22 protein-coding genes are annotated in these 41,593 nt (G+C 40.2%); 13 read left to right on the forward strand and 9 right to left on the reverse strand.

Features of this window, described 5'->3' with window-relative positions; all coding sequences use genetic code 11:
- Positions 1–18: 18 nt before the first annotated feature.
- Positions 19–300 carry an OmpA family protein gene (locus BM073_RS17690; protein WP_245756461.1) on the forward strand — a complete coding sequence of 94 codons (282 nt, stop codon included), beginning with the start codon at positions 19–21 and terminating at the stop codon, positions 298–300.
- Positions 301–359: 59 nt separating this feature from the next.
- Here BM073_RS17690 and rluF read toward each other — a convergent pair whose 3' ends face one another.
- From rluF to BM073_RS17705, 3 genes are all read right to left on the reverse strand, one after another.
- A complete protein-coding gene (gene rluF / locus BM073_RS17695) occupies positions 360–1,091 on the reverse strand; it encodes a 23S rRNA pseudouridine(2604) synthase RluF (protein WP_175557951.1) in 732 nt (243 codons plus the stop codon).
- Between the two features lie 95 nt (positions 1,092–1,186).
- On the reverse strand, positions 1,187–4,438 hold the full coding sequence (locus tag BM073_RS17700) for a WD40/YVTN/BNR-like repeat-containing protein (RefSeq protein ID WP_217643125.1): 3,252 nt from the start codon (positions 4,436–4,438) through the stop codon (positions 1,187–1,189).
- Positions 4,439–4,539: 101 nt separating this feature from the next.
- A complete protein-coding gene (locus BM073_RS17705; RefSeq protein ID WP_091655671.1) occupies positions 4,540–5,850 on the reverse strand; it encodes a M23 family metallopeptidase in 1,311 nt (436 codons plus the stop codon).
- Positions 5,851–6,213: 363 nt separating this feature from the next.
- Here BM073_RS17705 and aspS point away from each other — a divergent pair, with 363 nt between their 5' ends.
- Entirely contained in the window at positions 6,214–7,968 is a 1,755-nt protein-coding gene (aspS, locus tag BM073_RS17710) for an aspartate--tRNA ligase (protein ID WP_091655672.1), read from the forward strand.
- Positions 7,969–7,992: 24 nt separating this feature from the next.
- Here the strand turns inward: aspS and BM073_RS17715 are convergent, their stop codons facing one another.
- Positions 7,993–8,682 carry a lysoplasmalogenase gene (locus BM073_RS17715; RefSeq protein ID WP_091655673.1) on the reverse strand — a complete coding sequence of 230 codons (690 nt, stop codon included), beginning with the start codon at positions 8,680–8,682 and terminating at the stop codon, positions 7,993–7,995.
- A gap of 347 nt (positions 8,683–9,029) precedes the next feature.
- Here BM073_RS17715 and BM073_RS17720 point away from each other — a divergent pair, with 347 nt between their 5' ends.
- From BM073_RS17720 to BM073_RS17745, 6 genes are all read left to right on the forward strand, one after another.
- Complete coding sequence (locus BM073_RS17720) at positions 9,030–12,299, forward strand: TonB-dependent receptor (RefSeq protein ID WP_091655674.1); 3,270 nt, start codon at positions 9,030–9,032, stop codon at positions 12,297–12,299.
- Between the two features lie 299 nt (positions 12,300–12,598).
- Positions 12,599–13,381: an alpha/beta fold hydrolase gene (locus tag BM073_RS17725; RefSeq protein WP_091655675.1), complete on the forward strand. Its 783-nt coding sequence runs from the start codon at positions 12,599–12,601 to the stop codon at positions 13,379–13,381.
- A 4-nt stretch (positions 13,382–13,385) separates the two neighbouring features.
- The gene (locus tag BM073_RS17730; protein WP_091655676.1) at positions 13,386–14,468 is read left to right on the forward strand and encodes an efflux RND transporter periplasmic adaptor subunit; all 1,083 of its coding nucleotides are present in this window, start codon (positions 13,386–13,388) and stop codon (positions 14,466–14,468) included.
- Position 14,469: 1 nt separating this feature from the next.
- The gene (locus BM073_RS17735; protein WP_091655677.1) at positions 14,470–17,532 is read left to right on the forward strand and encodes an efflux RND transporter permease subunit; all 3,063 of its coding nucleotides are present in this window, start codon (positions 14,470–14,472) and stop codon (positions 17,530–17,532) included.
- Positions 17,532–18,869: a TolC family protein gene (locus tag BM073_RS17740; protein WP_091655678.1), complete on the forward strand. Its 1,338-nt coding sequence runs from the start codon at positions 17,532–17,534 to the stop codon at positions 18,867–18,869. The genes BM073_RS17735 and BM073_RS17740 overlap by 1 nt, the downstream gene beginning before the upstream one ends.
- Before the next feature lie 128 nt (positions 18,870–18,997).
- Positions 18,998–20,392 (forward strand): MltF family protein, encoded by a 1,395-nt coding sequence (locus tag BM073_RS17745; protein ID WP_091655679.1) that lies wholly within the window; start codon positions 18,998–19,000, stop codon positions 20,390–20,392.
- On the opposite strand, the gene BM073_RS17750 is transcribed toward BM073_RS17745, so the two are convergent.
- The 3 genes from BM073_RS17750 to BM073_RS17760 all read right to left on the reverse strand — a co-directional run bounded on the left by BM073_RS17750 (position 20,389) and on the right by BM073_RS17760 (position 24,634).
- Entirely contained in the window at positions 20,389–20,862 is a 474-nt protein-coding gene (locus BM073_RS17750) for a RidA family protein (RefSeq protein WP_091655680.1), read from the reverse strand. The two genes, BM073_RS17745 and BM073_RS17750, sit on opposite strands and share 4 nt — an antisense overlap.
- Before the next feature lie 94 nt (positions 20,863–20,956).
- Positions 20,957–22,270: a gluconate:H+ symporter gene (locus tag BM073_RS17755; protein WP_091655681.1), complete on the reverse strand. Its 1,314-nt coding sequence runs from the start codon at positions 22,268–22,270 to the stop codon at positions 20,957–20,959.
- A gap of 72 nt (positions 22,271–22,342) precedes the next feature.
- Positions 22,343–24,634, reverse strand: coding sequence for a T9SS type A sorting domain-containing protein (locus BM073_RS17760; protein ID WP_091655682.1), 2,292 nt, complete (start codon positions 24,632–24,634; stop codon positions 22,343–22,345).
- A gap of 91 nt (positions 24,635–24,725) precedes the next feature.
- Here BM073_RS17760 and BM073_RS17765 point away from each other — a divergent pair, with 91 nt between their 5' ends.
- From BM073_RS17765 to BM073_RS17775, 3 genes are all read left to right on the forward strand, one after another.
- Positions 24,726–25,871 carry a lipoprotein N-acyltransferase Lnb domain-containing protein gene (locus tag BM073_RS17765; protein WP_245756460.1) on the forward strand — a complete coding sequence of 382 codons (1,146 nt, stop codon included), beginning with the start codon at positions 24,726–24,728 and terminating at the stop codon, positions 25,869–25,871.
- A gap of 63 nt (positions 25,872–25,934) precedes the next feature.
- Positions 25,935–27,980: an excinuclease ABC subunit UvrB gene (uvrB, locus tag BM073_RS17770; RefSeq protein WP_091655684.1), complete on the forward strand. Its 2,046-nt coding sequence runs from the start codon at positions 25,935–25,937 to the stop codon at positions 27,978–27,980.
- Between the two features lie 5 nt (positions 27,981–27,985).
- Complete coding sequence (locus BM073_RS17775) at positions 27,986–28,621, forward strand: AlbA family DNA-binding domain-containing protein (protein WP_091655685.1); 636 nt, start codon at positions 27,986–27,988, stop codon at positions 28,619–28,621.
- Here the strand turns inward: BM073_RS17775 and BM073_RS17780 are convergent.
- Entirely contained in the window at positions 28,605–29,528 is a 924-nt protein-coding gene (locus tag BM073_RS17780; protein ID WP_091655686.1) for a 1-aminocyclopropane-1-carboxylate deaminase/D-cysteine desulfhydrase, read from the reverse strand. The genes BM073_RS17775 and BM073_RS17780 overlap by 17 nt on opposite strands.
- Before the next feature lie 54 nt (positions 29,529–29,582).
- Between BM073_RS17780 and BM073_RS17785 the strand changes: the two genes are divergently transcribed.
- On the forward strand, positions 29,583–30,617 hold the full coding sequence (locus BM073_RS17785) for an RluA family pseudouridine synthase (RefSeq protein WP_091655687.1): 1,035 nt from the start codon (positions 29,583–29,585) through the stop codon (positions 30,615–30,617).
- A 1,045-nt stretch (positions 30,618–31,662) separates the two neighbouring features.
- Positions 31,663–36,000, forward strand: a complete 4,338-nt coding sequence (locus tag BM073_RS17790) for an AsmA family protein (RefSeq protein WP_091655688.1) — start codon at positions 31,663–31,665, stop codon at positions 35,998–36,000.
- A 200-nt stretch (positions 36,001–36,200) separates the two neighbouring features.
- Here BM073_RS17790 and BM073_RS18300 read toward each other — a convergent pair.
- Positions 36,201–41,593, reverse strand: a 5,393-nt coding sequence (locus BM073_RS18300; protein ID WP_317042683.1) for a beta strand repeat-containing protein, incomplete at its 5' end; no start/stop codon positions are given.

Below are 41,593 nucleotides of genomic sequence, written 5' to 3' on the forward strand. Positions count from 1 at the left end.
GAGCGGATGCCGAACCTGATGCTGTACATCGAGGGTCATACCGACCAGCGGGGCAGCGATGCCTACAACGAGAAGCTGTCGGCACGCAGATCAAAGGCGGTGATGGACTACCTGATCAAGCGTGGAGTAACCGGAGACCGGATGGAGCACCAGTGGTTTGGGGAGACGCGTCCGGTGCATGACTGCAACCAGGTGAGCTGTACTTCGGCGATGCACCAGCTGAACAGAAGGACAGAACTGAGAGTAGGCAAGTCGGCGTTTACCTACACGGGTAGACAGAAGAAAGTAAACACGATGTGATACAGGATAAGTTTATAGAGTATTAGTCAAAAAAAGAGGATCCAGTTTGGATCCTTTTTTTATTCTGCCGTTTTGCTGCTGTCTGCTATGAGTCGGTTCAATTCTTTCAATTCTTTCTCTGTGAGATCTCTCCATTTTCCAGTTGGTAAATCTAAGTGAACATTCATAATTCTTACCCGAATCAACTGTTTGACTTGATAGCCCAGATATTCGCACATTCTCCTAATCTGCCTATTTAAGCCTTGCGTCAATACAATTCTGAATTTAAATCGGCTGATTTGCTCCACTTTACATTTCTTAGTGACAGTTCCGAGAATTGGAATTCCATCAGACATTCGTTGGATAAAACGCTTATCGATCGGCTTGTCAACAGTTACTACATATTCTTTTTCATGATTATTACTCGCCCGGAGGATCTTGTTGACAATGTCTCCCTCACTAGTAAGAAAAATTAGCCCTTCGCTATCTTTATCTAATCTCCCAACCGGAAAAATACGCACCGGATGACCTATATAATCTATGATATTGTTTTTTTCTCCTTTAGTATCCGTGGTAGAAACAATGCCCACAGGCTTATTGAAAGCGATGTATGTATGCTCTTGAATAGGCTTACCCACAGGCTTTCCGTCTACAGCGACTTTGTCGGAAGGACCTACTTTGGTTCCTAGTTCAGGTATTTTTCCATTGAGCGTAATTCTCCCTTGCTCCAATAGTTTATCGGCTTCCCTTCTGGAGCAAAACCCGACTTCACTGAGGTATTTGTTAATCCGGATATATTGGTCTTTTTCCAAAATTTTCTGGTTGAAGCTGCAAGTTAAGTTTTCCTGAAAGATTGCTCAGCAAGTAGAAATGAAAAAGCTCCAGCTTTTAGACTGGAGCTTTAAAATTAATTATTCAAGCCTTTTATTGGAGGTGCTCCGTTTGCTTTTAATCGTTGAGCAAGTGAAGGGATTGTTTCACTGCTTATTTTATTTAATTCCTCTGCAATTGGTTGGTATTCCTTCTTGCCTGCCTCAAGAGAAGACTTTTGCATTCCTGTAGGACCATAGGTTCCATAAGCCCCACTATATGCTGCAGAAATCCGATCTGAAATAGTATGTGGCATGGCATCGAAAATCTCTCTTTGTGCCAAATTTCCATTGATTTTTGAATCAAGGCTCAGCAAAGCCCTTTCAGCTCTATATAGCTCTTCCATCAATTGTGGATCTGGCTTCGATGATCTTGATAGGGAAACCTGCATGGCTTTTACCAGATCTGTTGCTTCGTTTAACTGCAAATTGCCTGCAGTCACTTCATTGACAAAAGACTGAAGTTCGGATCTGAAAGATTTGATTTCTGCCAAGGACTTACTTGGTAAAGCTCCTTTTCTAAGGGGCTTCACCTCAAAACTTACAGGTTCTCCCATTTGAGAAAGTTGACCTTCTTTTTGCATCATCAAAACAGCCTTGTAGGTACCCGGCAATGCCATCATCCTTCCCCAACTTCTCTGGTTTATTGATTCAGGGTTGATCAGGTTCTGACTGGCCATACTCAAATCCCAGGCAGTTCTATGGAAGCCTGCAGAAGTATTTGCATTTACTCGCTGAACAATATTTCCTTCCTCATCTGATATAACAAGGTGGATTTCTGGACTTTTTTCTCTCATTTCTGCCTCCAGCGCCTCAAATCCCGGAAAAGGAATGGACTGATTTTTCATTTCAGCCTCTTTTTTCTGACGCTCAGCTTTGGCCGTTTTTACTCCTTCTTTAATAAAGTAGGTGAAAGTTACCCCAAATTCAGGGTTGGGAGCTGTCCAGTAATTATCACCCATATATTCTTGAGTGTCTTTTGGCTCATACCAATAGCCGTCTCTTGGTTCAAAAAGCTTCGCAGTCTGATTTAATGTTGATTCTGTTATTTCTCTCAAAGGACTGATATCATCCAAGATGAAGAAACCTCTTCCGAAGGACGCTCCTACTAAATCGTTTTCTCTTCTTTGGATAGTAATATCTCTAAATGAGATAGTTGGTACTCCTCCTTCCAATTCGATCCAGTTTTTACCTCCATCAGGAGTGAAATAGATTCCAAACTCAGTAGCTAAAAACAAAAGCTCTTTTTTAACATGATCCTGGACAATTCTCCAAGTCAATAAAGGAGATGGAAGGTTTCCGTTGATCAATTTCCATGTTTTTCCTGCGTCTGTACTTTTTGCCACATAAGGTTTAAAGTCCCCTTCCTTATGATTATCCAACACCACATAGGCTGTGTTCTCGTCAAATAGGTCCGCACGGATATCATTTACGAAGGCATTAGCAGGAACTCCTGGAATACTTCCAACCTCTACTGCAGTCCAGGTTTCACCACCATTTACTGTGGATTGGATCAACCCATCATCTGTTCCAGCATATAAGATATTTGCATTTATAGGAGATTCTCCCAAGGAAGTGATTGAACTGAAATTAGACATGGCATAGACGTCCCAAGCATTATCCCAACTTTGGTTTTTACCCATAATAGGTTGTTCCAACCTTTCTTTTTTCTTGGTCAAATCACCTGAAATAGGAGTCCAGGAATCCCCACGATTTGTGGATTTCCAAACTCTATGAGAAGCAAAATATAAGGTACTAGGTACATGCTGGCTAGGCAGAATAGGAGAATCCCAATTAAATCTTTCCTCGCCTTCACCCGCTGCTGGTTGTGGTTGGATAAACACGGATTCTCCTGTTAATCTATCCAATCTGTTCAAATATCCCTGTTGAGACTCCGCATATCCTATTTCTGGATTTCCGGGTTCTACAGCAGATTGATGCCCATCACCTCCTAAAACTCTTGACCAATGTGCATTGGAGATTCCGTCTTCATCATCAGTACGGGAAGGGCCTCCATGAGAACCATTATCTTGAGTTCCTCCAAATACATTATAGAATGGTTCAGCGTCATCTACTGCTACTTTGTAATATTGAGTAATAGGAAGGTTGTCAAAATACCTCCAGGTTTTAGTTCCGTCTAAAGTTTGATAAATACCTCCATCAGTTCCCAATAGTAAAAAGTCCGGCTCTCCTTCAATAAAATTTAATGAATGGCTGTCGGAGTGAGTTGCTGATGTATTTAAAAGAGAAAATGTTTTTCCGTGATCATATGAAACCTGCATTCTCACATCGATCAGGTAAATTGTTCCAAAATCATGAGGAGATGCGTATAGCTCCTGATAATAGTGAGGTCCTGTAGCTCCTGAAACTGCATCGGACATTTTTTCCCAAGAAGCGCCTTGATCTTTGGTCAAGTAAACTCCTCCAGATCTGCGTATTTGTTCAATTGCAGCATACACGTAATCTGGGTTTTGAGGACTGATGGCCAAGCCAATCTTTCCAGTTACTCCACTCGGAAGTCCATTTTGCAATTCAGTCCAAGTCTTACCTCCATCAATGGATTTATGGATTCCTCCCTTTTCTCCACCACCCATGTAAGCTGCAACAGTTCGGTGTCTTTGCCAAGTAGCTGCATAGATTACTTCAGGGTTTCTTGGATCAATTACGATATCGGCAACCCCAGTCCATTCATCATCACCCAAAGTTTTAGACCAGGTTTTGCCTCCATCCTCTGAGCGGTAAAAGCCTCTTTCTCCACCTTTATTCCAAAGTGGGCCTTGAGAAGCCACATAAATGACATTTGAATTTGAAGGATGAACAATGATTTTACCAATGTGCTGGGAATCTTTGAGACCCATATTTGTCCAGGTCCTCCCTCCATCCTCACTGAGATAGACTCCATCACCAAAGGAAATATGACGACCTCCATTATTTTCACCAGTTCCGATCCAAATTCTATTGGGATTGTTGGGATCAATTGTCACACAACCAATTGCAAAAACTGGCTGCTCATCAAAAATCGGTGTCCAGGTAGTACCTGAATTGACAGTTTTCCATACTCCACCCGAGGCCGTAGCCACGTACCAGATATTTCTGTTGGAAGGGTGGATTGCTATATCAGCAATTCTACCGGAGGTAAATGCCGGGCCGATATTCCTGAATTTGAAAGCTGAAAAATCCTGTTTTAGCAAAGGGGAGCTTTCAGTAAGAGTTGATCTTTTTTGGGCTTGGACTGAAAAACTAAATGTCAGTAAGATCATCCAAAAGCCGATAACTTTTAGTCTCATCATAAATAGATTTGGTGGTTGAATAGGAAAGATAAAAAAAAGAAGCTGAAAGTCAGGAGGACTATCAGCTTCTTATGATTATTCGATATTACTTCGATTAATTATTAATCGCTTGAACCAACAGGGATCAAATCCTGAGTCTGGGCTACAAGTTTGGGATTTTCACCTGTCACCGGAATATTGGCTAGTAATCTCAGGGCTTCTGATTTTTTGCTTTCAAAAGCTAATTTATTCTGAGAAAGAATCGGCTCAGAAGGTGGGATCTTTTCTCTTAGCCAGTCTTCTTGTTTTCCATTTTTCCAAAATCTAAAACACAAGTGTGGTCCGGTTGCAAGTCCGGTACTGCCAACATAACCGATTACTTGACCCTGTTTAATTCTTGCGCCAGCACGAATACCTTTTCCAATTTTGGACATGTGTAAGTATTGAGTGGTGTAGGTTCCATTATGTTTGATTTTCACATAATTTCCATTCGCTGATGTGTAGCGAGCTTCTACGACTGTTCCATCACCTACAGAGCGTATTTCTGTTCCGGTTGGCGCTGCGTAGTCTGTTCCTAGGTGCGCTTTGTATCTTTTCTGAACTGGATGAAATCTTCTCAGATTATATCTGGAACTAATGCGGGTATATTTAAGTGGATCTCTAAGGAATGCTTTTTTCAAGCTATTTCCATCTTGATCAAAAAAGTTTACTTCCCCGTTTTGCTCGAAAGGGATAGCATGATAAGGCTCTCCTTTGTGTTCAAAATAAGCGAGTTTGATATCAGTAATTCCAACTACTTGTCCATCGATTAATTTCTCTTCGAATTGAACTTTGTACTTATCGCCTTTTTGCAAGCTTTGGAAATCAACAGACCAACCATACAAATCTGCAAACATATCAATCAAATCCGGCCCAATTCCCTGATTGGTCATGTCTACGTAAAGGGAAGTATTAATCGTTCCTCCAGCTTCTCGGGTTCTATATTCTGCTGGCTTTTCTGCCTTGTAAATGTCAACGCTATCTAAGTCAAATACTACATATTCGGAAGGACTTGGCTCATAAATAAAAAATCTTGCTTTGGAACTGTCTGTAGGGGTTAAAACAGTGAATTTGCGGTTGGTAGCTATTCCCCTTACATCAAATACCTCTTTAGACTTTTTGGCGATTTCGTCTATAATTTGATAGGGTACATTAAATGGACTGAGGATGGTGGCTAAAGTTTGGTTTTTTGCGACTGTACCTTCTATGATATTCAGACCTGTAACATTGATTCCATAGAGGTATTGCTCGTTTAGATTTTCAATCGCAGTACTGTCACTTAGATTTTGCTCTTCAGAACTGAAAGTATTCAATTTCATTTCTGAAAATTGGAACCAAGCCGCAACCCCAATCGAACCAATTAAGGCGGCTATACCAATCCATTTTTTATTCATAATAAACTCTTATGTTTTGAGGGTGAACCGAAACAATCCTCAAGCAAGCCAAAAAGTCCCTTTTTTGCAAGCTTTTGGTGATCAACGGAGGTCATTTAACAACAATTATTGTTCCTGAATCCTGCTGGAAATGTATTTAACTCAAAATTTCGTGATTTTTTCCATAATCTAACTAACTATCAAGCTGCTAATTTTTGAACCATAGGATTTAAAAAGTTTTCTAAACAAGGAAAGAAGACTTTGAATTAGGTATATCTCTGCATCAACCTCTTCTCTTTTTTTATTTCCTACATTCCTTTTCAAGAATCATGGCTTACTCCTTTGCATTTATTTATCTTTGAGCCTTCAAAAAATAAAAACCTTATGCTTAGAACGCATTCTTGTGGTGAATTACGCCTGGAACACGTCCAAACGAAAGTCAAGTTAGCCGGCTGGGTACAGCGGGTAAGAAATAAAGGAGGTCTGATTTGGGTTGATTTGAGAGATCGCTATGGTGTGACTCAATTGATTTTCGAAGAAGGCTCCACAGATAAAGCCCTTTTGGAAAAAGCAGCCCAATTGGGAAGAGAATTTGTCATTCAGGCTGAAGGAACAGTTATTGAAAGAACTTCCAAGAACGATAAAATACCTACTGGATCTATAGAAATCAAAGTTGATTCTCTCAACGTTCTCAATCCCGCTAAGGTACCTCCTTTTATAATAGAGGATGAAACCGATGGGGGAGATGATCTGAGAATGAAATATAGATACTTGGATTTGCGAAGAGGAGTAGTGAGAGAAAAGCTGCAATTGCGTCATCGTATGATGCAGGAAACCAGAAAGTACATGGATGCGGCCAACTTCATTGAAGTTGAAACTCCTGTTTTGATTAAGTCTACTCCTGAAGGGGCGAGGGATTTTGTGGTTCCGAGCAGAGTAAATCCAGGAGAATTCTATGCTTTACCCCAGTCTCCTCAGACTTTCAAGCAGCTTTTGATGGTTTCTGGATTTGATAGATATTTTCAAATCGTAAAATGCTTTAGAGACGAAGATTTGAGAGCCGACAGACAACCTGAGTTTACTCAGATTGACTGCGAAATGTCATTTGTAGAGCAAGAGGATATTTTAAGCACTTTCGAAGGTCTTACCCGTCATTTGTTCAGAGAAGTAAAAGGAATAGAGCTGGAGGAAGTACAGAGAATGACTTTTGCTGATGCAATGAAGTTTTACGGCAATGATAAGCCTGATTTGAGGTTTGATATGAAATTTGTCGAGCTCAATGAATTGGCTCAAGGAAAAGGTTTTGGAATTTTTGATGCTGCAGAGTTGGTAGTTGGAATTTGTGCCAAAGGTGCTGCGGAGTATACAAGGAAGCAGTTGGATGCTTTGACTGATTGGGTGAAAAGACCTCAAATCGGAGCAAAAGGACTTGTTTATGTTAAATACAATGCGGACGGTTCTTTAAAATCCACAGTAGATAAATTCTATTCCTCTGAAGATTTACAATCTTGGGCTGATGCTTTTGGAGCAGAGCCTGGTGATTTGATGTTGGTTTTGAGCGGAGATGCAAAAACTGTGAGAAAACAGCTTTCTGAGCTTCGCCTTAAAATGGGAGAAGAACTGGGCTTGAGAGATAGAACTGTTTTCAAACCACTATGGGTGGTAGATTTCCCACTGTTTGAATGGGATGAAGAAACACAGAGATATCATGCCATGCATCACCCTTTCACTTCACCGAAGAAAGAGGATATCGCACTTTTGGAAAGTGACCCGGGGGCGGTAAGAGCCAATGCTTATGATTTGGTAATCAATGGAGTTGAAATTGGCGGTGGATCAATCAGAATTCATGATAGACCGACGCAGCAATTGATGTTCAAGCATTTAGGATTTTCAGAAGAGGAAGCTCAAAAGCAATTTGGGTTCCTGATGGAAGCCTTCGAATATGGGGCACCTCCTCACGGTGGAATCGCCTTTGGCTTTGACAGACTCTGTGCCATTTTCGGCGGATCTGACTCAATTCGAGATTACATCGCGTTTCCTAAAAATAACTCCGGAAGAGATGTGATGATAGATTCACCAAGCACCATCGCTCAGGATCAACTGGAGGAGCTTTCGATTCGAGTTCAACTCAAAAAATAAGAAAAGAGGCCTAGCGCCTCTTTTTTATTGAGGTTTGATCAAATGAGACCGAATGCCCATTACAATCAAAAGTTGAGCAGTAGCATAAGTTCCCATGATAATTACTCCGGCTTCTGGGAATTCCGTGTAGAACATATCAATCGCCAAAACTCCATCTGAAATTAGGAATAAGCAGGCCCCTATAAATACCTGCCAAAAGGATTCATTATTACACTTTCCATATCTATCCCGAGCCAAAGTGACCATGGAAACAATGGTAATAATGTAGGCTATAACCGGAATTTTAAGATTTCCCAGATTGGAATTGATCAAAAAATAGATCAGTGCCGCTACTATGTAAATCGGGAGGTTGATGAAAAAGACCTTCACAAAATTCACTTTTCCAATTTTTCCCGGGTTTCTCTGTGCTATTTTAAATGCGATAATGTAGCAGATATGTGCCATTAAAAAAGCACCAAGCCCATAAATGAATAAATGAGGCCAAAGTAATAGTATATCCCCTATCAAAGAAAAGATCAATGCGGCCATAGTGGCTTTAGACAAAAGAGTCCAGGCTATGGGTTTTGATATTTGAAAAAAGTATCCGATCAAACTGATAAGGATCAGAGGCTTAGAGAAAAAAAGATAAGAGCTCAATCCCTCCAATAAAAAAGATAGGTGTGCGATAGAGGCAAGTAAAAACAAATAAAGCCAAAGGATATTCTTGTTTTTCAAAGCGTAGATTATTTGGGTTTTGGACTGTAATATAAGTTGATTTTACATGAATGACTCTTACTACCAAATCTGATTTTGAAATATTAAATTTTTCAAATTTTTAATCAAATATTCATATTAAGAATATTCATGATAAAACTGCTCGATTAGCAGAATAAATCTACTTGAAAAGAGATGATATTGATCAAAAAAGAAAATTAAATTAGGATTGAGTGTTAAGTTATTGTTAAAAATTGTGAAATTAGCGCCCGTAAATTTAACGTAGAGTACCCCAAAAACCTTTCGATGGAAATTACCTTTGCATCGGATTTTAATTCAAAACCAACTTTACAAACAAACAAAAAATTATGAGGCAAAATTTACTCAGAAACTTGTTGGCAATGTTCCTGGTAGTGCTGAGCACTAATTGGGCAATGTCGCAGGGTGTGACTACTGCTAACATTCAGGGTTTGGTGACCGACTCATCTGGAGACGCCCTTCCTGGAGCAAACGTAGTAGCAACCCATGAGCCATCTGGAACCCGTTATGGGGCAGTGAGTAATTTAGAAGGTCGTTTTGTTCTTCCTAACATGCGTGTAGGTGGACCTTACACTGTTAGAATTACTTTTGTAGGATTTGAAGAAAGAGCATTTGAAGGTATTGTTTTAGGTCTAGGTCAAACCTACACACTAAATGCAGTTTTGTCAGATGGTCTTGAATTAGAAGCAATTGAAGTAATTGCAAGCAAAGACGCGATCATGAATGCAGACAAGACTGGTGCTGCATTAAACCTTACAAATGAGCGAATCAATGCTTTACCAACTGTAAATCGTAATATCAACGATTTCACAAGATTGACTCCTCAGTCTAACGGTACTTCTTTCGCAGGTACTTCAAGCAGATTCAACAACTATACGATTGATGGTAACATCTACAACAACAACTTTGGTCTAGGATCAGGTCAGTTTGCAGGTTCAAACCCAATCTCTTTGGATGCAATCGAAGAAGTTCAGGTTAACTTGGCTCCATTTGACGTACGTCAAGCAGGTTTTACCGGAGCTGCTGTTAACGCGATTACTAAGTCAGGTACTAACGAATTCACTGGTTCTGCATACTATTTCTTGAGAAATGATCAGATGCTAGGCGATAAAGTAGGCGATACAAGACTAAATAAAGGTGACTCCAAAAATGAAATCGCTGGTTTCAGAGTTGGTGGTCCAATTATCAAAAACAAATTGTTCTTCTTCGTTTCTTATGAAAAAGAAACTGAAGCAGTACCAAGCTTCACTAAGGTAGCTGCAAGACCAGGATTAACGCCTGATGGTTTGATTGTATCAAGAGTTCCTGCTTCTGAGCTTGATTTCGTAAGAGAGCAAATGAGAAGCCTTTACGGATATGAGACCGGACCTTACGAGAACTATCCTTTTGCTTCCGAGCAAGAAAGATTCAATGCTAGATTAGACTGGAACATCAACCAGAATCACAAGCTATCTATTAGATACAACGATTACTCTGCATTCACTGACGTTCCAACCAATGGTAACTCAATCAGATATATTTCTACACGTTATAGAAATACTTCCAGAACTGGTATTGAGGCGATGAACTTCAGAAATGCAAACTATACCAATGATAGAAGTGTAAAATCTTGGGTAGCTGAATTGAACTCCAGAATTGGATCAAACATGTCTAACCAAATCAACGTTGGTTTTACTTCCATCACCGATCCTAAAAGAGGTGTACCAGGAGGCCAGGCTTTCCCATTCATCGAGGTTCTTGAGCCAGATGCATCAGGCAACTTGCTTTACTACTTCTCTCTTGGAAACGAATTGTTTACAGTAGGTAACCTATTGGAGAATAACATCTTTAACTTCACAGATAATTTCTCTATCTACAAAGGAAAGCATACTTACACCTTCGGTGTGAACTTTGAATACATGACTTTCCAGAATGCATTTAACCCTGTATTCAACGGATTCTACAGATTCAACTCTTACAATGACTTCGTGAGCACTGTTATCAACAGAACTCCAGGTACATACCCAGAAGCATTTGCTAAAGGATACGCATTAGATGGATCTACAACTCCTCCAGTTGACGAGACTAGATTTGGACAAATTGGTTTCTACGTTCAGGACGAATATCAAATCACTCCAAAGATGAAAGTTACAGGTGGTTTGAGAGTGGATTTTCCTTTCTATCCAATCGATATTCCAAACAACCAATTGTTGGATAACTTGAATAAAACTTTTGAAACTCCTGACGGAAGAATCACTCCGGATGTTAGTTTGTTCCCTAAAGTAAACCCACTATGGTCTCCAAGAGTTGGATTCAACTGGGATGCTAAAGGAAACAGAACTACCCAGGTAAGAGGTGGTACAGGTATCTTCTCCGGTAGAATTCCATTCGTATGGTTGTCTAACCAAGTTAACGGATCGGGTGTAGTAAGAGGTGGTCTTGGATATGAAGGTGATGATGTTGAGGATGAATTCGGTCCTAACTACGTTTTCAACCCAGACGTAACTTTCGGTAATCCTGAAAATCCAGGACAGTCTCTTTCTAACGAATTGAACTTGACTGACAGAGATTTCAAACTTCCACAAGTTTGGAGAACAAACCTTGCGGTTGACCAAGTGCTTCCATTCGGAATCATCGGTACATTGGAATTCATCTACTCAAGAGATGTGTCCACTCCTATCGCATACAATCCTGTATTGAGAACTCCTGACGGAACTTTATCAGGTCCTGATACTAGACCTTTCTGGAATGGAACTAACTATTCTAATGATCCTGATTTCAGAAATGTATTCTATTTGACAAACGCAAGAAAGAAGGCTGATTATTATTCCTTCACTGCTCAATTGCAGAAGCAATTTGATAATGGTTTCTACACCATGATCGCATACACTAGATCAAGATCTAGAGATTTGGATGCTGCAGGAGGATCTCAGGCAATTTCATTGTGGCCGGCAACTGTACAGGTTGATAGAAACAATCCTGATTTGAGTTTTGCTGGATTTGATATTCCTAATAGATTGATTGGATCTATTGCTTACCAGACAGATAACACTACTATCTCTATTTTCTACGAAGGTGCTGATGCAGGTAGATTCTCTTATACTTACTCTGGTAACTTTGGAGATGCTTCAAACAGGTTGATGTATATTCCAAACAGTGCAAGTGAATTAGTATTTCAGCAATTCACCTTGAATGGTAGAGTTGTAACTCCAGCTGAGCAGGCTGCCCTATTGGATGCTTACATCGATCAGGATAAATATCTAAGTGCTAACAGAGGTAAAATTGCTGAAAGAAATGGAGCATTGAGACCTTGGGTTAACAGATTTGATTTAAGAATTACTGAAGATTTGGTTCTTTCTAAAGACTCTAAAAATAAGCTTCAGCTTTCTATCGATATTTTGAACGTAGGTAACCTATTCAACTCTGAGTGGGGTATTCAGAAATTTGCTTTCCAAGACAACTTATTGAACTACCGAGGTGTGAATGCACAAGGTCAGCCTCAATATAGATTGAATACAGTACCTGGTACAAGCGAATTCCCAACTGAAACCTTCAGAACTTCTACTTCTCTAGGAGATACTTGGAGAATGCAGGTTGGTGTAAGATATATCTTTAACTAATCGTTTAACCAACATTTAAAAAGCACCTCAATTTGAGGTGCTTTTTTTATTTATGCCAGATATGCCTGCCTCTCATTCAATTATGTCTATTGGGTGTTATGAGTTTTATTTTCAAATATTATTTGGACTTTAAGTTTTTCGCAAAGGTTTTATTAAATGGCCCATTTTGAAAAGTATCCCCTATTTTTTCCATTGATTGAAGGCATTTGCCTTCAGTGTTTTTTATAGTCAAATCCAAAAAAAGACTGCGTAAGTTTACAAGTTCAGAACCAATACCCTGACCCTATAGTTTAGCTAGCATGTTGTATTATAAAATGTTTCATCACGCTGCAAGTAAAGAATGGGTGGTATTTATCCATGGAGCCGGAGGCTCTTCTGCGGTATGGTTTAAGCAGCTGAAAGACTTTCAAAAGCATTTCAATTTGCTTTTGATTGATTTGAGAGGTCATGGTAAATCGACGGATTTGCCGAAGGCGATTTATAATCAGGAATATACTTTCGAAGCGGTTACCAAAGATATTATAGAGGTGCTGGATCATGTTAAATTACCCCCAGCTCACTTTATGGGAGTTTCTCTGGGTACAATTCTGGCAAGGCAACTTGCAGAGTTGGAGCCTGAAAGGGTAAAGTCTTTGGTTATGGCAGGTGCAGTCACCAGACTAAATGTCAAGTCAAGGCTTTTGGTCTTTTTAGGAAATACCTTCAAAAAAGTAATTCCTTACATGTGGCTATATCGCCTTTTCGCATATATCATACTTCCAAGGAAGCAGCATTCTGAATCCAGAAACCTCTTTATTCAGGAAGCTCAAAAGCTTTGTCAAAAGGAGTTTATCAGGTGGTTTAAATTGACTAAAGATATTAATCCCCTGTTGAAGTATTTCAAAGAAGTAGATCTGGGAATCCCAACTCTTTATGTGATGGGAGATCAAGATTTGATGTTCCTCGAACCAGTGAAAAAAATAGTCAGACAACATAAAAATTCAATTTTGGAAACTTTGAATGAATGTGGGCATGTGGTGAATGTAGAGCGTCCGGATGAATTCAACCGTCTTTCATTAGAGTTTATCAAAAACAAATCATAAACAGATGAAAAAGCAGACCAAGGTCATTCTTATTTTAGCCATCATAATACTGGTGGTTGTCGCTTTTCTATATCCAAGATTGGACACTAGAAACACCAATGAGAATGCTGTGACTTCCACTGGTTCAGGACGAGGCCCTGCTCAGGAGCTTCCTGTCAATGTAGTCAAATTGAAAAAAGAAAGTCTCAGAAATCAATTGCAAGTCACTGGGACGATTTTGCCAAATGAATCCGTAGATATTAGACCTGAAGTTTCCGGCCTAGTCAGTAAAATTTCATTCAAAGAAGGTCAATATGTGACCAAGGGAACTCCTTTGGTCTATCTGGATGATGATGAATTACAGGCACAATATCAAAGACTACAGTATACTCAGAAGCTTTTTGAAACTCAGGAAAACCGACAAAAGCAATTATTGGCAAGAGAAGCGATCAGTCAGGAAGAATACGACATTGCCCTCAATCAATATAATACCACGCTTTCTGATTTGAAATTGGTAGAAGCTCAACTGGCTAAACGAATTATTCGGGCTCCATTCAGCGGAAGAATAGGATTGAGAATGATTTCTGAAGGAAGTGTAATCAGCCCATCTGACATGATTGCGAGTATTGTGAATATTGACCCAATCAAAATTGAGTTCTCTATTCCTGAGAGATATTCCAACCAAGTGAAAATGGGAGCTCCAATTTATTTTTCCAATGAATCTTCTAAAGAAGAAGTGCAAGGCGAGGTTTATGCCTATGAACCACAAATCGATGCAGCTACCCGAACCCTAAAGTTAAGAGCATTGAGTTCTAATAAAGAAGGGAAGTTCCTTCCGGGAATGTACGTGAGAATTCGATTTGTATTAGAAGTAACCGAAAATGCATTGATGGTACCAGCAGAATCTATTATTCCTGAATTGCAGGGATATAAAGTATATGTGGTAGGCCCTGATAATAAAGCTCAGGAGAAAACAGTAGAAATCGGAACCAGAACAGAGACTCAAGTTCAGATCCTGAGCGGACTGGAAGAAGGGGACTTGGTTTTGGCTACAGGAGTCTTACAGGCACGCCCAGGCATGCCATTGAAATACACTCAAATCAATTAAGATGGCGAGTTTATCGAATTTAAGTATCAATAGGCCAGTTTTGGCCATCGTAATGTCCTTGATCATTTTATTGTTCGGGGCCATTGGGATATCCCTTTTGGGTATTCGTGAGTTCCCCAGCGTAGACCCTCCAATTATTAATGTCAGAACCAATTATGTTGGAGCAAATGCTGATGTAATCGAGGCTCAAATCACCGAGCCCTTAGAAGAAGCTATTAACGGGATTCAGGGGATCAAATCTCTGACCTCTACGTCCAATGATGGGGCGAGTAGTATTACCGTGGAATTTGACGTCGGAGCAGATTTGGAAGCGGCAGCAAATGACGTGAGAGATAAGGTATCCGGAGCACAAAGAAACTTACCTCCTGATGCTGAACCACCGGTTGTCTCCAAGGCGGATGCTGACTCTCAGCCCATCGTTTTCCTCAACGTAAAAAGTGATGAAAGAAGTCTTCTTGACCTTTCAGACATCGCTCAAAATATTTTCAAAGAAAGACTTCAAACCATCCCGGGAGTCAGTAGAGTACAGATTTGGGGAGAAAAGGAATATGCGATTCGTTTGAGAATGGATCCATTGAAAATGGCTTCCTATGGAGTCACCCCTTTGGATGTCCTTTCAAAAGTTCAATCTGAAAACGTAGAACTTCCATCAGGAAGAATAGAAGGCGAGACTATTGAGCTTTCGGTAAGAACGAAGAGCCGTCTGTCTTCCCCGCAGGAATTTAACCAACTTATCATCAAGGAAAGTGAGAATAATATTGTTCGCTTTCAAGATGTGGGAAAAGCGGAATTAGCCGCTTTGAATGAGAGAACTGTCCTAAAAAGAGACGGTGTCCCAATGGTAGGGGTAGTTTTGGTTCCTCTACCGGGTTCAAACAATATTGAGATTGTTGATGAATTTTACAGACGCTTAGAGTTTATCAAAAAGGATTTACCGGCTGATGTAGGCTTGGAAATTGGATTTGACTCTACGACCTATATTAGAAACTCAATTGCTGAGGTTCAGGAAACAATTATTACAGCCTTTATTCTGGTTGTAGCTATCATTTTCCTCTTTTTGAGGGACTGGAGAACTACATTTATCCCTGTTTTAACCATACCGATTTCCCTGATAGGAGTATTTTTTGTCATGTACTTGATGGATTTTTCTATCAACGTATTGACACTATTAGGTATCGTTCTATCCATTGGATTGGTGGTTGATGACGCGATTGTGGTATTGGAGAATATCTATGCACGGATAGAAAAAGGGGAGAAACCACTGCAAGCCGCTCAAAAAGGTGCTGAGGAAATCTTTTTCGCAGTAATCGCAACCACAGTGGCATTGGCGGCAGTTTTCCTGCCTGTAATATTCCTGACAGGGACAACAGGCCGACTTTTCCGAGAATTTGGAATCGTAGTGGCAGGCTCTGTGATTATTTCCTCTTTTGTCGCATTGACCATGACCCCAATGCTCAGCTCTAAATTGTTGAAAAGAAGAGAGAAGCATAATTGGTTTTACAATTTTACCGAGCCTGGATTTGTTTGGCTAAACAATCAATATGACCGAGCATTAAGCTGGTTTATGAACTTCAGATGGGTTGCTTTCCTGCTTATCATATTCATGGGTGGAGGGATCTATTGGTTATTCAATGAAATTCCTTCCGAATTGGCTCCTACCGAGGATAGAGGGGAGCTTAGAATCAACATGGCAGGTCCAGAGGGTGCTACCTTCGATTACATGGACCGTGTGATTGATCAAATGGTAGGAGATTTCTTGGAGTCTTTCCCTGAGGAAGAGGTTTCTGGATTGATCTCAGTTACATCACCGGGCTTTGGTACAGCTAGTACTAACTCAGGATTCGTTCGATTTATTTTAACTGACGCTGAGAATAGATCCCGAAGTCAGAACGATATTTTCAATGAGGTGAATGCAAAGCTCAGAACCTATACTTCTGTAAGAGCATTTGCCGCACAGCCTCAATCAATAGGTGATCGTCGTGGAGGCTTGCCAGTTCAGTATGTGCTCCAAGCACCAACTTTGGAAAAGCTGAAAGAGAAGATTCCAACATTTATGGAGGAGGTGAATAAAAGTGATAAGTTCATTTTCGCAGATATCAACTTGAAATTCACAAAACCTGAGCTTGAAATAGAAATTGATAGGGAAAAGGCAAGAAATATCGGGGTGTCTGTACAGGAGATAGCACGAACCCTTCAGCTTTCCTACTCTGGGCAGCGATTTGCTTATTTCATTATGAACGGCAAACAGTACCAAGTGGTAGGTGAAATGCAAATTGAGGACAGAAATGAGCCAATTAATCTTAGGATGCTTTATGTAAGGGCAGAGAATGGTCAATTGGTACAATTGGATAACCTGGTAACTGTTGTCGAAAAAAGTACTCCACCGCAACTATATAGATTCAATAGATTTGTTTCTGCAACAGTATCAGCTAACCTAGCCGAGGGTTTTACCATTGGTGATGGTTTGGATGAAATGGATAGAATCGCTGCTGAGGTATTGGATGACTCCTTTGCCACTGACGTATCAGGACCTTCCAAGGAGTTTAGAGAAAGCTCCAATAGCTTGATCTTTGCTTTTCTTTTTGCCTTGGTTTTGATCTATTTGGTCCTTTCAGCCCAATTTGAGAGCTTCTTAGATCCGCTGACTATCATGTTTACCGTGCCTTTGGCAATCTTTGGAGCATTACTTACCCTTTGGGCTTTTGATTTTACACTCAATATTTTCAGTCAGATTGGGATCATCATGCTCATTGGCTTGGTTACCAAAAACGGAATTTTGATTGTAGAATTTGCCAACCAGCGAAAAGCCAGTGGAATGGATGTGAAGGAAGCAATTTATGGAGCAGCCGTGGCCCGTTTCAGACCTATTTTGATGACTTCTCTTTCCACGATTTTGGGGATTCTTCCAATTGCACTGGCCTTAGGAGCAGGTGCTGAAAGTAGAGTTCCTATGGGAGCTGCCGTTATTGGAGGGCTTGCTTTTGCAACCATACTTACCTTGTTCATAATCCCTGCGATATATACATACTTGACTTCTAAAGAAGGAAGATTAGCCAGAATTTGATGAAGAAAATATGCCTTTTGCTCCTCGTGAGCTTATTTGTAAAAAGTTCTTTTGCTCAAAACTCCGAGTCTTTGGATCTGGAAAAAGCTATTCAGCTTGGTTTGGAGAACAATTTGGATGTAAAGATAGCAGTTGAAAACATCAATCTTCGTCAGGGTGAAGAACGGATTGGTTTGGGTTCTTTCTTGCCGATAGTAGATGCTATTTACACTAGAAACTATTCCACAGAAGATGTAACGCAAAAATTTGTCAACGACCCTGAACCTAGACAGATAGATGATGCCAAATCCAGATCTGAAAACTTCACCATGGCAGCAATTTATGGTTTTAGACCTGAAGCTTTTGTGGTTCTGAAAAGATTAGGGCTATTGACAGAAGTTTCCCAGCTTGAAGCAAAAATTGCTGTTGAAAATACAGTAGCAGGCATTTCCACCGCTTATTACCGCCTGGTGTTAGAACTCCAGCGTTATGAGGTATTAAAGAAAACTTTGGAACTCAGCCAAGCAAGATTGGACATTGCTCAGGCACAATATGAATTAGGGGGAGCAGGAAAAAGAGATTACCTGACAGCAGAAGTTGACTATAATTCTGATTTAAGCTTATTGAAAACTCAGGCTCAAATCATTCAGGCTGCGAGAATTAATTTGAATGAGCTGATGGCTTTGGATCCTTCCAGAGAATTTTCTGTGAGTGATACCATCATGATAGGTGAAATGCTGAGAATTGGAGACTTGGAGGAAAGTGCCTTTATGGAAAACAAGCAGTGGCTGGTTACCCAAAGGCAGGAAAACGTAGCTTTTTTGCAAATGAAAGAGCTTCAGGTATCCAGGTTACCCGCCTTGAATCTAAATATGAATTATGTAAATAATACTTCTAATTCAGACGCAGGATTTTTGATCCAAAATCAAAGAGAGGGGATTAATTACGGAGGGAATATTTCTTTCAATTTGTTTTCAGGTTTTACCCTGAATAGAAGAATCCAAAATGCTCGAGTCCAGCAAAAGATTCAAGGGTATGCGGTAGATCAGTTTGAGATTCAATTGAAATCAGATTTATATAGAGCCTACAACACGTATTTGAATAATCGGGAATTACTTGAAATTGAACAGCGAAATTATGCTGTCGCCAAAGAAAGTAGTGAGATTGCCTTAGAGCGATTTAGACTAGGGATCGCTTCTTATCTCGAATTTAGGGATGCGCAGGTAAATTTACTTACTGCAGAAACCCGATTGATCACTTCGATTTACAATATCAAGGAACAGGAGATTGAATTGATGCGCTTGTCGGGGAGAATATTTTTCGACAGTAGCTTCGAGGAATTGAGATTACCTCAATAAAATTGAATAGAGGGCCTTTTACAGAGGCCCTTTTTCTTTTATGGATTTTTAATAGAAAGGGTTTGTTGTTTTGGCATACACTTTGACTATCAGTGCTTTCGAAACATCCAGGGAGTTTTTCCCAGTGTATGAAGAAAGGAATAATCTTACTATTCGCAACTGTTGTTATTTTATTATTTGGGGTACAGTGTACCTTTTTAGAGCAACAGTTCAATAGGACATTCAAAAAAGAAACCTACATTTTAGACCTTGAAGGGATTAAAAATAGAGGTTTCATCCGGGCGGCGGTTGATAATAATTCGACGGGATATTATATCTATAGAGGACGAAGAATGGGCTATGAGTACGAGCTCTTAAGAGACTTGGCCAAAAGATTGGGCGTACAGTTAAATTTGGTTTTGGTTTCTGATATCGATAAAGCCTTCGAATATCTCAATGATGGCCGGGTTGATTTGATTGCTATGAATCTGGAAAAAAGTCCAGTGAGGGAGGGGAAAGCTACTTTTACTCAAGCTCTCGGAAAAATAAGTACCGTTCTGGTCAGTTCCGAAACTACTCCTGCTACCAAATCCTGGCAGGACTTAGAGTCAGACACAATATTTGTGAGGCAGGGGGCAGTTTATAAATCCCAACTTTGTAAAATCAAGGATTCCTTACAAGTGAGCTTTACTGTGATAGAGTCACCCTTGCATGAGGAAACATTGATTGATCAAGTTGTCAAAGGAGAGATTCGATACACCATTGCAGATCAAAATATTGCTCAAGCAAATGCCACTTATTACGAAGGTTTGAATATTTCGTGGAAGGTGACCGAATCCGAAGAAGTTTCTTGGGTAGTGAGGGATAATTCGCCCAAGTTACTGGGAGAAGTCAATACATGGCTAGAGGATAAACAAAAGAAGTTTATTCCTATGCTGTATGCCAAATATTTCCTGAATAGTAAGAACAGCTATTTCAGGTCTACAAGCCCATTCTCCTCATTAGTTGGGAATAGAATTTCAGAATATGATGAGTTGATCCTTAAAGGTGCAGAAGAGTTGGGATGGGACTGGAGATTATTGGCTTCATTGGTTTATAAAGAATCCAGATTTGATACCTCAGCCACCTCCTATGCAGGTGCACAGGGGCTTTTGCAATTAATGCCGGTAACTCTGGAAAGATTTGGAGTGGAAAACCCTAATGATCCATTTCAGTCCCTAATGGGTGGAGTGAGATACCTGCGATATTTGGATAAATTCTGGATGGAAAGAGTGCCCGAGACTAATGAACGAATCAAATTTATTTTGGCATCATACAATATTGGTCACGGTCACGTAGAAGATGCTTGGAGACTTACTTTGAAATATGGCGGAAATACCCAAAGCTGGAAAGAAGTTGCAGGTTTTCTCGAATTGAAAAGTGATCCGGAATACTACAGGGACCCTATAGTCAGAAGTGGATTTGCCAAAGGGCATTTAGCTGTCAACTACGTCAAAGACATTATGAATATCTTTGAATCCTACAAAGCCTTGGTTCAGCCTTAAGCGCCTTCATGTAATTCAAACATTGCCTCAATTTCTACCGGGATATTATCTGGTAAGGTTCCCATTCCGACTGCTGACCTTACGCCTATCCCGTAATCGGTACCCCAAACATTGGCAAATAATTCGCTGCATCCGTTGATGATATAAGGGTGCTTTTCAAATGTGGAAACACAGTTCACCATTCCCAATACCTTTATTACTCTCTTGACTCTATTCAAAGAACCAAGATTTGCCTTAATGGTGGCAAGCATGGCAAGCCCTACTTGCTGAGCAGCTTTTTTCCCTGCTTCCATATCCAAGTCTTGACCAATTCTTCCGATTATCAGAGAACCATCGGCCTGTACCGTCCCATGTCCCGATAAATAGAGATGTTTCCCGTCAATCAGGCAAGGCTTGTATACCCCTAATGGCTTTGGGGCAGGAGGTAAGGTTAATCCTAGTTTTGCGAAATTACTTTCAGGAGTTTCCATGGCTTTTAATTTTAAATGATGTTAGTGGCTAAGTTTATTTTCTTTTTTAATCTACAGCCAATTCACTTTTTGAATAAAATACTTCCTTGTTTTTCTATATAAATATATCCAAAATAAGGACACCGATTAATCCTATGACAGCAACCAAGGTCTCCATTAAAGACCAAGTTCGTATGGTGTCTTTGATACTAACATTGAAAAACTCTTTATACATCCAGAATCCCGCATCATTGAAATGAGAAAACATCAAGCTTCCTGCTCCAATTGATAGCACCAGTAAATTGGGGTCCACGTTCATAGTTGTGACTAGAGGAGCTATGATGCCTGCTGTAGTTAGACCTGCCACAGTAGCCGATCCGACACATACTCGAATAATGGCAGTAATAAGCCAAGCCAATATCAATGGGTGCATTTGCCAAGTTTTGAGACCATCTGCAATGACCTGACTCACTCCGGTATCTGTGAAAACTTGCTTCAAAGCTCCTGCTCCAGCGACAATCAAGAGTATCATTGCGATGTCTTTGGTTGCATCGGTATACAAGGACATCAGCTGCTTCATGGAAAATCTTCTTCTCAATCCTAAGGTATAGGTGCCAATCAACACGGAAATAATCATGACTATCCCAGGATTAGAAATAAAGCCGATCAGTTCATTTAGCTCACCTGAAGTCTCCCAGTTCAGGCTGATGGCTGTAGTTCCTACCAATAAAAAGACGGGCAATAAAGCTGTTATGAAACTATTGGCATTTCCGGGTAAATCCTTTTCCTCTTTGATTTCTGCCTGAAATGTCTTCAAGGGTTTAGCCTCAACCTTTTTGAGTTGCGTTGCGAAAATAGGCCCAGCAATAGCAACGGTAGGGATGGTGATTAAAAACCCATAGAATAAGGTTAGCCCCATATTGGCCTCAAACTGAGCAACCAATGCAGCGGGAGAGGGATGTGGAGGAAGAAATCCATGGGTGACCGATAGCGCAGCGAGTAAAGGAATCCCCACATAGACTGCTGAGATTTTGTATTGATAAGCGACGGTAAAAGCCAAAGGAACAAGGAGTACGAAACCCACATTGTAAAAGAGTGGAATCCCGACGATCAAACCTGTCAATGCCATGGCCCAGGTGATGTACTTTTCACCAAATATATTCATCAGCGTATTGGCAATTCTTTGAGCTCCACCGCTTTCAGCGACGAGTTTGCCAAGCATGGCCCCCATGACGATCACTATGACTAAATCTCCCAGAAGATTTCCCATGCCTTTCTGCACGGAACCGGCAATTTGATCTGCAGGAAGGCCTAAAAGAAATCCGGCGGTGATGGAAGCTATCAAGAAAGCCAAAAAGGGATTTAATTTGGCCCAGACGATTAACAGTACCAAAATAGCGATACTGAGCAGCACAAGGAAAATGGTCATAGGTTAGGTTGGGTTGAGATTTCAAGATAAAAAAAATGTGCTATTCCTTCGTGCGTTTGATCAAACAGTATCTCATTTTCGAATCCAACGAATCACCCAAGATTTATTGTTTTGTGAAACTCTCAATATATAATTCCCGGGATTAACCTGGATTAGTAGCTTTTCCAGATCAGCTAAGCCGATTTTTCCTTCATAAATTTTATCTCCGGTAAATGTAAGTAACTCAACCTCAAGGGCAGTATTTCTCTCTTTTTCAGGAATTTCAATATGAATAGGACCCGAAAAATATGGGTTAGGATAAATTTTAACAGAAGAATGAGTCTTAGGTAGTGGAATGACTCTTACGGTATTGCTCCAGGATTCCTGCCCTTCCTGATTGGAAGATTTGATTCTATAGTAGGATTCGTGATTATAAAAATTGATATCTGAAAATTGGAAAAGGCTGGTTCCTGCGAGGCTTTTTGAAGCAGATCCAATTAACCTCCAATTTGAAATATTCCCATCTGATCTATAAATCTCAAATGTGTATTCCTGTTCACCCAAAACTTCCCAATTCAAGGAAACTTCCGACCCTCTTCTGATCGCTTCAAAATTGATCCATTCTACAGGTAGAATACTCAAGGTTCGGAAACTACCAACCGTATAGTTGCCAATGGCTAAATCTTCCAACTGAATCAGTCTTCTGGCCCAGAGGAGAGTAGGGTCTAAGCCATCCAGATGGCTTCCTTGGGCGGCGTATCCAGTGGCTACTATCCTCAGGTCATCTACATCGTCCACGATCAATTGATCTGCTGATATTCTCAATTCCATTGGGTTCGAACTTGGAGTAAGGCCTGAAAACTGGAAATAAGAAAATAGCCTGTAGAGAATTGGAGTTCCATCAGAGTCATCAAAATTGGAATTGTATTCAGCTCCTTTGTATTCTGTGAATCGAATCTCCAGAATTCCTCCTGCTGTATTTCCTAGGAGTTGGACTTTTCTAACTCCTCCATTTTTTGTGTCTTCAAAAGGGAATGTTCCATTGACCTCATTGAGGCTAGTTGGAATGTTGAGATACCTAAACAAGGCTGCATTTCTCCAGCTTCCTCCAGAATAATTTATCCCACCTTGAGAAGAACTGTTAATTGAAAGGATATTCCCACTTAAGTCCAAAGATCCAGAGTTCATAAAAAATGTCCTGTTAATTGTCAGATCATCACTTACTCGAATTCGTCCTCCTGTTTTTTGGATAGTTAGGCTAGAAACCGTCAAGGGAAATGGACCAATGTTTTGCTCGCTAGGTCCTACGGCAAAAATGTGGGAATTATTAGATAGAAAATTTCCAGTCCCGGTTTTGACCATATTTCCAGAAATGAAAAGCTCAGTAGACAAATTGAGATTATGAACTCCTTGCAGCTCCAAATCATGAATTCTGTTTGGTATTCCTGCGTCGGCAAAGCTTGAATTCAGAAAATTTTTAGGAGAATCTCCGCCCCGAAAAATGATTTTCCCATTCATTTGAAAATTTGCAGCTTCAATTCTAGGGTTAGTTCCTTCCAAAACCATTATTCCATCAGCTTGAAGATCAAAAAGACCCGCGCTGCTGGAGTTGGACCTGAAAATGATATTGGTATTGCAGTCAGAGATAAAAGTTGCTCCAGGCTCAATTGTAAAAACACCAAATGGCCCAGTTCCATACACAGTAGTTTCAGTATTAAATGAAAGAGTTGGACAAAAATTGGGAAAAACATTCCGATCCAACTTTTGCCGGAGAGTTCCAGATTTGACGGTAAAACTGAGGGCCTTGAAGGGTTCCTCGATAATCAGTTCCACTCCCGGACCGGGATCAAAAATTACAGAATACCTACTATTCGTACTGAATCCGCTCCATGCATTTAAGGGAATGATAATCCTTGACTCTCCCTTAAAGGTAATGGTGCTATTGAAAGAATTTCCAATCCAGTTTTGACTGTTCCAAGTCCCTGTTGGAGTGCCTGGAGCAGCTCCACTAAATGCCTGTAAGCTTCCGTAAATATCCAGATTGAAGCTGTTGAGCCGTAGTTTTTGTCCTGCGCCCGTTTCAGAATTGATGAATATATTTTTTACAGCTGCATTAAGATTGAGCGTGAGTGTATGAGTTTGATCAATATAAATATCATTGGAGCTATCTGGAAGAGAGGTAGCAGGAATCCAAGTAGATCCGTCAAAGACATTCCAGATCAATATATTAGAAAAATTTCCGCTGGAAATGGTTTTGTATGCATTAATTTCCTGTGCGCTGGCAACTAATTGGAGCAGGCAAAGTCCTGCTATTGCCGACAATATCCTGTATATTCGACCGTTCAAAAACGCCAAAAGGGCCAACTTTTTGTCCCAGTTTCCCATAGCACAATTAAAAAGTATTTAAAAAGCCTTTTAAGTTAGTTAAATGATAGCTAAAAATAAAGTTCTAGGTCTAATTATTTTCCTGTTATTCATGAGCATAGGAAGTGTTCAGGCTCAGTTATATAGGATTAGTCTTCTTACTTGCGATCCAGGAGATGAGTTATATATGGCTTATGGTCATAGCGCAATCCGAGTTTTTGATAATGTCAATGGAACGGATTATGTTTTCAATTATGGAACCTTCAATTTCAATACCCCAAATTTCTATGGAAAATTTGCGGGAGGAAAATTAGACTATATGTTAAGCGTCAGTACCTACGCTGATTTTATTACTACCTATGCGGGTGAAAAAAGAGCGATCCGTGAACAAGTATTAGATCTAAATTCGGAGCAGGAGCAATACATGGTAGAGTTTTTACAGGTCAATTACTTACCGGAAAGACGTTATTATAGATATGATTTCTTCTTTGATAACTGTGCCACCAGAATCCGTGATGCGATGGATTTGGTTTTGGGAGATCAATTGATCTGGAATGATGAGCAGGTACAAGAAAGAGAAAAAACTTTCAGGGATTTGATAGACGAGTATGTTTTGAGAATGCCTTGGGCTGATTTAGGAATTGATCTCGCTCTTGGGGCCGTGATAGATCGGGTTGCTTCTCCTCAGGAAGAGCAGTTTTTACCTGATTATATGGAAGAAGCATTTGCGAGAGCAGAGATTCAGGGAGATGGTCCTACCAGGCCTTTAGTCAAGGAGACAAATGTTATTTTGGATTTTCCTAAACCCGAACAGGGAGTTATAGGAGCTTTCAATTCCTATTGGTTGTTTTGGTTGGTAGCCATTTTATTTTCAGCAATTACCTTTATCGGTTTTAAAAGAAAAAAGCTGTTTATCGGTTTTGATATAGCTCTATTTTCCATTCTAGGAATTCTAGGTATAGTCATTTTCCTACTCTGGTTTGCCACAGATCATTCGGCTACTAAGTGGAACTGGAACATACTTTGGGCTTTTCCGGGTCATTTGTTTCTGGCAATAGCGCTATTCTCCAAAAATTTGAAGCCCTGGGTCAGGAAATACCTTTTGGCAGCTTTGATTCTAGCAGATGCAGCAGTGGTTTTCTGGATTTTAGGATGGCAATCTTTTCATCCTAGCCTAATCCCGATTTTATTGGTGATCATTCTCAGAACCAATTATCTGTATTATAATATTTCAAAATATAAACCTCTAAAAGCCTAGAATATTCAGAAGTAGAAAACTTTTGACTAGGGTTTGGGTGTTGGGTAAGTTCGACATAAGTATATGGAATTTAGACTTACTTCAGATTATCAGCCAACCGGAGATCAGCCCCAGGCGATTGAGCAATTAGCCCGTGGAGTAAACGAAGGGGAAAAAGCTCAAGTGCTCTTGGGTGTAACCGGTTCAGGTAAAACTTTTACTGTTGCCAATTTAATCCAGCAGGTTCAAAAGCCAACCTTGGTGTTAAGTCACAACAAGACATTAGCGGCTCAGCTTTATGGAGAGTTTAAGCAGTTTTTTCCTGAAAATGCGGTTGAATATTTTATCTCCTATTACGACTATTATCAGCCTGAGGCCTTTATTCCCAGCTCGGGAACTTATATAGAAAAGGATCTTTCTATCAATGAAGAGATCGAAAAATTGAGATTGAGCGCGACCTCTGCTTTGCTTACCGGAAGAAGAGATGTGATCGTGGTGGCTTCAGTATCCTGTATTTATGGTATTGGTAATCCTGAAGAATTCGCAAAGAATGTGATTCGAATTCAAGAAGGAGACAGAATTCCTAGAAATCAGTTGCTGTTTAAACTGGTCGATATATTATACTCCCGAACTCACCAGGATTTAACACACGGTACCTTTAGAGTAAAGGGAGATACGGTGGATATTTTTGTGGCTTATGCCGACTGGGGCTATAGAATTTTTTTCTGGGGTGATGAAATTGAAGCGATTCAAAGAATAGACCCGCAAAGCGGAAAAAAACTCAATGATGAAAAGATTATCTCCATTTTTCCTGCAAATCTTTTTGTAACTGGTAGAGACACCATACAAACTGCCATCAAAGAAATTCAGGATGATATGGTGGCCCAAGTAAATTTCTTCGAAAAGGAGGGGAAATTTATGGAAGCAAAAAGACTCCAAGAAAGAACTGAGTTTGATTTGGAAATGATTCGAGAGTTGGGTTATTGCTCTGGGGTTGAGAATTATTCCCGCTATTTCGATAGAAGAAGTCCCGGAATGAGACCATTCTGTCTTTTGGATTATTTTCCGGATGACTTTTTAATGGTAATTGACGAGAGCCATGTTACGGTGCCTCAAGTGCGAGCTATGTGGGGTGGCGATAGGTCTAGAAAGGTCAATTTGGTGGATTTCGGATTTCGTCTCCCTTCAGCATTGGATAACCGCCCTCTCAAATTTGATGAATTCGAAGATTTGACCCATCAAGTTGTCTATGTATCTGCTACTCCGGCGGATTATGAATTGGCCTTGACGGAAGGGGTGGTGGTAGAGCAGATTATTCGTCCGACAGGATTACTGGACCCTACCATTGAAGTGAGACCAAGTTTAAATCAGATCGATGATTTGTTGGAGGAAATTGATCAAACCATTAAGTCAGATGCCAGAGTTTTGGTTACCACTTTGACCAAGAGAATGGCTGAAGAGCTTCAAAAGTATCTGGAAAGGGCAGGAGTCAAGTCCAGATATATTCACTCGGAAGTGAAGACCTTGGATAGAGTCGAGATTCTCAGAGAGCTAAGACTCGGAGTTTTTGATGTTTTGGTTGGAGTCAACTTATTGAGAGAAGGGTTGGATCTTCCAGAAGTGTCGTTGGTCGCGATTTTGGATGCAGATAAAGAAGGCTTTTTGAGAAATGAGCGAAGCTTGGTTCAGACGATCGGAAGAGCAGCAAGAAACTCTGAGGGTAGAGTGATCATGTATGCGGATAAAATCACTGATTCCATGCAAATGGCCATTGATGAAACCAAAAGAAGAAGGGCGCTTCAGATTGCTTACAATGAGGAGCACGGCATAACTCCTACCACTGTTATCAAGTCTCGAGATAAAATCATGGGACAAACCAAGGTTGCGGATTCCAAGAAGAATGCAAAAGTATACGCGGAGCCTATGCCTGGAGAAAGCCAGCTGGCGGCCGATCCTGTCGTACAGTATTTGAGTAAAGAGAAGTTGGAGAAATTGATCGCTCAAACTCAAAAACAGATGGAGAAAGCGGCGAAAGAGCTCAACTTTATGGAAGCTGCAAGGCTGAGAGACGAGTGGCAATCTCAAAAGAGCCGCTTGGAGGAATTGAACAGAGGCCTTGGGAAAAGCTGATAATCATGACACTTCAAGAGGTAAAAATATTGGCTTCACAAGGGGAAGGGCTGACTCTTGAGTTCAAGAAAAAAGCTGCATTTCCTGATAAAATTGTGAGAGAACTGATTGCTTTGGCAAATACAGAAGGCGGGGTTTTACTGCTTGGAGTGGATGATGATGGGACGGTTAGTGGGCAGAGATATATAGAGGAAGAAGTCTTTGTGATGCAGAAGGCCATAAAAGAATTGATTTTTCCAGCCTTACCCTATGAACTGGAAACAGTCAAAATCAATGAGAAAAAAGGGGTTGCTCTTTTCAAGGTCTTTAAAAGCCAAGAAAGGCCACATTATATTTTAAGTCAAAATAGAAAAAGAGCATTTGTAAGGGTTGCAGACCGCACTGTTCAGGCTAGTAAGGAAGTTTGGGAGATTTTGAGGAAAGGTAGAAATCCCAGGGACATAGTTTTTACCTATGGTCAAAAAGAAGAAATCCTGATGAAGTTATTGGAGGAGTCTGGAAAAATTACCCTCCAAGACTTTATGAAAGCTGCTAAGTTGCCCAAGTTCTTAGCCAGCAAAACGCTTGTTCGATTGGTCCTCGCCAATGTATTGAAAGTTCATCCTCAGGAAAATGAGGACTTTTTTACTTTGAAGAATTAGGGAGTCTGATTCCAGTTCTTTCTGTAAAGCCTTCATTTCCCTGAAGCCCTCCGCTGTGTATCAGCAGAATTTTAGAACCTTTTTCAATTTGATCTTTTGAGATTAAATCCCAAACAGCAAAAAATAATTTTCCAGTGTATATAGGGTCTAAAACCACTCCAAAGTTTTCATAAAAGCTCCAAATGAAATCAATCAAATCTTGCCGGTAAGCTGCATATCCTCCAAAATGATACTTGGAGAAAATCTTCCAAGTACCTTTTGGCGAAATACTAAAGTTGCTAAGAAGGTTCTTAATTTCCTGATGAATAAACTCACCTTTAAGGGAGGATATGCCCCATAACTGCTGGTGCCCTAATAGGCTATTTGCCAAACCGGCAAAGGTTCCTCCTGTTCCAATGGCGCAAACTATGTGGCTGAAGTAACTGTCCTCCTTGTCTAATATTTCGGAGGTTCCCTGAATAGCAGTTGAATTGGTGCCCCCTTCAGGGATCAGGTAAAAGTCTCCAAATTGCTTCCTCAATCCTTCAATAAAGGAAGGCTGGTCTTTTTTTCTAAACTCTCCTCTACTGATAAATTCAAGCTGCATATGGTGATTTTCCGCAAAACTCAAGGTAGGGTTTAAAGGCTCGATCCTTTCTCCCCGGATGATTCCGATAGATTCAAGGCCTTCTTGAAATGCTGCCGCCGCAGTAGAATATATATGGTTTGAATAGGCTCCTCCGAAGGTGAGTATCTTTTTTGAACCAGATTTTTTGGCGGCTTCCAGATTGTATTTCAGCTTAAAAAATTTATTTCCAGAAACTGTCGGATGAATCAGGTCAAGTCGTTTGATGGCCAGCTCCACTCCTTTTGACTCTAAGAGTGGATGATCCAACACTTGATTGACCACTGGATTTGCTAAAATCATGAGGGAATTTAAGGCTTTTGGTAAACTTAATTTTCATCCTTGTATTTTTGTTGCATGAATAAGTTACCCGAAGAGGAATTTGAAGACGAAGAAATCGAACTGTATGAGCATTATCGATTTAATGTTGACAAAGGACAAACGCTCACTAGAATAGATAAATTTTTAACCGAAAAGGTAGCAAATGCCACTAGAAACCGGGTGCAACAAAACATTGAATCTGGTGGGGTTTTGGTGAATGGAAAGCCAACCAAACCTAATTACAAGATTAAACCAGGGGATGAAATAAAGGTAATGTTTGCAAAACCCCCTAGGGATAATGAGGTCATTCCAGAGCCTATTTCTCTTGATATTATCTATGAAGACAATGATTTGCTGGTAGTCAATAAGCCAGCGGGAATGGTGGTTCATCCTGCGCATGGAAATTGGTCAGGAACCTTGGTAAATGGATTGGTTTATTATTTTCAAAATTTGCCTGAAATGAAAGGTAATGAGGGAAGGCCTGGATTAGTTCACAGAATTGACAAGGATACTTCTGGTCTTTTGGTGATAGCCAAATCCGAGGAATCTATGACCTTCTTGGCCGCCCAATTTTTTCATCATACCATAGAAAGAACGTATATAGCCCTTGTTTGGGGAGAACCAGCAGAGGAATCAGGGACTATTAGAGGCCATGTTGGAAGAAGTGCCAAAGACAGAAAAGTAATGGATGTCTTTCCGGATGGTTCACAGGGTAAGCATGCAGTAACTCACTGGAAAGTGATCAAGCGTCTAAGGTATGTAACATTAATTCAGTGCAGGCTGGAAACCGGAAGAACTCACCAGATTAGAGCGCACATGAAGTATTTGGGGCATCCGCTTTTTAATGACTCCATGTATGGTGGAGATAGGATTTTAAAAGGAACTCAATTTTCCAAGTATAAAAGTTTTGTTCAAAACTGCTTTGATATCATCCCACGCCAGGCTTTGCATGCAAAGTCTCTGGGTTTTATCCATCCTAAGACAGGGGAGAAGTTATTCTTTGAATCTGAACTGCCGGAGGATTTTTTGGCAGTTTTGGAAAAGTGGGAATCCTATGTGACTCACGAATAAGCAAAAAACCACAGTTAAGATTGCATTCTTTTGATATAAATCAAAAATAAACCCCTGTTTGATGCAAATAATGTAAAAATCGAGATTCAGATTAAAAATATTGCAATAAGAGCGATGTATTCAAGTCTATAATTATCTAATCATTAATTTTCAATCGATTTCATTAAATAATCTGTAAAAAAATAACAGAAACTTTAAATAATTTGCAAAAAACAATTTGATCGCCGTATATTTGAAACAGCAAACAAGCTAAAAGTTCACACACATACTGTAGGATGTTGAAATTGGCAGACAAGCCCTCCTGTCTCGAGGGTGGAGGCCGTGGGATAAAGCATTTTAGCGAGCTCGTAAATTTGCCTAACTACTCCGTGGAGGTTCGAATCCTTCTCCTACAGCAGGTTATTTTGGGTTTATTGTTAATTGACTAAAACCATGAGATTATGTTTCATGGTTTTTTTTATGCCCTTTTTTAAAAGAAACGCCCTTCATTCACGATTTTCAAAATAGGAATTAACAAATCCATAATCATCAAGTGAAATTCTTAGGGTTAGTTATAAAAAGATGAACAAAAAATGTGTTTAAATAAAAATACTGTAAAAAATTGATTAATTTGTTATCAAAATTTTAATAAATAGGAGGTTTTTCTAATTTTGACGTATCGATTAATGAGTTTTGTTATTCATCTAATAAATATGAAGCTCTCAAACCATTTATCACTTCTCTGTAAAAGGCAGGGAAAAAGAAGCGAAGATTAAGCAGTGGAGACATTGATGAGCAATCAGACAATGTGAGTTAATCTTCGCCTTCATTTTATTTTAATCGCTGTGAAAAGCGAAACCATATAATGTAGGATGTTGAAATTGGCAGACAAGCCCTCCTGTCTCGGGGGTGGGGAAATCGGAATAAAGCATGGAACAAACCGGACTATTGCCTAACTACCCCGTGGAGGTTCGAATCCTTCTCCTACAGCTAAAAGCAGTCTGATGAGGGCTGCTTTTTTTATTTTTTGTTGGAGTATTTAGTTATTTTGGTCTAAAATCCTGCTATGATTAAGAGCTTCAAAGAAAAAATATCCAAGCATCCTCTTCGAAAGAAGGTATTGAGGGTGTTGATGATAGTTTTTCTGGCTTTAATTTTCCTGGAATTTTTAATCTATTTCGGTTCTAACCTCCTCTTAGTCAATTGGACTAGAACAAAATTGAATGAAGCAACTGGCGGAGTATATGAGGTTGATTTCAATCGCTTGAACTTTTCCCTACTTCGCAGAGGTGTTTTCTTGAATGGGATTATTATGAGGCCAGTGAGTCTTGAAAATGCCGGTGAAGACCAAGTACTATTTGATTTTACTCTTGACGAATTAGCCCTTAAAAATATTTGGTACGATTGGTCTGAGAAGGTTTTTATAATAGGGAATATTAAACTGGATAATCCAAATCTCAGCCTAGAGCTTTCCGAGTCTACCATTTCCAATGCAAAAGAGAGAGATAGTTTAAAAGTTTCCCAAGTAAAGAGACTTGAAAATGAAATCAAGAAAAGTATTCAAAGAATTCCTTTTGGAGGGATTTTTATCAATAGAGTAGAAATAGATCATGCAGACTTATTCTTTTTAAACTTTTTGAGTCAAAAGTCTATCAATGCAAAAAATACTCGATTGATCATTGAGGATATTGATTGGACGAGTTCCGAAGAATGGAAGACTCCTTTCAATGCAAAGGGATTTGAATTTGATTTGGATCAGGTTGAGTTTCTTTTGCCTGATGGCATCCACACCATTTATGCCGATGAGGTCTTCGTGACTTCACTTGAGAATCAAATTCAGATTGAAAAATTCCAGCTTAGATCAGATAAGACGATAGAGAGTTTTGCCTATTATGATATGGACCTTGATCAACTTCGGGTAGGTAATGTAGAGTTGAATAAGGCCTTTATGGAATCGGACTTGGAAATCGATGAGATTATTTTGAACAGCCCGGATTTTAAAGTGATCCGATCTGATAATCCCAAAAAGAATCAAAATCAAAATGGTGACTTAAATGATCTGATTACTGGCTTGTTAAAGTCGTTCTATGTGAAGGAATTATCCATTAATAAAGGAAAATTTTTGACCTATCACTTGGAAGATTCTCTGGAAAATAGAATTGAGGTTTCGGATCTGAATTTCAAAATGGTCAAGTTTTACTTGGGAGATGACCAGAGCAGAAAGGATAATCAGTTTTTCCACGGAGAAGATGCTTCTATGGAGTTGGGAGATTTGACCTTGTACTTGTCGGATCAGGTTCATTTGATCAAAGGGAAGAAAGTAATGGCTTCCTCTTTTTTAGATAGAATTCAGGTTAAGGGATTTGAAATAAAGCCAAGAGACAGTACTATTTTAATCAAAAGACCACATCAGTTGATTGATATTAGGCTGAATGAGTTACTTTTTTCTGAGGCAAATTTGAAAAAGCTTTATAATCAGGGTGTCTTGGATGTGGAGAAGTTGGAAATTATCTCTCCCAAAGTACAGGTAACTGATTTGGAAGCGGACTCAGGAATAGAGGAAAGAAAGGGGAGGGGGGCTTCTCTTTTAATGGGCTATCTGAATGAATTGAATATTGGTGAATTTGATTTGAGGCAAGGAGAGGTGCAGTTTCAAAATCAATCAGGTATTCGATCTGATGATATAGGTTTTGACCAATTCAGTTTGTTTTTGGAAAATGTCCGTTTTTCTCCTGACACTGCCATGCAACTTCGGGATATACTTTTGGCAGATGAAATGATTTTAAGTTTGGATAAATACAAGCTCAAACTGAGAGATAACTTACACATTTTCAGTGCTGATAAAATCATCATTGACTCCAAAAAATCACTGATCGATGTTCAGAATTTTTCTCTGAAACCCGAATCTCGGGCTAATATTCAATCTGTGCTGGACACCTATAAAAAAACTGTGGCAGTTGACTTGAAGGTGCCTTCATTTCGTGTAGAGGGAGTTGATATCAAAAAGGCTTTGCTGGATCAGGAGTTATATATCAAACAGATTTTGGTTCCTAGACCTGAACTTACCTATACCAAATACAGAGATCGATCTCAAAAAAGAGAGGCAAATCAGTTGGATTCTGCTGAAGGGATAAGAGAATTATTGGAGTCCTATTTTGCCAAAGTTTCCATTGATTCTGTCAGTTTCCAGGAAGGGAAATTCAACTTTTCAGATCTTTCGGGAAAAAGGGAGATTAGTTTCGTGGAAGAAGATTTATCCCTTACTCTGAAGGGTTTTTATATGGATAATCTTGGTAATTATGATGAATCCAAGACCTTCTTTTCGGACGAGATCATTTTGAATTTGGCTGATTATTCCTTTTCTCTGGCAAGAGGAGATTATGATGTTACGACCAGTAATTTAGTTTTTAATACAAAAAACCGAACGCTGGTTATTGATACTTTGCGCTTGATGCCGGGTGATAATCTGAGGAGTAAGCTGTCTTTGTCATTGATTTTACCGAAGGTGAGCTTTGAAGGAATTGATTTGGAGGACTTTTTATTCGATAACCGATTGGATTTGGACAAACTTAATGTAGTCGGCAGTACGATCAGTTTGGAAATCAATCCGGCTATAGAGTCAAAAAACAGTCCGATAAATCCGCGGGTTAGAAGGAGTTTAGATTTTATCAAGGTTGGAGAGATTAGTGCGTTAAATTCTGATTTCAGATTGAATTACATACAAGGCCAAACCGATCTCCAGTCTATACAAACCTCCTTTGATATTACAGTTGCAGACTTCTATTTGGATGAGCAAGCCAATCGAGAGATGGATTTATCCGGCCTTTTTAAGCAAATCTCAATAGGGATCAATGACTTTTCTTTTGCCCTGCCAGATAGTGTGCACTCTGTAAGACTATCCAATTTGACATTTGATACAGAGCAAGATGAGACCATTCTATCCGGGATAGAGATCCTACCTCTGAAGCCTTTGAGCCTGACTAATGGTCCGGTTTTTCAGGGAAAAATCCAGGAGATTGGCTTAAGAAATAATGAATTAGAGCAAATTCAGGAGTCAGGAATTTTTGATTTAACTCAATTGAGGATTTTGAAACCTGATTTTAAAATCTTTTTGGACAGTATATCTACCCAAATAAAAAATGAAAACTTTAAAGAGTTTAAGGTCAAAGATGGCTTGGTTAATTCAATAATGCTGCAAAACATCAACTTGAATCAGGGCAATTTTGAGTTTTTTTCAAAATCAAAAAATCCATTAAATGGACTGGCTTTCAAGGATGTTGATTTATCATTAAAGAAGCTAAATCTTGATTTATTGAATTTGGAAGAAAATATCAGTCCTGAATTACTTTTCAAGAAGCAGTTGGAGTTTAGTCTCAAAGATTACAATTATTATTTGCCGGATAGTATGGAGCTGTTTTCCATTGGGAGTTTTTCCTACGCTGGTGCGAATTTAGTTTTTGAAAAAGTGAGGTTTAGACCAGCGATGGGTAGATATAATTACTTGAGGAAAAAGGGCTTTCAAACAGATGCAATTGATCTCTTTTTGGATAGAATAGAAGTTGGGGGCTTAAATTTTGAACGCATTTTTGCCAACCAGGGCTATCAAGCAAAAAAGCTTAATTTGGATGGGATGCGCTTGGATGTATTCAGGGACAAACGATTGCCTTCACGGCCTAATGCCTACAAACCTATGCCTCAGGATTTATTAAGAAATGCTTCCATCCGGGCTTTGGTAGACTCTATTCAATTAAGAAACGGCTTAATACGATATCAGGAGTTTACTCCTGGGGCTCAGCTACCTGGTCAAGTGAGTTTTCATAATATGAATGCTTCAATTGTTCCATTTGCAATGAGTTTGGAAGGAGAGAAGCATCCAATTGATTCATTCCAGGTAATTGCGACGACCGACTTGATGGGAGAAGGGAAAGTTGAAATGAACTCTACCTATTACTTTTCAGCTGGATCTCCTATTAATTTATCTTTCAAAATGGGAGAAATGCCCCTAGAATATGTCAATGATATTTTAAGTAAAGGTGCGTTTGTTAAAGCCCGATCTGGAAAAGTGAATTCGGCTGATTGGTACTTCAAATTGACAGATGAAGAGGCTATTGGAAAAATGACCTTTTTATATGAGGGATTGAAGGTGGATTTATTGGACTCCTTGACTTTGGAAAAAGGGACTGGGAAAGTGGCATTTGAATCATTTTTAGCCAATACATTGATTAAAAATAACAACCCAAGAAGGCTTTTGGGAAATATTGTTTCCTCTGATATTTACTTTAAAAGAGATAAAACCAAGTTCATTTTCAATACTTGGTGGAAAGCAACCCTTACAGGATTGAAAGGAAGTATGGGATTAGGGCAACCACAGATGCCAGTGAGGCGAAAAGAAGAGGAGGAATAAAATCCTCCTCTTTTAATTTTTTATTATGCTTACCCGCTTTTTTATTAAGTAAAAAAGTAAAAGGGAGTATCAGTTGAAAGTATTATAATCCGGAAGCTTCTGACTTCAGTCGCCTTTGTTGAGGGAAGTAGAAGTATTCGATCGGTCAATCAAAGAAATAAGGTAAGTGGCAAGATTGCGGTTAATCAGATTTTTTAAACCTATTTCCTAATCAGTTTGATTTGTTGCTGATGGTTTCCCCAGATCAATTGAATGATAAATAAGCCATGATCAATGTCTCGGAGATGGTAATTGACTTTTTCAGAAACCTCCTCAGTTGATCTAACAGTATATGTTTCGGTCACACCTTTAGCATCAGATATCCTTATAACAATTGGTTCATCATTATAAACTGATGTATTCAGAAGTGATAGACTAACCGGCTCATTTCTGTTGCTTGGATTAGGGTAAGCAACCCAGTATGAATTTCCTGAGATAGGTTCTACCTGAATAGATTTCACTTTGCTGTAGGCGAATTTTCCATCAAAATCGAACTGCTTCAATCTATAGTAAATAATGCCTCCTGAAGCAGGAAGATTTTCATCCTTAAATTGATATTCTACGGATTCATTGGAATAACCTTGTCCTTTAACAGTGCCTATTTTTTGCCAATTAGCTACGCCATTAATAGAACGTTCAATCTCAAAATGAGAGTTTTCCCACTCTTTAGAAGTTGCCCATTTGAGCAACCCTTTTTGATCAGACTCCAGATAGGAAGCTTCAAAGTAGAGGTATTCTACTTCAAGGATTCGGAAGTTAAGGAAAGTGATGTAAACTACTCCATTTCCGCCTCTACCTCCTCCGAAATAGCCTGCGCCACCTCCAGAGCCTGTTTTATTAGTTCCTGGAGTTCCGACTGGGTTTGTTCCGCTTAAGTTACCGCTCCCTCCAATTCTTACTCCACCTGCCGAACCTCCTTCTCCGATTTTATCTGTCCCATTAAAGAATCGACCAATTCCACCGCCTCCTGCTCCAAAATATCTCAAGGAATCACCTAGGGTTAGAACTATTCCATCGCCGCCTCTACCACCTTCTCCTTGACCATTCCCAGCGGCTTTACCATGCTGTCCATCGTCAGCAGGTGCAGGTTTCCAAGGTGTCAGTCCACCACCTCCGCCACCTGCGACTGAATTTTGAGGTTCACTATAATCACCATTTCCACCAGGATTGCCGAGATAGACAGTTGAATTTGCTCCACTGTACGTTATATTCATTCTAGTACCTCCAAGACCTTCCGATTTCGTCGGTGCTGGAGTAGCACTACCTCCTCCCCCTGAAGCTCCTGTACCCCCTAGATTGTTAGCCCTTGAGGCTCCTCCTCCACCTCCTGGTACATTTATATTTATTGGGTTTCCATCTATAGATCCAGTAAAGGATGAAGGGTTTCCTGGAAATCCATTAGCATCAACTGTTGGTGCTCCAGGGCCACCAGTTCCTACCCCAATGTTAAAAACTGTATTTGCAGGTAGGCCGTTTGGATTAGAGGTTGTAAATGTTTGCCTAATCAAAGCGCCAGAGCCCCCACCACCTGAACCTTCGCCACTACCTCCGCCTCCACCAGCACTTCCTACATATACAGTAAATCCAGCTAACCCAACAGGTGCAGTCCAACTACAATCCCGCATAAATTCTATTACTGTAGTTCCAGATTTGGACCCATCATCAATTATTTTGATACAATCAGTGTCATCGGCATCTGGGCAAGAATATGAGATAATCACTAGTCCATTTCCTCCAACACCTCTGTTCCCTCCTTTCTTTCCTCCACCGCCTCCTGGTGAAGAACCGTTTACGCCATCTGTACCTGCAGATCCTCCTAAGGGTCCTCCTCCTTTACCTCCATTCGAACCTAATCCACTGGCTCCGTTACTACCACCAAATCGTGGATCGAAAGTTCCTCCTGGTGCGTTGTTTACATTACCTCTGGAACCCCCAGTAGCGTATACCAAACTGTTTGCAATTGGATCAGGTAGACTAGAGTCTCTTGTAACATACGTTGTATTTCCATTTCCATTAATTGCCCCCCCTGCTCCTACAAATATTCCTAAAGGTTGGCCTGGAGTAACAGGAATATTTTGACGAATAGAGTAACCTCCTCCGCCTCCTCCAAAATCATCACCACCACCACCGCCACCATAGACTTCTATGGTAATGCTGTATACATTTGCTGGAACATAAAAAGTGCTATTTGCACCATAGACGGCAGAACAAACTCCAAAATAAGTCGTCGGTTTGTCACTGAAGGTTGTTGTACATAAATCAGAATCTCTTTTTAAACTTATTATCCTTACCGTGTAAGTATCGGTATTGCTGCTAATTGGTATTGTGCTAAAAACACCTCTTCCGTTATTCACCGTTGCGGTAGCAGTATGAGTTGTAAATGCTCCACTTGCCTGTCTGATTTCATATGAAACTTGGTATGTTCCATTTATCATGGTGCTGGCATTTCCGTAGAAAAATACTGTGGCATTTCCGTTTATAGTAGTTGCCGAAACAGAGGAAACCGCTGTTATCTCGTAGGTAGGGACTACATGAATTGTTCCTGTTGCAGTCAAACCATTTATGCAATTCCCAGATAATGGAATGCTATAATTATAGAGGCCTGGGGCTGCTGTACTCACGTTTCCTGAAAACTCGATATTTCCAGTAGAAGAATTAAAGTTAACATTTACTCCTGTCGGAAGTCCAGTTGGAGAGCCGATTCCACTTACTCCTGTTGTTGACTGAATAAAAGGTCTTAAAGTTGGTGAATTTATGCAAACGGTCGGATAGTTTGGTGTTGGGAATGCAGGTTGTCCGCTGGCTGCTTGAGGCTGACCAACAGTGGCGAATGGTTCTACAGTGGTAGTGGAACTTGCGTTTGCAGTAGCTGTACAACCTGTTGAAGGTTCCCTGTATCTGACTGTTACTGTTTTTGGTCCAGTAGTCAACCACCTTACAGTCACAGAAGAGCTTGAACTTCCGGTGCCTCCAGAAACTATGGTATAATTAGTTCCAGCTGTCCCTGGTAGGGACCAAACATAATTCGATTTACCAGTTTGGGTAGTATAAGTAACATCCTGCTGAAGACAAACCAATGAGCCTGGTGAAGTAGTAAATGTTGGAACAGGTAAAGCATTTACTGTAAGGGTATTTGAGGCTGGTGTAGTAGCTGTACAATTATTCGAGTTAGTATATCCAACTGTTACAGTTTTCGAACCAGATGTTAGCCAAGTTAAGGTAACTGTAGAGTTTGTGCTTCCAATTCCACCTGCAGTTATATTGTAATCTGTACCAGCTATTCCAGGAATAGACCAGGAGTAATTACTTTGCCCCCCGCCTGATTGAGTAGTGTAAGTAACTGGTATTCCTACGCAAACCGGACCGGTTGGAGGTGTTATAAAGGTTGGTGTAGGTAATGAGTTGACAACAAGTGAATTGGTGGCCGAGACAGTAGCTGCGCAATTATTTGTGTCGGTATACCTAACTGAAATATTCTTGGTTCCTGATGTTAACCAAGTTACGGTAACAGTATGATCAGTTGTACCAATGCCTCCTCCAGTAATCGTATAGTCTGTACCTGCAGTTCCAAATCCGGACCAAATATAATTGGATTGGCCACTTTGAGTCTGATAGGTAACAGAAGCCCCTACGCAAACAGGACCAGTTGGTGATGAGATAAATGTAGGTGTTGGTAAAGCGTTAACAGTCATCGGTCCAGATATGGAGGAAGTCTGATCGGTGCCACAACTACTTGATACCACAACATAATAATATCTAATTCCCGTAGAAGAGGATGGGGGAGTATAGGAGGAATTGGTAGCTCCTGATATTAGCGTGCCTGTTATATTATTGGCTGACGTATTGGAATACCATTGATAGTTCAGAGTTCCTGTACCTGTTGCCGTTACTGAAATAGGAGTAAAGCTCGATCCAAAGCAAATAGTTTGTGCACCTAAATTCTCTGTATTGATAGCTGTAGGTGGCGTAACTGTAAATGCCCCAGAAGTATTTGTTGGTACGGTGCCACAATTACTTTTGCCTGTAGCATAGTAATATGTGGTTCCCACATTATCAGTTGGAGGGGTATAACTGGAACTAGTTGCTCCAGGAATTAAAGTACCTCCAGTATTTGAGTTTGTTGTATTTCTGTACCATTGATAGGTAATGGTTCCTTCTCCTAAGGCTTGTACAGTAAGAGTGGGGGTAGTGAATGCACCACCCAAACAAGTTGATTGATTTGTAGTGTTTGGGTGTTGAGATATGGTTGTTACGGGTGGCGTCACTAAATGTTGTCCAGAAACATCGGAGGTTTCAGTCCCACAATTTCCTGTAACTATCACGTAATACCATGCAGATCCTTGTGTAGTGGATGGTGGAGTAAAAGATGCCGAATTCGCTCCGGTAACCGCTGTACCACCAACATTTGAGGCGACCGTGTTTCTATACCATTGATAAGTTAATCCTCCTCCAACAGCTGTTACCGTTAAAGGCTCAAATCCATCACCAAAGCATTCTATGTCCAATGCTGTGGATGGATGAGAAGTTATAGCAGTGATTGGGTCAACGGTAACTACCACTGTGAAAGTCGAGCTTGAACAGGTACCGGAAATTGCTGTGATAGTATAAGTTGCAGTTTGTGGTGAATCCGTTGGGTTAACCAATGTCCCAGAAATGTTACTCGATCCTCCTCCTGCAGCTCCACCTGAAATTCCTCCTGTAACGGAAGGTGCAGACCATGAATAGGTAGTTCCTGCTGGAACTATTCCATTGGTCCCATTTGAGGGAGTAATTGAGAAGTTTGAGCCTGTACAAATTGAAATATTATAGTCATCAATATTAGGTCTAGGACTGACAGTAACCGTGACCGTGAAAGTCGAACCAGTGCAGGAACCTGAAGTAGGGGTTACGGTATAAGTTACAGTCTGAGCAGTATTAGTTGAGTTGGTTAAAGTTCCTGAGATGGCATTTGCTCCCGATCCAGCAGCTCCGCCGGTGATTCCTGCAGGAAGTGAAGGTGCAGCCCACGAGTAGGTTGTTCCAGTCGGAACGACTCCGTTGGTACCGTTGGCAGGAGTTAAGGAGAATGAATCCCCACTACAAATGGTTGCCGTCAAATTGTTAACGGCAGGTCTAGGACTGACAGTAACCGTGACCGTGAAAGTCGAACCAGAGCAGGAACCTGAAGTAGGGGTTACGGTATAAGTTACAGTCTGAGCAGTATTAGTTGAGTTGGTTAAATTTCCTGAGATGGCGGATGCATCACTGCCTGCAGCCCCTCCAGTGACCCCCCCAGTTACTGCGGGTGCCGACCAGGAGTATGTAGTTCCAGCCGGTACCACTCCATTGGTGCCGTTGGAAGGAGTTAAGGAGAAAGAGTCTCCGCTACAAACGGTTGCCGTCATGTTTGTCACAGCCGGTCTAGGACTGACAGTAACAGTGACCGTGAAAGGATTACCGGAGCAAGAACCTGAAGTAGGCGTTACAGTATAAGTTGCTGTCTGAGCAGTATTAGTTGAGTTGGTTAAGGTGCCTGTAATAGTGGTTACACCCGAACCTGCGGCACCTCCTGTGA

It is taken from the genome of Algoriphagus ornithinivorans, from assembly GCF_900115305.1.
GTDB classification, from domain to species: Bacteria; Bacteroidota; Bacteroidia; order Cytophagales; family Cyclobacteriaceae; genus Algoriphagus; species Algoriphagus ornithinivorans.

Excerpts from the sequence above, each read along its gene's own strand:
- BM073_RS17690 (WP_245756461.1), top strand. The coding sequence starts at position 19 with ATGCTGTACATCGAGGGTCATACCGACCAGCGGGGCAGCGATGCCTAC.
- BM073_RS17700 (WP_217643125.1), bottom strand. The coding sequence starts at position 4,438 with ATGATGAGACTAAAAGTTATCGGCTTTTGGATGATCTTACTGACATTT.
- BM073_RS17705 (WP_091655671.1), bottom strand. The coding sequence starts at position 5,850 with ATGAATAAAAAATGGATTGGTATAGCCGCCTTAATTGGTTCGATTGGG.
- aspS (WP_091655672.1), top strand. The coding sequence starts at position 6,214 with ATGCTTAGAACGCATTCTTGTGGTGAATTACGCCTGGAACACGTCCAA.
- BM073_RS17720 (WP_091655674.1), top strand. The coding sequence starts at position 9,030 with ATGAGGCAAAATTTACTCAGAAACTTGTTGGCAATGTTCCTGGTAGTG.
- BM073_RS17725 (WP_091655675.1), top strand. The coding sequence starts at position 12,599 with ATGTTGTATTATAAAATGTTTCATCACGCTGCAAGTAAAGAATGGGTG.
- BM073_RS17730 (WP_091655676.1), top strand. The coding sequence starts at position 13,386 with ATGAAAAAGCAGACCAAGGTCATTCTTATTTTAGCCATCATAATACTG.
- BM073_RS17735 (WP_091655677.1), top strand. The coding sequence starts at position 14,470 with ATGGCGAGTTTATCGAATTTAAGTATCAATAGGCCAGTTTTGGCCATC.
- BM073_RS17740 (WP_091655678.1), top strand. The coding sequence starts at position 17,532 with ATGAAGAAAATATGCCTTTTGCTCCTCGTGAGCTTATTTGTAAAAAGT.
- BM073_RS17745 (WP_091655679.1), top strand. The coding sequence starts at position 18,998 with ATGAAGAAAGGAATAATCTTACTATTCGCAACTGTTGTTATTTTATTA.
- BM073_RS17750 (WP_091655680.1), bottom strand. The coding sequence starts at position 20,862 with ATGGAAACTCCTGAAAGTAATTTCGCAAAACTAGGATTAACCTTACCT.
- BM073_RS17755 (WP_091655681.1), bottom strand. The coding sequence starts at position 22,270 with ATGACCATTTTCCTTGTGCTGCTCAGTATCGCTATTTTGGTACTGTTA.
- BM073_RS17760 (WP_091655682.1), bottom strand. The coding sequence starts at position 24,634 with ATGGGAAACTGGGACAAAAAGTTGGCCCTTTTGGCGTTTTTGAACGGT.
- BM073_RS17765 (WP_245756460.1), top strand. The coding sequence starts at position 24,726 with ATGAGCATAGGAAGTGTTCAGGCTCAGTTATATAGGATTAGTCTTCTT.
- uvrB (WP_091655684.1), top strand. The coding sequence starts at position 25,935 with ATGGAATTTAGACTTACTTCAGATTATCAGCCAACCGGAGATCAGCCC.
- BM073_RS17775 (WP_091655685.1), top strand. The coding sequence starts at position 27,986 with ATGACACTTCAAGAGGTAAAAATATTGGCTTCACAAGGGGAAGGGCTG.
- BM073_RS17780 (WP_091655686.1), bottom strand. The coding sequence starts at position 29,528 with ATGATTTTAGCAAATCCAGTGGTCAATCAAGTGTTGGATCATCCACTC.
- BM073_RS17785 (WP_091655687.1), top strand. The coding sequence starts at position 29,583 with ATGAATAAGTTACCCGAAGAGGAATTTGAAGACGAAGAAATCGAACTG.
- BM073_RS17790 (WP_091655688.1), top strand. The coding sequence starts at position 31,663 with ATGATTAAGAGCTTCAAAGAAAAAATATCCAAGCATCCTCTTCGAAAG.